The organism is Allobosea sp. Root381, from assembly GCF_001429395.1.
In the GTDB taxonomy this organism is placed as follows: domain Bacteria; phylum Pseudomonadota; class Alphaproteobacteria; order Rhizobiales; family Beijerinckiaceae; genus Allobosea.
Map to the genome: position 1 here is coordinate 1 of NZ_LMJT01000011.1, position 57671 is coordinate 57671.

Annotated in this window: 45 protein-coding genes and 1 pseudogene (1 of these 46 running past the window's edge); 24 read left to right on the top strand and 22 right to left on the bottom strand. The window is 65.9% G+C overall.

The window, feature by feature from the left end:
• The 9 genes and pseudogenes from ASE63_RS11065 to ASE63_RS11110 form a co-directional block, all read left to right on the top strand.
• Positions 1 to 404: pseudogene (locus tag ASE63_RS11065) on the top strand (calcium-binding protein); the annotation flags it as partial.
• A gap of 468 nt (positions 405 to 872) precedes the next feature.
• Positions 873 to 1787, top strand: a complete 915-nt coding sequence (locus tag ASE63_RS11070) for a LysR substrate-binding domain-containing protein (RefSeq protein WP_056800896.1) — start codon at positions 873 to 875, stop codon at positions 1785 to 1787.
• 221 nt (positions 1788 to 2008) lie between these two features.
• The gene (locus tag ASE63_RS11075) at positions 2009 to 2488 is read left to right on the top strand and encodes an NAD(P)H-dependent oxidoreductase subunit E (RefSeq protein ID WP_056800898.1); all 480 of its coding nucleotides are present in this window, start codon (positions 2009 to 2011) and stop codon (positions 2486 to 2488) included.
• Complete coding sequence (locus ASE63_RS11080) at positions 2485 to 4050, top strand: NADH-quinone oxidoreductase subunit NuoF (protein WP_056800900.1); 1566 nt, start codon at positions 2485 to 2487, stop codon at positions 4048 to 4050. Before ASE63_RS11075 ends, ASE63_RS11080 begins: the two co-directional genes overlap by 4 nt.
• A gap of 10 nt (positions 4051 to 4060) precedes the next feature.
• The gene (fdhF, locus tag ASE63_RS11085) at positions 4061 to 6943 is read left to right on the top strand and encodes a formate dehydrogenase subunit alpha (protein WP_056800902.1); all 2883 of its coding nucleotides are present in this window, start codon (positions 4061 to 4063) and stop codon (positions 6941 to 6943) included.
• A complete protein-coding gene (gene fdhD / locus ASE63_RS11090) occupies positions 6930 to 7772 on the top strand; it encodes a formate dehydrogenase accessory sulfurtransferase FdhD (RefSeq protein ID WP_056800905.1) in 843 nt (280 codons plus the stop codon). The genes fdhF and fdhD overlap by 14 nt, the downstream gene beginning before the upstream one ends.
• Complete coding sequence (locus tag ASE63_RS11095) at positions 7769 to 8050, top strand: formate dehydrogenase subunit delta (protein WP_056800907.1); 282 nt, start codon at positions 7769 to 7771, stop codon at positions 8048 to 8050. Before fdhD ends, ASE63_RS11095 begins: the two co-directional genes overlap by 4 nt.
• A 553-nt stretch (positions 8051 to 8603) precedes the next feature.
• Positions 8604 to 9452, top strand: a complete 849-nt coding sequence (locus ASE63_RS11105; protein ID WP_082609840.1) for a hypothetical protein — start codon at positions 8604 to 8606, stop codon at positions 9450 to 9452.
• A 242-nt stretch (positions 9453 to 9694) separates the two neighbouring features.
• Entirely contained in the window at positions 9695 to 10429 is a 735-nt protein-coding gene (locus ASE63_RS11110) for a metallophosphoesterase family protein (protein WP_056801042.1), read from the top strand.
• Positions 10430 to 10482: 53 nt separating this feature from the next.
• Here the strand turns inward: ASE63_RS11110 and ASE63_RS11115 are convergent, their stop codons facing one another.
• Positions 10483 to 11376: a LysR substrate-binding domain-containing protein gene (locus ASE63_RS11115; RefSeq protein ID WP_056800913.1), complete on the bottom strand. Its 894-nt coding sequence runs from the start codon at positions 11374 to 11376 to the stop codon at positions 10483 to 10485.
• 104 nt (positions 11377 to 11480) lie between these two features.
• Here ASE63_RS11115 and ASE63_RS11120 point away from each other — a divergent pair, with 104 nt between their 5' ends.
• The 6 genes from ASE63_RS11120 (at position 11481) to ASE63_RS11145 (ending at position 19436) form a co-directional block, all read left to right on the top strand.
• Positions 11481 to 12626, top strand: a complete 1146-nt coding sequence (locus tag ASE63_RS11120; protein WP_056800915.1) for a 2-aminoethylphosphonate--pyruvate transaminase — start codon at positions 11481 to 11483, stop codon at positions 12624 to 12626.
• Between the two features lie 11 nt (positions 12627 to 12637).
• Positions 12638 to 13891 (top strand): phosphonoacetate hydrolase, encoded by a 1254-nt coding sequence (phnA, locus tag ASE63_RS11125; RefSeq protein ID WP_056801044.1) that lies wholly within the window; start codon positions 12638 to 12640, stop codon positions 13889 to 13891.
• Position 13892: 1 nt separating this feature from the next.
• Positions 13893 to 15344: a phosphonoacetaldehyde dehydrogenase gene (gene phnY / locus ASE63_RS11130; RefSeq protein ID WP_056800917.1), complete on the top strand. Its 1452-nt coding sequence runs from the start codon at positions 13893 to 13895 to the stop codon at positions 15342 to 15344.
• A 107-nt stretch (positions 15345 to 15451) separates the two neighbouring features.
• On the top strand, positions 15452 to 16471 hold the full coding sequence (locus ASE63_RS11135) for a putative 2-aminoethylphosphonate ABC transporter substrate-binding protein (RefSeq protein WP_056800919.1): 1020 nt from the start codon (positions 15452 to 15454) through the stop codon (positions 16469 to 16471).
• A gap of 158 nt (positions 16472 to 16629) precedes the next feature.
• Positions 16630 to 17724 (top strand): putative 2-aminoethylphosphonate ABC transporter ATP-binding protein, encoded by a 1095-nt coding sequence (locus ASE63_RS11140; protein ID WP_056800921.1) that lies wholly within the window; start codon positions 16630 to 16632, stop codon positions 17722 to 17724.
• On the top strand, positions 17721 to 19436 hold the full coding sequence (locus tag ASE63_RS11145; protein WP_056800923.1) for a putative 2-aminoethylphosphonate ABC transporter permease subunit: 1716 nt from the start codon (positions 17721 to 17723) through the stop codon (positions 19434 to 19436). Before ASE63_RS11140 ends, ASE63_RS11145 begins: the two co-directional genes overlap by 4 nt.
• A 223-nt stretch (positions 19437 to 19659) precedes the next feature.
• Here ASE63_RS11145 and ASE63_RS11150 read toward each other — a convergent pair whose 3' ends face one another.
• The gene (locus tag ASE63_RS11150) at positions 19660 to 20670 is read right to left on the bottom strand and encodes an NAD(P)-dependent oxidoreductase (RefSeq protein ID WP_056800926.1); all 1011 of its coding nucleotides are present in this window, start codon (positions 20668 to 20670) and stop codon (positions 19660 to 19662) included.
• Positions 20671 to 20707: 37 nt separating this feature from the next.
• The gene (locus ASE63_RS11155) at positions 20708 to 22069 is read right to left on the bottom strand and encodes an aspartate aminotransferase family protein (RefSeq protein ID WP_056800929.1); all 1362 of its coding nucleotides are present in this window, start codon (positions 22067 to 22069) and stop codon (positions 20708 to 20710) included.
• Positions 22070 to 22265: 196 nt separating this feature from the next.
• Here ASE63_RS11155 and ASE63_RS11160 point away from each other — a divergent pair, with 196 nt between their 5' ends.
• Positions 22266 to 23123, top strand: coding sequence for a LysR substrate-binding domain-containing protein (locus ASE63_RS11160; protein WP_056800931.1), 858 nt, complete (start codon positions 22266 to 22268; stop codon positions 23121 to 23123).
• A 461-nt stretch (positions 23124 to 23584) separates the two neighbouring features.
• Here ASE63_RS11160 and ASE63_RS11165 read toward each other — a convergent pair whose 3' ends face one another.
• The 5 genes from ASE63_RS11165 to ASE63_RS11185 form a co-directional block, all read right to left on the bottom strand.
• Complete coding sequence (locus ASE63_RS11165; RefSeq protein ID WP_056800933.1) at positions 23585 to 25018, bottom strand: amidohydrolase family protein; 1434 nt, start codon at positions 25016 to 25018, stop codon at positions 23585 to 23587.
• Positions 25019 to 25089: 71 nt separating this feature from the next.
• Entirely contained in the window at positions 25090 to 26679 is a 1590-nt protein-coding gene (locus ASE63_RS11170; protein WP_082609842.1) for an ABC transporter substrate-binding protein, read from the bottom strand.
• Positions 26680 to 26726: 47 nt separating this feature from the next.
• Positions 26727 to 27638: an ABC transporter permease gene (locus ASE63_RS11175; RefSeq protein ID WP_056800936.1), complete on the bottom strand. Its 912-nt coding sequence runs from the start codon at positions 27636 to 27638 to the stop codon at positions 26727 to 26729.
• A complete protein-coding gene (locus ASE63_RS11180) occupies positions 27638 to 28579 on the bottom strand; it encodes an ABC transporter permease (protein WP_056800938.1) in 942 nt (313 codons plus the stop codon). The genes ASE63_RS11175 and ASE63_RS11180 overlap by 1 nt, the downstream gene beginning before the upstream one ends.
• A 15-nt stretch (positions 28580 to 28594) precedes the next feature.
• Positions 28595 to 30241: an amidohydrolase gene (locus ASE63_RS11185; RefSeq protein ID WP_056800940.1), complete on the bottom strand. Its 1647-nt coding sequence runs from the start codon at positions 30239 to 30241 to the stop codon at positions 28595 to 28597.
• Between the two features lie 318 nt (positions 30242 to 30559).
• Between ASE63_RS11185 and ASE63_RS11190 the strand changes: the two genes are divergently transcribed.
• Positions 30560 to 31138: a cupin domain-containing protein gene (locus ASE63_RS11190; RefSeq protein ID WP_056800942.1), complete on the top strand. Its 579-nt coding sequence runs from the start codon at positions 30560 to 30562 to the stop codon at positions 31136 to 31138.
• 33 nt (positions 31139 to 31171) lie between these two features.
• Here the strand turns inward: ASE63_RS11190 and ASE63_RS11195 are convergent, their stop codons facing one another.
• The 7 genes from ASE63_RS11195 to ASE63_RS11225 form a co-directional block, all read right to left on the bottom strand.
• Positions 31172 to 31723, bottom strand: a complete 552-nt coding sequence (locus ASE63_RS11195; RefSeq protein ID WP_244491372.1) for a PRC-barrel domain-containing protein — start codon at positions 31721 to 31723, stop codon at positions 31172 to 31174.
• Positions 31724 to 31807: 84 nt separating this feature from the next.
• A complete protein-coding gene (locus ASE63_RS11200) occupies positions 31808 to 33547 on the bottom strand; it encodes an ABC transporter substrate-binding protein (protein ID WP_056800947.1) in 1740 nt (579 codons plus the stop codon).
• Positions 33548 to 33636: 89 nt separating this feature from the next.
• Positions 33637 to 33933 carry a DUF2160 domain-containing protein gene (locus ASE63_RS11205; protein WP_056800949.1) on the bottom strand — a complete coding sequence of 99 codons (297 nt, stop codon included), beginning with the start codon at positions 33931 to 33933 and terminating at the stop codon, positions 33637 to 33639.
• Positions 33933 to 34808, bottom strand: coding sequence for a carbohydrate ABC transporter permease (locus ASE63_RS11210; RefSeq protein ID WP_082609855.1), 876 nt, complete (start codon positions 34806 to 34808; stop codon positions 33933 to 33935). Before ASE63_RS11210 ends, ASE63_RS11205 begins: the two co-directional genes overlap by 1 nt.
• A gap of 8 nt (positions 34809 to 34816) precedes the next feature.
• Entirely contained in the window at positions 34817 to 35719 is a 903-nt protein-coding gene (locus ASE63_RS11215; RefSeq protein ID WP_056800951.1) for a sugar ABC transporter permease, read from the bottom strand.
• The gene (locus tag ASE63_RS11220) at positions 35719 to 36798 is read right to left on the bottom strand and encodes an ABC transporter ATP-binding protein (RefSeq protein WP_056800953.1); all 1080 of its coding nucleotides are present in this window, start codon (positions 36796 to 36798) and stop codon (positions 35719 to 35721) included. The genes ASE63_RS11215 and ASE63_RS11220 overlap by 1 nt, the downstream gene beginning before the upstream one ends.
• Positions 36799 to 36809: 11 nt before the next feature.
• Positions 36810 to 37910, bottom strand: coding sequence for an ABC transporter ATP-binding protein (locus ASE63_RS11225; RefSeq protein WP_056800955.1), 1101 nt, complete (start codon positions 37908 to 37910; stop codon positions 36810 to 36812).
• Positions 37911 to 38303: 393 nt separating this feature from the next.
• Here ASE63_RS11225 and ASE63_RS11230 point away from each other — a divergent pair, with 393 nt between their 5' ends.
• From ASE63_RS11230 to glgB, 3 genes are read left to right on the top strand one after another with little or no spacing between them, the layout of a single operon-like run.
• Positions 38304 to 41546: an alpha-1,4-glucan--maltose-1-phosphate maltosyltransferase gene (locus ASE63_RS11230; protein WP_056800957.1), complete on the top strand. Its 3243-nt coding sequence runs from the start codon at positions 38304 to 38306 to the stop codon at positions 41544 to 41546.
• Complete coding sequence (gene treS, locus ASE63_RS11235) at positions 41543 to 44824, top strand: maltose alpha-D-glucosyltransferase (protein WP_056800959.1); 3282 nt, start codon at positions 41543 to 41545, stop codon at positions 44822 to 44824. Before ASE63_RS11230 ends, treS begins: the two co-directional genes overlap by 4 nt.
• A complete protein-coding gene (glgB, locus tag ASE63_RS11240; RefSeq protein WP_056800961.1) occupies positions 44817 to 47006 on the top strand; it encodes a 1,4-alpha-glucan branching protein GlgB in 2190 nt (729 codons plus the stop codon). The genes treS and glgB overlap by 8 nt, the downstream gene beginning before the upstream one ends.
• Before the next feature lie 22 nt (positions 47007 to 47028).
• On the opposite strand, the gene ASE63_RS11245 is transcribed toward glgB, so the two are convergent.
• The gene (locus ASE63_RS11245) at positions 47029 to 47457 is read right to left on the bottom strand and encodes a hypothetical protein (protein WP_056800963.1); all 429 of its coding nucleotides are present in this window, start codon (positions 47455 to 47457) and stop codon (positions 47029 to 47031) included.
• 220 nt (positions 47458 to 47677) lie between these two features.
• Here ASE63_RS11245 and ASE63_RS11250 point away from each other — a divergent pair, with 220 nt between their 5' ends.
• Together ASE63_RS11250 and ASE63_RS11255 are read left to right on the top strand one after the other, a co-directional pair.
• On the top strand, positions 47678 to 48676 hold the full coding sequence (locus ASE63_RS11250; protein WP_244491373.1) for a polyphosphate kinase 2 family protein: 999 nt from the start codon (positions 47678 to 47680) through the stop codon (positions 48674 to 48676).
• 21 nt (positions 48677 to 48697) lie between these two features.
• Positions 48698 to 49144 carry a hypothetical protein gene (locus tag ASE63_RS11255; protein ID WP_082609845.1) on the top strand — a complete coding sequence of 149 codons (447 nt, stop codon included), beginning with the start codon at positions 48698 to 48700 and terminating at the stop codon, positions 49142 to 49144.
• Between the two features lie 28 nt (positions 49145 to 49172).
• Here ASE63_RS11255 and ASE63_RS11260 read toward each other — a convergent pair whose 3' ends face one another.
• Positions 49173 to 50207 carry an alcohol dehydrogenase catalytic domain-containing protein gene (locus tag ASE63_RS11260; protein ID WP_056800967.1) on the bottom strand — a complete coding sequence of 345 codons (1035 nt, stop codon included), beginning with the start codon at positions 50205 to 50207 and terminating at the stop codon, positions 49173 to 49175.
• Between the two features lie 208 nt (positions 50208 to 50415).
• On the opposite strand from ASE63_RS11260, the gene ASE63_RS11265 reads away from it, so the two are divergent.
• Entirely contained in the window at positions 50416 to 51372 is a 957-nt protein-coding gene (locus ASE63_RS11265) for a sugar-binding transcriptional regulator (protein ID WP_056800970.1), read from the top strand.
• Complete coding sequence (gene xylB / locus ASE63_RS11270; protein ID WP_056800971.1) at positions 51369 to 52817, top strand: xylulokinase; 1449 nt, start codon at positions 51369 to 51371, stop codon at positions 52815 to 52817. The genes ASE63_RS11265 and xylB overlap by 4 nt, the downstream gene beginning before the upstream one ends.
• 5 nt (positions 52818 to 52822) lie before the next feature.
• On the opposite strand, the gene ASE63_RS11275 is transcribed toward xylB, so the two are convergent.
• From ASE63_RS11275 to ASE63_RS11295, 5 genes are all read right to left on the bottom strand, one after another.
• Positions 52823 to 53614: an inositol monophosphatase family protein gene (locus tag ASE63_RS11275; protein WP_162261758.1), complete on the bottom strand. Its 792-nt coding sequence runs from the start codon at positions 53612 to 53614 to the stop codon at positions 52823 to 52825.
• Entirely contained in the window at positions 53607 to 54452 is an 846-nt protein-coding gene (locus tag ASE63_RS11280; protein WP_056800976.1) for a phosphodiesterase, read from the bottom strand. The genes ASE63_RS11275 and ASE63_RS11280 overlap by 8 nt, the downstream gene beginning before the upstream one ends.
• Before the next feature lie 217 nt (positions 54453 to 54669).
• Positions 54670 to 55941, bottom strand: a complete 1272-nt coding sequence (locus ASE63_RS11285; protein WP_056800978.1) for an ABC transporter substrate-binding protein — start codon at positions 55939 to 55941, stop codon at positions 54670 to 54672.
• Positions 55942 to 56048: 107 nt separating this feature from the next.
• A complete protein-coding gene (locus tag ASE63_RS11290; RefSeq protein ID WP_056800980.1) occupies positions 56049 to 56927 on the bottom strand; it encodes a carbohydrate ABC transporter permease in 879 nt (292 codons plus the stop codon).
• A protein-coding gene (locus tag ASE63_RS11295) for a sugar ABC transporter permease (protein ID WP_056800982.1) crosses the window boundary here: on the bottom strand, positions 56927 to 57671 show its 3' portion. 179 nt of this gene lie beyond the right edge of the window; the window shows 745 of its 924 coding nt (coding positions 180-924); its start codon lies off the right edge, out of view — the gene reads right to left on this strand; it ends in the stop codon at positions 56927 to 56929. Before ASE63_RS11295 ends, ASE63_RS11290 begins: the two co-directional genes overlap by 1 nt.

Genomic DNA, 57671 nt, shown 5'->3' on the forward strand with positions numbered 1-57671 from the left:
ACGATCGGATCGAGGGCGGTGACGGCGACGATGTCATCGACGCGGGCTCCGGCGACGACCTCGTGCTGGGCGGCGAAGGCAACGACGTGATCGACGGCGGCTCGGGTGCCGACCGCATCGAGGGCGGCGCCGGCGACGACATCCTGACCGGCGGTTCGGGCCACGACGCCTTCGTCTTCGCGCCGGGCTTCGGCCGCGACACGATCACCGACTTCAGGACGACGGGCTCGAGCGCGGACATGCTGGAGTTCGACACGGACGTCTTCGCCGATTTCGATGCGGCGATGGACGCGGCCGCGCAGGTCGGCAACGACACGGTGTTCACCGTCGATGCCGACACCACGCTGACGCTGAAGGGCATCCAGCTCGCAAGCCTCGCCCAGGACGACTTCCGCTTCGTCTGAGCGGAAAACAGGTCCAGACGACAACGAGGAAGGGCGCCGGAAACGGCGCCCTTCTTGGCTCCCCCCTTATGTCCCTCACGCAGCGAAGTAGCCGCATCAGCCTGACATCGAAGCCCTTGCTGAGGTTGGTTGATCACGCTGCCGACGCCACGACAGGCTGTCAGGACCTCTGCATCGGCGTTCGGTCGAACGAACCCGAAATCAAACCGAAACGAAAACGGCCCCGCATCACTGCGGAGCCGCCTTCCGTCGGGAGCTCATGGGAGCTCAACCTTGGATGCCGCACGTCCGACCAAGCAGGCCGGGAGCGAGCAGCTCAATCATCTTATGCCCTTCTCCTGCGTTGCGCCAATATTGGAGACGGTCTCGCGGCCGGAGGGCCGACCGTTCAAGCGTGCTCGGGACAGGCTTGACACCGCTACGAGCTAGGCTGGCATTCTGCCTCGCTTCGCGCCGAAGGTCCCGCACATGATCATCCGCCAGCTGATCTATCTCGATGCCCTCGCCCGCGAGCGGCATTTTCGGCGCGCGGCCGATGCCTGCCATGTCTCGCAGCCGACGCTGTCGACCGCGATCGCGCAGCTGGAGGAGGAGCTCGGCGTGCTGATCGTCGAGCGCGGGCGTCGCTTCCAGGGCTTGACCAAGGAGGGCGAGGTCGTGCTGGCGCATGCGCGGCGCATCCTCGCCGAGGCCGATCTGCTGAAGGAGTCGATCGCCGAGCTCAAGAACGGCGTCAGCGGGCGCATCCGGCTCGGTGCCATCCCGACGGCACTGCCGATGATCGCCCACATCACGGCCCCGTTCTCGAAGCGCTATCCGGCCGTGCAGCTCACCGTGCTGTCGATGACCTCGGGCGAGATCCAGGCGGGCATCGACAATTTCGATCTCGACGTCGGGCTCACCTACCTGGACAACGAACCGCTTCAAAGCGTTGTCTCGAAACCGATTTATCAGGAAGGCTATGTCCTGCTGACGCGCGAGGACGGCCCCCTCGGCGGCCGCGAAGCCATCACCTGGGCGGAGGCCGCCGGGTTGAAGCTGTGCCTGCTCACCGCAGACATGCAGAACCGGCGCATCATCGACGGCATTTTCCGCTCGGTCGGCGAGGCACCCCGCCCCGCCATCGAGACCAACTCGATTTTCAACCTGTGCTCGCATGCCGGCATCCAGGGCGTATCCAGCATCGTTTCGCTGCAACTGCTTGAGTTTTTCGGCATCCCGATCGGGACCAAGGCCCTACCGCTGGTGGAACCCGAAGCGCAGCGCACCATCGGGCTCATCGTCGCCGACCGCCAGCCCTTCGCGCCGCTGGCGCGCAAGCTCCTCACGATGACAGAACCTGTCGCGGAGGCCGTGCTGCCGCGCCAACCCGTCGGCCGATAGGTGTCGGCTATGGCAAGCGGCACATCACTTCGCTGCCGCCGCACTGGCGCGCGATAAGCTGCGGTTATCGCCGCTTTTCGCTGCGCAAGCGCATCTCCTGCACGGCTTTTGATAGTCAATCGCTATCACTTGGTTGAAACAATCAATTTGAAAACCTCTAAACGATGAGGCCTCCTTTCCGAAGCGAAAGTCGCATCGAAGTGCGTCGCGCGGGAGGAAAAATGGCCGGATACCGCCCCTGGGATCAGGATCACGCCCGTTTCATCGTCGCCGGTTTGGCCTCTCTGGAGGGCGCGACGCTGCCGATCCTTCACGCCCTGCAGGATGAGTTCGGCTATGTCGATCCGCAGGCCGTGCCGCTGATCGCCGATGCGCTGAACCTGTCGCGGGCCGAGGTGCACGGCACGATCTCGTTCTACCATGATTTCAGGACCGCGCCGCCGCCGCGGCGTGTCGTCAAGCTCTGCCGCGCGGAGGCCTGCCAGGCACTGGGCTGCGAGGCGCTGGTGTCAGGACTTGCGCGCGATCACGCCATCGCCGTCGATGACCAGTCGGGCTCCGGCGAGTTTGCGGTCGAGACCGTCTATTGCCTCGGCAACTGCGCGCTCGGCCCGTCGGCGCTGGCCGATGGCGAACTGATCGGCCGGGTCGACGGAGACCGGCTCGCCCAGCTCTGCGGCCTGACGGGAGCCCATGCATGAGCGCCGCTCCCATCCGCATCTTCGTGCCCGTCGATGCCGCGGCGCTCTCCGTCGGCGCCGAGGCGGTCGCGCAGGCGATCCTGCGCGAGGCGCAGGCGCGCGACATCCCGATCGAGCTGGTCCGCAACGGCTCGCGCGGCATGCTCTGGCTCGAACCGATGGTCGAGGTGGAGACGCCTGACGGCCGCATCGCCTATGGCCCGGTCGTGGCGAAGGATGTCGCGAGCCTGTTCGAGGCCGGCTTCCAGGCTGGCGCCGGGCACGCGCTGCATCGCGGCCCGACGGAAGAGCTCGGCTGGCTCAAGCGCCAGCAGCGCCTGACCTTCGCCCGCGTCGGCGTCACCGATCCGCTTTCGCTTGCCGCCTACCGCGCGCTGGACGGGTTCAAGGGGCTGGAGACGGCGCTGGAGCTCGGTGGCGCGGCCATCGTCGAGGAGGTCAAGGCCTCGGGCCTGCGCGGTCGTGGCGGCGCCGGCTTCCCGACCGGGATCAAATGGAAGACCGTTCACGACGCTTCCGCCGAGCAGAAATACATCGTCTGCAACGCCGACGAAGGCGACAGCGGCACCTTTGCCGACCGCATGCTGATGGAGGGCGATCCCTTCCTGCTGATCGAGGGCATGGCGATCGCCGCCGTCGCGGTCGGGGCGACCCGCGGCTACATCTATCTGCGGTCGGAGTATCCGCATGCCCATCGCACGCTCCAGCGCGCCATCCTGAAGGCGACGGATGCCGGCATCCTCGGCGATTCCGTTCTGGGCTCCGGCCACGCCTTCCATCTCGAAGTCCGGCTCGGCGCCGGCGCCTATATCTGCGGCGAGGAGACCTCGCTGCTGGAGAGCCTCGAAGGCAAGCGTGCGATCGTGCGGGCGAAGCCGCCGATCCCGGCGCTGCAGGGCCTGTTCGGCAAGCCGACCATCGTCAACAACGTGCTATCCTTCGCGGCCGTGCCCTGGATCCTCACGCATGGCGCGCAGGCTTATGCGGATTACGGCATGGGGCGCTCGCGCGGCACCCTGCCCGTCCAGCTCGGCGGCAATGTCCGGCGCGGCGGGCTGATCGAACTCGCCTTCGGCATTTCGCTGCGGGAGATCATCGAGGATATGGGCGGCGGCACCCTGTCGGGCCGGCCGATCCGCGCCGTGCAGGTCGGCGGGCCGCTCGGCGCCTATCTGACCGCGGCACAGCTCGACGTCGCCATGGATTACGAAGTGCTCGCCGCCATGAAGGCGATGCTCGGCCATGGCGGCATCGTCGTCTTCGACGACACCGTGGACATGGCGAAGCAGGCGCGCTTCGCCTTCGAATTCTGCGCCAAGGAGAGCTGCGGCAAGTGCACGCCCTGCCGCATCGGCGCGACCCGTGGCGTCGAGGTGATGGACCGCATCATCGCCGGCCAGGAGAGCCCGAAGAACATCGCCGTGCTGCGCGATCTCAACAAGCTCATGACCGACGCCTCGCTCTGCGCCATGGGCGGGCTGACGCCAATGCCGGTGATGAGCGCACTGAACCATTTTCCCGAGGATTTCGACCGTCCACCGCTGCCGCTGGCGGCGGAGTGAGGAGGCCGTCATGAGCCTGATCAAGGAAATCGACTTCGGCACGCCGATCCGCGTCGCGGAGAAGACGGTGACGCTGACGATCGACGGCGAGAGCGTCACCGTGCCGGCCGGCACCTCGGTGATGGCCGCCGCCGTGTCGCTGGGCACCAAGATCCCCAAACTCTGCGCGACCGACTCGCTGGAGCCTTTCGGTTCCTGCCGGCTCTGCCTCGTCGAGATCGAGGGCCGCCGCGGCACGCCAGCCTCCTGCACCACGCCGGCCGAGGACGGCATGGTCGTCCGTACCCAGTCCGAAAATCTGTCCGGCCTGCGCAAGGGCGTGATGGAGCTTTACATCTCCGATCATCCGCTCGACTGCCTGACCTGCTCGGCCAATGGCGACTGCGAATTGCAGGACATGGCCGGAGCCGTCGGCCTGCGCGAGGTGCGCTATGGCCATGACGGCGAGAATCACGTTTTCGCCCGCGACAAGGACGGCTTCGCCAACGAAAACTGGCTCGGCCTCGACACTTCCAACCCGTACTTCACCTATGATCCGAGCAAGTGCATCGTCTGCAATCGCTGCGTGCGGGCTTGCGCGGAGGTACAAGGCACCTTCGCCCTGACGATCACCGGGCGCGGCTTCGAATCGCGCGTCGCGGCCGGGCCGACCGATTTCCTCGGCTCGGAATGCGTCTCCTGCGGAGCCTGCGTGCAGGCCTGCCCGACGGCGACGCTGATGGAAAACACCGTCATCAAGATGGGCCAGCCGGAGCATTCCAAGGTCACGACCTGCGCCTATTGCGGCGTCGGCTGCGCCTTCAAGGCCGAGATGCAGGGCGACAAGGTCGTCCGCATGGTGCCCTACAAGGACGGCAAGGCGAATGAGGGCCATTCCTGCGTCAAGGGCCGCTTCGCCTGGGGCTATGCCACCCACAAGGACCGCATCACCAAGCCGATGATCCGCGACAGGATCACCGATCCGTGGCGCGAAGTGTCCTGGGAAGAGGCGATCGGCAAGGCAGCGTCCGAGTTCAAGCGCATCCAGGCGAAGTTCGGCCGCGAGTCGGTCGGTGCCATCACCTCCTCGCGCTGCACCAACGAAGAGGTCTTCCTCGTCCAGAAGCTGGTCCGCGCCGCATTCGGCAACAACAATGTCGATACCTGCGCCCGCGTCTGCCACTCGCCCACCGGCTACGGGCTGAAGACGACGCTCGGCACCTCGGCCGGCACGCAGGACTTCAAGTCGGTCGCCAAGTCCGACGTCATCCTGGTCATCGGCGCGAATCCGACCGACGGCCATCCCGTCTTCGCCTCGCGGATGAAGAAGCGCATCCGCGAGGGCGCGCGCCTGATCGTGGTCGATCCGCGCCGGATCGACCTCGTCAAGTCGCCGCATGTCAAGGCCGATTATTATCTGCAGCTCAAGCCCGGAACCAATGTCGCGCTGGTCAACGCCATCGCCCATGTCGTCGTGACGGAAGGGCTGATCGCCGAGGACTATGTCCGCGAGCGCTGCGACCTCGCCGATTTCGAGATCTGGGCCCGGTTCATCGCGCAGGCTCATAATTCGCCCGAGGCGACGGAGGAATTCACCGGCGTGCCGGCCGCCGACGTCCGGGCTGCGGCGCGGCTCTATGCCACCGGCGGCAACGGCGCGATCTTCTACGGGCTCGGCGTCACCGAGCACAGCCAGGGCTCGACCACCGTCATGGCGATGGCGAACCTCGCCATGGCCACCGGCAATATCGGGCGCGACGGCGTCGGCATCAACCCGCTGCGCGGGCAGAACAACGTCCAGGGCTCCTGCGACATGGGCTCCTTCCCGCACGAGCTTCCCGGCTACCGCCATGTCGACGACGACGCGACGCGTCAGGTCTTCGAGACGATGTGGGGCGTTGTTCTCGATGCCGAGCCCGGCCTGCGCATCCCCAACATGCTCGACGAGGCGGTCGGCGGCACTTTCAAGGGGCTTTACGTCCAGGGCGAGGACATCGCCCAGTCCGATCCCAACACCCAGCACGTCACGGCCGGGCTGGCCTCAATGGAATGCGTCGTCATCCAGGATATCTTCCTGAACGAGACGGCGAAATACGCCCATGTCTTCCTGCCGGGCTCCTCCTTCCTGGAGAAGGACGGGACCTTCACCAATGCGGAACGCCGCATCAACCGCGTCCGCAAAGTGATGGAGCCGCTTTCCGGCAAGGCGGAGTGGCAGGTGACGATCGATCTCGCCAACGCGCTGGGTTACCCGATGAGCTATGCGCATCCGCGCGATATCATGGACGAGATCGCGCAACTGACGCCGAGCTTCGCCGGCGTCTCCTACGCCAAGCTGGAGGAGCTCGGCTCGGTGCAGTGGCCGTGCAACGAGAAGGCCCCCACCGGCACGCCGCTGATGCATGTCGATCGCTTCGTGCGCGGCAAGGGCCGGTTCATGATCACCGAATTCGTGCCGACGGAGGAGCGCACCGGTGCCCGCTTCCCGCTGATCCTGACCACGGGGCGCATCCTCTCGCAGTACAATGTCGGCGCGCAGACTCGGCGCACCGAGAACGGCGCCTGGCATGACGAGGACGTGCTGGAGATCCACCCCTTCGATGCCGAGAACCGCGGCGTGAAGACGGGCGACCTCGTCGCGCTCGCCAGCCGCTCGGGCGACATCTCGCTGCGCGCCGAGGTCTCCGAGCGCATGCAGCCCGGCGTCGTCTACACCACCTTCCACCATGCCGAGACCGGCGCCAACGTCATCACCACCGACTATTCGGACTGGGCGACGAACTGCCCGGAGTACAAGGTCACGGCCGTCGAGGTGCGCCGGACCAACTATTATTCGCAGTGGCAGGAGCGCAACCGCGAGGAGGACGTCTCTCTGCGCCTGATCGCCGGGAGACTGCCCGATGCCGCGGAATAGCTCGCCCGCCCAGCCGCCGGCGAGCTGCGCCGTGGCCGCCCTGCCGGTGCGCTACGCCACCGGCCCCGGCGCGGCTGCCAGCGCCGAAATCGCGGTCGAGGCCCCGGTCAACATCGTCTATGGCAACCAGCCCTATGCGGTGATGATGGCGACGCCCTCCGATCTGGAGGACTTCGTCACCGGCTTCAGCCTGACCGAGGGCATCATCCGAGACGCCGGAGAGATCCGCGGCATCGCGGTCTCGCCGCAGCGCGACGGCATCGTCGTGACGGTCGATCTCGCGCCCGGCCGCTTCCGCGAGCATCTGGCCCGGCGCCGCAATCTTTCGGGCCGGACCTCCTGCGGGCTCTGCGGCGTGGAGACACTCGCCGAGATGCCGATGGCCGAGACGCGATCGCGCGACCGGCAGCCGATTTCCGCACGGGCGATCGCGACGGCGCTGGCAACGCTCGAACGGCATCAGCCGCTGCATCAGCTCACTCGGTCCGTCCATGCCGCCGCCTGGTGCGATGCGGAAGGTGCCATCCTGGCGGCGCGCGAGGATGTCGGGCGCCACAACGCGCTCGACAAGCTGATCGGCGCGCGACTTCGCGCCGGGCATCGCGCAGTCTCCGGCTTCGTGCTCGTCACCAGCCGCGCTTCCTTCGAGATGGTCGAGAAGACGGCGATCTATGGCGCCGGCACGCTGGTCTCGATCTCGGCGCCGACCTCGCTTGCCGTCGAGCGCGCGCAGGCGCTCGGCCTGACGCTCGTCTCCGTCGCACGCCAGGACGGCTGCATGGTCTTCACGGGCGCCCTCGCCCCCGAAATGGAAATCGCAGCATCATGACGCTCCTCGACGCCGCGCCGCATGATGCGGAGCACCACAAGGCCGCACAGCGCGAGACGCTTGCCCGCATGGCCAACCAGATCGCGGATTTCTTCAAGTCCTATCCGGACGAACAGGCCGTGCCGGCCATCGCCGACCACATCAACCAGTTCTGGAGCCGGCGCATGCGCGAGGATTTCGTCACTGCCTTCAATGGGCAGTCGGAGGGGATCCAGCCGCTGGTGCGGGCCGCCCTTCCCGCGATCAGGCGGGCCCCGGGCCAGAGAAGCGAGCCTTAGCACCCGCATCAGCGATCGGTCCGATAGCTGACACGAGGGAAAATTCGCCTCCCTCTCGCAAGTTGCAGAGCGAAAGCTATACTGGTTCGATGGCGCTGTCTGATGACGAGGAACGCGACAGCGCCCCCGAGATGCTGGCGAAAGAAACAATCACGCTGCTGATTGCAAGAGGAAACGAACCCGCGGCGGGATCACCAGAGACCTATCGGACCTGGAGGCATGACGATGAACTGCCTTTCAAAAGCAATCGTGCTCATCCTCGCCTGCATCGCGTTGACGGCTTGCCAGACGCCTCAATCCAGGCAGGCGGAGCTCAGCCAGATTTGCTCGGATCCCGCCAATCGGGAGCCTGGGAACTTCTACTTTTCCGAATGCCAGTCGGTCTATCCCTCTGGAAGTCAACAGCTTCAGAGGGACTATGTCATCGGCTCTCCGGCCGGCCGCTAAGGTTGCGCAGCGTCCGGTCGCCACAGTGCCATGACGCCCTGCGACGGCCTCGCTGCAGTCTCCAGTCTGTGCGTCGAAACAAGGGACGGCAACCGCAGGAGGAGCTATGCAACGTCGACCGAAATCGCTCCGGCGGTGTTTGCCGAGCGCCGCGGCAGGCCCGCTCGGCCTCGCCTTCCTCGCGACCGCAGCCATCGGCGCTGACCTGCCGCCAGCCCCGTTGTACGCGCCACGGCAGCCATCTGCATGGCAGTTCCAGGCGACGGGCTATGGCTGGGCCACTGCGATCGACGGCCAGGCCGGGGTGCGCAACCTGCCGCCGGTCAACGTCGATGTCAGCTTCGCCGACATCCTGAAGGACCTCAACGGCGCGCTAATGGGGTCGTTCCTCGCCAAGAAGGGCGAGTGGCTGATCATGACGGACCTCGTCTGGGCGGCCCTGTCGGACGATGCCGTCGTCAGGCTGCCGGGAGTTCGCCATCCCGCGCTTGCCACTCTTTCGCCTGGGACGCGGGTCGACTTCAAGATGCGGCAGTTGATCGCCTCGGCGGCCATCGGCTATCGCCTGCCGCTTGGTGGACCCGACCTCGACATCTACGCGACCGCGGGACTGCGCTATCAGCGCATGACCGTCGAGATCGACGCTCTGCCGGGCCTGATCCCGATAACGCTGAGTCGGAAGGGCACCGAGCAATGGGCCGACCCGACAGTGGGATTTTCCGCGCAATGGCGCATCAACGAGCGCTGGTTCGTCAACGTCCTCGCCGATGTCGGTGGGTTCGGTGTCGGCTCCCGGCTCACGACGCAGGGTTTCGCATCGGTCGGCTATCGCTGGACGGAGTCGATTTCCACGGCGCTCGGCTACCGCGCGATCTATACCGACTATCGTAATGGCGGCTTTACCTATCGCGCCACCCAGCATGGCGTGTTTTCGAGCATCGCCTATCACTTCTGACCGCCTCTCAGCCAAAGCATCGATGACCCCGACATGCTTCTGGTCGAGGAAGTACTGCATGTCGGAACTGAGCTGCCGACCGCTTCCGGCCCTCTACCGCATGAGCGGCAGCCATGAACAGGCGAATTTCATCATAGCTCGAAAGCTGCCGATATATCCCGCTCCCGCACGGTGTGATTCGGGCTCGAAGAGCCGCCGTTTGCACTTTCGGGCCGGCTGTCATGATCGGCAATGGAGTGGGCATGCGCCTGGGCGTGATCGCAGACATACACGGCAATCTCTTGGCTCTGGAGGCGGTGCTGGAGCGCCTCCAGAGCCACGCCGTCGACAGCGTCGTCAATCTCGGCGATTGCGCGTCGGGACCGTTATGGCCCGCTGAAACGGTGGCGCTTCTCAGGGCAACGACGATGCTCCACGTCCGCGGCAACCATGACCGCGCGCTCGGGGCGACCTCTCCCGAGCGCCTCGGCCAATCCGATCGCTTCGCATGGGAGCATCTCGCGCCGACCGATCGCGACTGGCTGTCTACCCTGCCCACAACGCAGGTCGTGGCGGGCGCGCATGGATTCCATGCCTCGCCAGGCGACGATGAGGCCTATCTGATGGAAAGCGTTGCCGATCGCCGCCTTCTGCCGGATGCCCCCGACACTGTTGAGGCGCGGCTTTTGGGCGTGGAGGGGCGTCTCCTGCTCTGCGGGCACAGCCATCTGCCCCGGCTGCTGCGGCTTTCCACCGGGGCGCTCGTCGTCAACCCCGGCAGCGTCGGGTGCCCGGCCTATCGTGACGACAAGCCCCCTGCCCACATTTCCGAAAGCGGAAGCCCCCATGCTCGTTTCGCAGTGGTGACGCTATCGCCTACGGTCACTGTCGAACACCACGCCATTGCCTATGACTGGAATCTGGCCGCAGCCCGGGCCAGCCAGAACGGGCGGGACGACTGGGCACATGCACTGGCGACCGGAACAGCGCGAGCGTGAGCCTGGAGATCAGGCATCGAGCAGGTCGCTTGCGGCTCTGCCGCTGCCTGATCTCACTGCGCGGTTGCGGTTTCGGCGTCCACGAGGGCCTGAACGGTCTCGAAGAAGCCGCGCACCAGCGGAATGCGCCGCCGCTCGGCGCGGCAGGCCGCATATTCGCCGACGGCAAAATCGGCGCCGGTGATGACCAGCCTTTTCAGCAGCGGATCGGGCCTGAACTCGGCATCGAAGATCACCCCGATGCCGAAGCCGGCGGCCACGGCCTCGCGTACCGCCTCGCGCGACTGAACCTCGAGCAGGTTAGCCGGCTTGATCCCGGCCTCAGAGAGACGCGCCTCGAAGGTCTCACGCGTGATCGAGCCGCGCTCCCGCAGCACGATGTCCTGGCCGGCGAAGGCCTCGATCGGGACGCTGTCATGCTGCGCCAATTGGTGCGCGTGCGAGACGAAGGCAACGAGGCGGTCCGAACGGAGCTTCACCGTGTGCAGGCGGGGGTCGGAGCTCTGGCGCGCCGTGATCGCGACATCGGCAGCGAAGTCCATGATCTGGTCGACCACTTCCGACGAGTTCCCGATCGTCAGTGAGAATGTCAGTCCCGGGTAGTTTTCGCGCATCCGCGCAAGCGCGGCCATGACATGGGTCGCGCTGTCGGCCGCGATGCGCAGATGCCCGCGCTGTAGCGTGCGGGTGCCGGCTAGCAGGGACTGTGCCTCGTCCTGCGCCGCGAACAGCCGGGCGGTGATCACGAACAGGCTCTGCCCGAGCGGCGTGAGCTTGATCTGCCGGCCCACCCGGTCGAACAGCCGCACGCCGTAGGCATCCTCGAGCCCGCGCACCTGCGCCGAGAGCGTCGGCTGGCTGACATGGCGTGCCTTGGCGGCGCCGGTGAAGCTCTCGGCTTCCGCCACTGCATGAAACGCCGAGAGGCCCGAATAGCTGATCGCCATACCATAGATACCTTCTATGGATGGCATGGATACGATGTATTGGAGCTATGTCAAATCGCGACCTACCGTCTGGTCAACCGCTGCAACGCAAAAGCGAGATCGACATGGCACAAGCCCGCCGCCAAGCCGCCTCCGAAACCGGCGATCCCCTGCTGCTGACGCCCGGCCCGCTGACCACCAGCAAGGCCATCAAGGAGGCCATGGTGCATGACTGGGGCTCCCGCGACGCCACCTTCGTCGGCATCAACAAGGCCGTGATGGACGAGTTGCCGAAGGTGATCCATGGCGACGGCAGCTTCGTCACCGTGCCGATGCAGGGCTCCGGAACCTTCGCTGTCGAGGCGATGCTGACGAGCTTCGTGCCGCGAGACGGCAAGGTGCTTCTGTTGATCAACGGCGCCTATGGCCAGCGCGCCAGGCGCATCCTCGAGATCGCCGGCCGTGGCGTCGTCATACACGAGACGGCGGAGGACACCCCGCCCGACCTCACCGAGGTCGATCGCATGCTGGTTGGCGACCGCGCCATCACCCATGTCTTCACCGTGCATTGCGAGACGACAAGCGGAATCCGCAACCCGGTCGAGGCGGTTGCGGCGCTGGTCAAGCGGCATGGCCGCCGCCTGCTGATCGACGCGATGAGCGCATTCGGCGCGCTGCCGCTCGACAGCCGCGAGGTCTATTTCGATGCGGTCGCCGCCTCCTCGAACAAATGCATCCAGGGCGTGCCGGGACTCGGCTTCGTCATCGCCCGCAAGAGCGCGCTTGAGGAAACCCAGGGCAACGCCACGACGCTCGTGCTCGACCTCTACGACCAGCACGCCGCCTTCGGGCGCACGGGCCAGTACCGTTTCACGCCGCCGATCCATGTCATCGTCGCCTTCCATGCCGCACTACAGGAGTTCTGGGCCGAGGGCGGCGTCGCGGGACGAGGCGAGCGCTACGCCGACAATGCCCGCATCCTGATCGAGGGCATGCAGGAACTGGGCTTCCGTACGCTGCTGCCGGCCGCGCGCCAGGCGCCGATCATCGTCACCTTCCACATGCCGGAAGACAAGAACTTCGTCTTCCAGCGCTTCTACGACACGCTGAAAGATGCCGGCTACGTCATCTACCCAGGCAAGCTGACCGTCGCCGACAGCTTCCGCATCGGCTGCATCGGAGCGCTGGGCGCGCAGGACATGAAGGCCTTCGTCGCAACCGTGTCCGAGGTCCTCGCCGAGATGGGCGTCGGCCTGAAGACGGCCGCGTAAAGGAGCTGATGATGAACATGCATTCGAAGGTCGGATCGGATGTCGTCGCGAACGGCCGGGCCTATGCCCGGCCGCAGCGCGCGACGGTGGTGATCTGCATGGACGGCTCGGAGCCGGCTTATATCGAGGCTGCGAGCGCCAAGGGCCTGACGCCGAACCTCGACCGCATCATGCGGGCGGGCACCAGCACCCACGCCTATTCTGTGATCCCGAGCTTCACCAACCCGAACAATCTCTCCATCATCACCGGCCGTCCGCCGGCCGTGCACGGCATCGCCGGCAACTTCTTCTACGACCGCGAGGCCAGGGAAGAGGTGATGATGAACGACGCCCGCTTCCTGCGCGCGCCGACCATTCTTGCCGAGTTCCAGAAGGCCGGCTTCAAGGTCGCGATGGTCACGGCCAAGGACAAGCTCAGGACGCTGCTCGGCAAGGGCCTCGACTTCACGAGTGGCACTGCGATCGCGTTCTCGTCCGAGAAGGCCGACAAGGCGAACAAGGCCGAGAACGGCATCGAAACGGTGCTCGACTTCGTCGGCATGCCGGTGCCGTCGGTCTATTCGGCGGACCTCTCCGAGTTCGTCTTCGCCGCCGGCGTCAAGCTGCTGGAGAGCTTCAAGCCCGACCTGATGTATCTCTCGACCACCGACTATGTGCAGCACAAGGCAGCGCCGGGCTCGGACGTCGCGGATGCGTTCTACGCCATGTTCGACAGCTACGTCGGCAAGCTCGATGGTCAGGGCTGCACGCTGGTGATCACGGCCGACCACGGCATGAACGACAAGCACCTAGCCAATGGCGAGCCGGACGTCGTCTATCTCCAGACGCTGGTGGACCAATGGTATGGCAAGGGCACGATGCGCGTGATCCTGCCGATCACAGACCCTTACGTGGTCCATCACGGCGCGCTCGGCTCCTTCGCTACGGTCTATCTGCCTGATGGAGCCGACCAGACCGAGGTCGCCGCCCGCATCTCCGGCATCGACGGCATCGCGCTGGCGGTGACCTCTGCGGAAGCCTGCGAGCGCTTCGAACTGCCGGCCGACCGGATCGGCGACGTCGTCGTGGTTTCGACGCGGCAGAAGGTCATCGGCACTTCGCCCGAGAGGCACGATCTCTCGGGCCTGACCGAGCCGCTGCGCTCGCATGGCGGTATCACCGAGCAGCGCGTGCCGATGATCGCCAACCGGCCGATCACAATCCCCGAGGGCCGCACGCTCCGAAATTTCGACGTCTTCGACGTCGCCCTGAACCTGGTGAACTGAGATGAACGCGACGGTGAAGCCGCCCGTGCGCCGCGAGACGATGCGCATCGCCGGCAAGTTCGTTTCGACCGACGACATGGTCGAGGTCCGCAACCCCTATGATAACAGCCTCGTCGGCCTGATCCCGGCAGCCCGGCCCGAGCATGTCCGCGAAGCCTTCGCCCAGGCGAAGGCGTTCAAACCGAAGCTGACCCGCTATGAGCGCCAGCAGATCCTGCAGAAGACGGCCGAGCTTTTGCGCGATCGCAAGGAGCTGTTCGCCAAGTTGATCACGGCCGAGGCCGGGCTGTGCTGGAAGGATTCGCTCTACGAGGCCAGCCGCGCCTATGACGTCTGGTCCTTCGCGGCCCAGCTCACCATCAAGGACGATGGCGAGATGTTCTCCTGCGACATCTCACCGAACGGCAAGGCGCGCAAGATCTTCACCACGCGCCAGCCGCTGCTCGGCGTGATCTCGGCGATCACCCCGTTCAACCACCCGCTCAACATGGTCAGCCACAAGCTGGCCCCGGCCATCGCGACCAACAACCGCCTCGTGCTGAAGCCGACGGAACTGACGCCGCTGACCGCGCTGGCGCTCGCCGACGTGCTCTACGAGGCAGGGCTGCCGCCCGAGATGCTCTCGGTCGTCACCGGCAATCCCTCGACCATGGGCGACGCGATGATCACCGATCCGGATGCGGATCTGGTGACCTTCACCGGCTCGGTCCGGGTCGGCAAGCACATCGCCGCACATGCCGGCTACAAGCGTATCGTTCTGGAACTCGGTGGCAACGACCCGCTGATCGTCATGGAGGATGCGGATCTCGACAAGGCGGCCGAGCTCGCCGTCACCGGCGCGACCAAGAACTCCGGTCAGCGCTGCACCGCGGTCAAGCGCATCCTCGTGGTCGAGAGCGTCGCCGACGCGTTCTCCAAGCTCGTCGTCGAGAAGGCGAAGAAGCTGAAATGCGGCGATCCGATGGATCCGCAGACCGATGTCGGCACCGTCATCAACGCCCGCTCGGCTTCGCTCTTCCAGGCCCGTATCGACGATGCGGTGAGCAAAGGCGCGGAGGTGCTCCACGGCAAGCGGGCGGAAGGCGCCCTGTTCCACCCGACCGTGGTCGACCACATCCCTTATGATTGCGAGCTGGTGCATGAGGAGACCTTCGGCCCGGTGATCCCGATCGTCCGCGTGCCGAACGACATCGCCGACGTCATCCGGATCTCGAACTCGACCGCCTATGGGCTGTCGTCGGGCGTCTGCACCAACCGCTTCGACTACATCCAGCGCTTCGTGGCGGAGCTCGAGGTCGGCACGGTCAATCTCTGGGAGGTTCCGGGCTACCGCATCGAGATGTCGCCCTTCGGCGGCATCAAGGATTCCGGGCTGGGCTACAAGGAAGGCGTGGTCGAGGCGATGAAGAGCTTCACCAACGTCAAGACATGGTCCCTGCCCTGGACCGCATAGACAGACCACTCTTTGCCGAGGGCCGGCGGCTCGATCCGCCGGCTGACAATCATATTGGGAACGACGCACCGAGAGAGTGCCAAACCGCATAACCAGGGGAAGAGAACATGAAGAGCTGGCTTGCAACTGCCCTTATTGGCGCGTTCGCCCTCGCGATACCGGGACACGCCAACGCCCAGAAAACGAAGGTCACCGTCTACACGGCGCTGGAAAACGATCTGCTCCCATCCTTCAAGGCCTCGATCGAGAAGGCCGTGCCCGAGGCCGACGTCTCGTGGGTACGCGACTCCACGGGCGTGATCACTGCCCGCTTCCTGGCGGAGAAGGACGCTCCGAAGGCGGACATGGTGATCGGGCTGGCGGCCTCGAGCCTGCTGATGTTCGACAAGGCCGGCCTGCTCGAAACCTATGAGCCGAAGGGCGCGGCCACGCTGAAGCCCGCCTTCCGCCCCAGCAAGGCGCCCTATACCTGGACCGGCACCGCAGCCTATCTCGGCGTGGTCTGCTTCAACACCGCCGAAGCCAAGGGCGTGCCGGTACCGGTCTCGTGGAATGACCTTCACAACCCTGCGCTCAAGGGCAAGATCGTGATGCCACACCCGGCCTCATCCGGCACCGGCTACCTGATGGTCGCGGGCTGGCTGCAGGGCATGGGCGAGGAAGCCGGCTGGAAGTTCATGGACGGGCTGCACGAGAATATCGGCGCCTATCTCCATTCCGGCTCGGCGCCGTGCGTGCAGGCGGCGCGCGGCGAGCGCACGGTGGGCCTCGCGCTCGACATGCGCGGCGCGTCCGAGAAGACCAAGGGCGCGCCGATCGAGGTCATCATCCCGAAGGAGGGCGTCGGCTGGGAGGTCGAGGCGAGCGCGGTCGTCAAGGGCAGCAAGGTCGCGCCGATTGCCAGGAAGATCGCCGACTGGGCAGCCAGCAAGGAAGCGAGCGAGCTCTACACCAAGGGTTACGCGATCGTCGCCTATCCCGGCATCGAGGCCTCCCCGAAGAACTATCCGGCCGATGCCGAGGCCAAGATGGTGAAGAACGACCTGGCCTGGATGGCCGAAAACCGCGAGCGCGTCCTCGCGGAATGGTCGAAGCGCTACGATTCGAAGGCAGCGCCGAAGAACTGACGCTTCCCGCGACCGCTTTCTCTACGGAAGCGATTGCGGCACAGCTTATGCTTAGCTGTCGATGCAAGCTGCCGGACCGTCCCGTCTCCCGAAAGGAAGCCGGGACGGCCCGGCTCAGCGCAGCGCGGCCCGCGCCGCCAGTCGGAAGGCAAGACGCCATGACCTCGCCCAGCTCTGCGCCCTTTTTGTCGATCCGCAACCTCGCGAAGAGCTTCGGCAGCTTCATCGCACTGCGCGGCATCGATCTCGATATCCGGCGCGGCGAATTCGTCTGCTTTCTCGGGCCGTCCGGTTGCGGCAAGACCACGCTGCTGAGGGCCATCGCCGGTCTCGACCTTCAGGATAGCGGCACGATCGAGATGGGCGGCCGCGACGTTTCACATGCGCCGCCTTCCGAGCGCGATTTCGGCATCGTCTTCCAGTCATACGCGCTGTTCCCGAACCTGACCGTGGCGGACAATGTCGGTTACGGCCTCGTCAACCGGCGAACCCCGGCGCGCGACATCGCCAGGCGGGTGGACGAACTTCTGGCGCTGGTCAGCCTGTCAGATCAGGCCCGGAAATTCCCGATCCAGCTATCGGGCGGTCAGCAGCAGCGCGTGGCGCTCGCCCGGGCGCTGGCGACCTCGCCGGAACTGCTGCTGCTCGACGAGCCGCTGTCCGCTCTGGATGCAAAGGTGCGCGTGCGCCTGCGCGACGAGATGCGCGCCCTGCAGCAGAGGCTCGGCGTCACCACGATCATGGTCACCCATGACCAGGAGGAAGCGCTCGCCATGGCCGACCGCATCGTCGTCATGAATGGCGGTGCGGTCGAGCAGGTCGGCTCGCCCGAAGAGATCTATCGCCGCCCCGCCACGCCCTTCGTCGCGGATTTCGTCGGCCACATGACCTTTTTCGACGCCGTTGTCACCGGCCCCGGCCGCGTGCGGGTGGACGAGCTCGATCTCCTCGTCGCCAATGCCGCCCCCTTCCCCGCCGGGACCCCGGTCCGGCTCGCGATGCGGCCGGAAGAGGTCCGCACACGCGGCGTGTCCGACGAGACCCCCAACAGCTTTGAGGCAACGATCGGAGACCTCGCCTTCCTGGGCTCCTTCTGTCGCGCCCATCTCGAGCCGACGCGGTCGCAGAAGACACGGATCGCGGCCGATTTCTCGGCGAATGCCATGCGCGACCTCGGCATCCAGCCCGGCCAGGTGCGGTCCATCGCCTTCCCGCCGGAATCGCTGCATGTCTTCGCCGGAGCGGCGCGATGACCGACAGCGTGCAGCCCATCGCCATCACGCCCGCACAGGCGAGGATCGGCTCGGTCCGCCTGAACGAGCGGCATGTCGCCGGCGCGCTGATCCTCGCGCTTTGCGCCGTCCTCGTGCTGATCATCGCCTTGCCGCTCTGGGCGCTTCTCTCGAAGAGCCTCGAGGATGTGAACGGGCGCTTCGTCGGCCTGGCGAACTTCATCGCCTACGCCACCACGCCGACGCTGATTTCCTCGCTTGGCAACAGCCTCTTCGTCGCCGGCGTGACCACGGCGATCGTGATCCCCGTCGCATTCCTCTATGCCTATGCGCTGCGCCGCAGCTGCATTCCCGGCAAGGGGCTGTTCTACGCTGCGGCGATGGTGCCGGTGTTTGCGCCTTCGCTGCTGTCGGGTCTCGCGCTGATCTACGTCTTCGGCAACCAGGGGCTGCTCAAATCCTGGATGATGGGCGCCTCGCTCTATGGGCCGATCGGCATCATCGCGGCCGAAGCGCTCTACAGCTTTCCCCATGCCGTGCTGATCCTCGTCACGGCGCTCGCCCTCTCGGATGGCCGACTGCGCGAGGCCGCCGAGGCCATGGGCACGACGCGCTGGCGCATGTTCCGCACGATCACCCTCCCCGGCGCCCGCTACGGGCTGATCAGCGCGACCTTCGTCGTCTTCACGCTGGTGATCACCGATTTCGGTATCCCCAAGGTGATCGGCGGGCAGTTCAGTGTGCTGGCGACGGACGCCTATCGCCAGGTCGTCGGGCAGCAGAATTTCCCGATGGGTGCGGTCGTCGGCATCATCCTGCTCGTGCCGGCCGTCCTCGCCTTTTTCGTCGACCGACTTGTGAAGCGGCGCCAGAGCGCGATGCTGTCCGCGCGGGCGGTTCCCTATGCGCCGAAGCCCGAGCCGGGCCGCGATATCGCGCTGCTCGGCTTCGTCATCCTCACCACGCTCGCGATCGTCGCCCCCTACGCCATCGCGGTGTGGGGCTCCTTCGTCACCTACTGGCCGTATAATCTGGCGCTGACGCTGAACAATTACGATTTCGCCGCCTTCGATCCAGCCGGGTGGGACGCCTATCGCAACTCCCTGCTCCTCGCTTCGCTGACGGCGGTCATCGGCACGACGCTGATCTTCACCGGCGCCTATCTCATCGAGAAATTGAAGCTGTTCCCGCGGATGCGCGCCTTCGCGCAGTTCCTGGCGATGCTGCCGATGGCGGTCCCCGGCCTCGTGCTGGGCCTGGGCTACGTTTTCTTCTTCAACGCCACCTGGAATCCGCTCGGCTTTCTCTATGGCACGCTCGCGATCCTCGTGATCAACACGATCGCCCATTTCTACACGGTCGGCCACATCACGGCCCTGACCAGCCTGAAGCAGATCGACGGCGAGTTCGAGGCGGTTTCGGCTTCGCTCAAGGTGCCGTTCTGGTCGACCTTCCGCCGGGTGACCGCGCCGATCTGCCTGCCGGCCATCCTCGACATCGGCGTCTATGTCTTCGTCAACGCGCTCACGACCGTTTCGGCCGTGATCTTCCTCTATGGCGCCGAGACCAAGCTCGCCTCGATCGCCATCGTGCACATGGACGAGGCCGGTGCGATCGCTTCCGCTGCTGGCATGGCGACCGTGATCATGCTGACGGCGATCGCGGTGAAGCTCGCCCATGTCGGGCTGGACCGTCTCGTATTCGGACGGCTCCAGCAGTGGCGGCAGCGGTAGGAGCGGCTGATTGATCTGGAATCAAGGGTCATTCCGGGGCAGGCCGAAAGCCTGAGCCCGGAACCCATTAACACCGGCGGGGCGCGGAAGAGACACGCCGATAGCAGCGGCTTGCCTGCCCGGACATTGTTCATGAGTTCCGGGCTCGCGGCTGCGCGGCGCTCCGGAATGACGGCGCAAGCCCGTCCAACCGTAGCAATCTCAAGCTCGCAAGACGGCTCCTTCAAGCGAAGGCGACGCTGCGGCGCTGGGCGCGCAGCCTCGGATCTTGCGACCTGATCTCGACCGGCCGCCCATCCAGAATCTCGAAGCAGCGCGCCAGCGTGTCCTTCGACAGGCGCCGCATCGCCTCTGCCGTGAAAAAGGTCAGGTGTGGGAAGAGGATGACATCGTCGCGGCCGAACAGCGGGCTCAGCAGATGCCCCTTCTTCGCGAGCGGCTCCGTCGAATAGACATCGAGTCCGACGGCGCCGAGACGATCCGCCAGCACGGCCTCGACGAGAGCCGCCTCGTCGATCAGCGCACCGCGCGAGACGTTGACGAGGATCGCCGACGGCTTGAGGCAGGCAAGCTCGGCCCGCCCGATCAGCCCGCGGGTCATGTCGTTCAATACGCAATGGAGCGAGACGAAGTCGCATTGGCGCAGCATGGCGTGCAGGTCGTCGACCTTCTCTATGCCGGCGGCCGCGAGCGCAGCCCGGTCGAGATGGGGGTCGTATCCGAGCACGCGGGCGCGAAATCCCTGCCCTGCCATCCGGGCCATGCTGCAGCCGATCCTGCCGGCTCCGACCAGCCCGAGCGTGGCGCCCGAGATGTCGCGCCCCAGCCAGCGCTGTTCGGGCCAGACCCAGCCTTCCGACGCCATGGCGCGGCCGATCTCGGGCAGGCGCTTGGCCAAAGCGATCATCAGCGCAAATGCGCCTTCGGCGACCGTCTCCTCGGCGTATTCAGGAACGTTGACGACCGGGATGCCGCGTTCGATCGCGGCGGAAATGTCGATCGCGTCGATGCCGACGCCGTATTTCACGATGCCCTTGAGCTTGGGCGCGGCGGCGATGACCCGTGCCGTGATCGGCGTGTAGCACATCAGCAGCAGGTCGGCCTCAGTGACCGCCGCGATCAATTCGGCCTCCGGAATGCCGTCAGGCAAGGTCACGAGCTCGACGCCGCGCGCCCTGAGACCGGCATCGATCTCAGGGCATTCGAGTTCGCTATCCGTGCGAACGGCTTTCATGTCGGTTCCTCTCAGTCGCTGGTCGGATCGCGACTTCTCAGCCGGCGGCGATGGCCGTCTCGACGATGTCGAGCGCCCGGTCGAGATCGGCCTTCGCGATGACCAGCGGAGGCGACAGCGTCAGCACGTTGCCCTGGCTGATCTTGAAGCTCAGCCCCGCTTCCAGGCAGCGATAATAGACCCGCTCGGCCAGCGCGTTGTCGGGCGCCATGTCGGCCTTGTCGGCGACGATCTCGACGCCGAACATCAACCCGCGCCCGCGCACGTCGCCGACATGCGGCGAGCCGTAGCCGAACGCCCGCAGGCGCTCCATCGCCGCCCCGCCGAGCTCGGCCGCCCGCTCCGGCAGCCCTTCCTCGCGGATGATCGCAATCGTAGTCAGCGCTGCGCGCGTCGTCACCGGGTTCTTCTCATGGGTGTAGTGGCCGATGGCATAGTCGCCGGCGACATCGAGATCGCGCCGCGCAATCGCGGCCGCGATCGGCAGGATGCCGCCGCCCAGCGCCTTGCCGATGACGAGGATGTCGGGCGTCACCTCATCATGCTCGCAGGTGAAGAAACGCCCGGTCTTGCCGAGCCCGGTCGGGATCTCATCGAAGATCAGCAGCGTGCCGTGCCGGTCGCAGGCCTCGCGCACCTGCTTCCAGAAGCCCGGCGCCGGCGGGTTCGGCGTCGCACGCATCGGCTCGGCAACGACGGCGGCGAAATCGCCCTCGCGGCCAACCACATAGGAGATCATGCTGGCGCAGGCGCGGGCCGAGGCCTCCAGGCTGTTGTGGCCATAGGCGCAGTGATGGGTTGCCCAGGGCGCGACATGCTCGGCCCCCGGCAGGAGCGGGCCGGCGATGCCGGAGCGGAAAGTTGCCTCGCCGCCAACGCTCGACGCGCCGAATCCCGCGCCGTGGAACGCATCCCAAAAGGACAGGGTCTTGAAGCGCCCGGTGGCGGCCCGCGCCAACCGCAGCGCCACCTCGACGGCATCGGAGCCGCCGGTCGTGAACAGCACCTTGCCGAGGTCGCCCGGGGCAAGCTGGCCGAGCGTCTCGGCCAGTTCGACCGCCGGCTCGCAGGTAAAGCGGCGCGGCGCGAAGCAGAGTTCGTCGAGCTGCCGCTTGATCGCCTCCTTCAGGCGGGGGTGGCCATAGCCGATATGGTGGACGCTGTTGCCATGGAAATCCATGTAGCGGCGCCCGGCCGTATCCTCGATCCAGATGCCCTCGGCCTTGGCGATCGCCGTGACGCAGGGGCTGGACAGGCTCTGGTGCAGAAAGGCGTCGGCATCGCGCTTCAGGAGGCTGCGCGTCCCGGCATCGTTGAGCCCGGCCGACCACGCGCCGCGCGCCGCCGAGGTGTTCGACTCGCCTTCGGTATGGACGATCTTGCCAGACAGGCCGGACATCCTGTTTCTCCCTTATGGCAGCGCGACTGCGGCTCCCTGCAGCGGGCTTCCGCACAGAGATAAGGCCCGCTTTGGATCGCGCCTCACGCGTCATAGTCGCCAAGTATGAGTCACCTTGGAAATCGTTGTTTTCGATCAACTCATAAGTAAAATCGTTTGATGGCGAGCGGCGGGTCGCAGCCACCGGGAAACGCCCATGCGCTACGTCCAGCTCCGCGCCTTCCATCAGGTTGCAATCTCCGGCGGCTTCTCGCGCGCCGCGAGCGAGCTGCACCTGACGCAACCGGCCATCTCGGATCAGGTACGGAAACTGGAAGAGGAATACGATTTGCTGCTGTTCAGTCGGCAGCATCGGCAGATCACCCTGACCACGATGGGTGAAAAGCTGCTCGCGGTGACGCGCCGCCTGTTCGATGCGGAGGAGCAGGCGCGGGAGCTGCTAAGCGAGTCCCGCAGCCTCCGGCTGGGGACGCTGCGACTGGCGGCGGATTCCGTCCATCATGTGTTGCATCTGCTGACCGCCTTCCGGCAGAGCTATCCTGGTGTCCAGGTAAGCGTCAGTGCCGGCAATACCGAGACCATCGTGGCGCAGTTGCGCAGCTACGAGGCCGATATCGGCGTGCTCGGTGACATGGCTCCGCACCGCGACTTCGAATTCGTTCCGCTGAATGCGACCCCGATCATCGGCGTCGTCGCGTCCGAGCATCCGCTGGCCTCGCACCGGACGCTCTCGCTGGCCGAGCTTGCCTCCGTGCCGCTGGTGATGCGCGAGAACGGCTCGCGGACGCGGCGCCTGCTGGAGCAGCGCGCGGCCGACGCCGGCATCAGGCTGCGCTACGCGATCGAGGTGGAAGGCCGCGAACCCGCGCTCGACATCGTTGCGGCCGGCGCAGGCATCGGCTTCGTCTCCGAGGCCGAACTGGGCGAAGGGCGTGGGCTCGCGCGGATCGCGATTGCGGGGCCGCCGATCCTGATGGAGGAGGCCCTGATCTGCCTGAGCGAGCGCCGGGAGAACAAGGCGATCAAGGCCTTCCTCGACATCGCACGCCGCTGAACGACCCGCCTTCGCCGGGAAACCGCGGCCGATAGGATGGACGGACGGCCGCGATCAGAATCGTGCAGCATCGGGCAAAATAACGACGCCGCCTTGCCCCGGAACGGCCTCAAGGAGGTAGCGCCGATGGAACTTACGGCGCTTCCGGACATTTCGATTCGAATAGGAGGCGGTCAAATGGACGAGCTCTTTGTATTCGGCAGCATGTTGGTCGTGGCAGCTGCGTCTTGGTACGCCTCGAAACGCTGGGACCTCTGATCCCGAAGCCCATGCGCCAGAGCAGATCCATGAACGCGCAACGCATCGAGCTGTGCCTGTGGATGGTCCTGATTGGGACCGTCCTCTTCCTTGCCTCATCCGCCTATCTGGCCCGGATGCCAGGGCACTTCGTGGCCTTGCCCTGAGGTGCCGCTTTTGGCACGGCGCCGCAAACGCAGGCTTCGCGCCCAGCTGCCGGCACTTCATTTAGTGGGAAAGGTCAGCGGCGAGTACTCCGTCACCGGCCGCTTCGCCCAATCATGCTGCGGGGCCGCTGCTTCCGTCCGCTTCTGCGCCTCGTGCAGGCGACGGGCCGCGGCGGGGTAGTCCATCGTCAGCACCGTCCCCTCGCGAACCACGAGGCGGCCATCGACATAAACCCGGTCGACCGCCCGTTCGGCTGCGGCGTAGACGAGGCTGCGGATAGGGTCTCGGCGCGGCTGCATCATCGGATGGGCGAGATCGACCAGGACGAGATCGGCCTTGCAACCGGCCTCCAGCCGGCCGATGTCGTCGCGGCCGAGCGCAGCGGCGCCCGCCGTCGTCGCGGCCTCGAACAGATCGGTCGTGGTCAGCGTGCGCGGGTTCTCCGCCATCAGCCGTGCGACATAGCCGGCATGGCGCATCTCCTCGAGCATGTTGTGCGGATAGGTGTCGGTGCCGAGGCCGATCCTGACGCCAGCCCGGCGGTACCGCCCGAAATCGTCGAGCGCGATGCCGCGGCGCATGAAGACCGTGGGGCAATGAGCCACTGTCGTGCCGGTCTCTGCAAGCAGAGAGAGATCGCGCCGGCTGTGCCAGGCGACGCGCGGATAGTCGTCGAGGAAGATCGCGTGTCCGATGATGCTGGTCTCGCCGAGCACGCCGAGCTTCTCCAGCCACTGGATCGGCGAGACGCCGTGGCGGCGGGTGATCTCGTGGAACTCGACCGTCGACTGCGCCGCGTGGATCTGCCAGCGCAGGCCGCGACGAGCCGCTTCGGCATGGCTCTCCTTGATGAGGCCCTCGCTGCACGTGTCGATCTGCGCCGGGCAGACCATGCCGAAGAGGCGGCCTGACGGATGTTTTTCCGCTTTCTCGATCACGTCGAGAGCCTGCGCCATGGCCTCGGCGCCGGCCTTCTCGTCCCATTCGTATTCGACCACATAGCCATTGCGCGTGTGCCAGCGGGCCGAGCGGAACATCGGCGACAGGCAGACGCGCAGGCCGCTGTCGGCCGCGAGATCGAGCCAGCCGGAATGGGCGACCGAGAGGTCGGCGAGCGTGGTGACGCCCGAAAGCAGAAGCTCGGAATAGGCGACCTGCACGCAGTCCGGCACCGCCTCGGCATCCGCCCGCAGGATCGGCATGAACTCATACAGCGATGAATTGTAGAGAGCCGGCGAGCCGAGCTCGTCGAGGAAGCCCTTGTTCAGCGGCTCGCTCGAGGGATGCGAGTGGATGTTGACGAGGCCCGGCATGACCATGCGGCCACGGCCGTCGACCGTTTCATCCACCAGCCCTTCGTAGCGGGCACCGACAAAGCGCAGCGTGCCGTCCTCGAAGGCGACATCGGCACCGTGCAGATAGACATGCCGGGAGGCATCGGCATCCCAGGCGACAACGACGTCGGCATTCTTGATGACCGTGATCGTCATGATGGTTCCTCCCTAGCAGTTCAGGCACAAAAAAGCGCCGCGCGGCTTGGCCGCGCGGCGCTCGTGAAGTCTCAGCGCTTCAGCTTGATGTCGAGGCCCTTGTAGAGGCCGGCGCCGTAGATGCCGTGAGCACGCACCCCCTCGAGCCGATCACCTGCAACGACCCAGAGCGGCTGCGAGGCCAGCGGCACCCAGACATTCGCCTCGGTGAGCTGGGTCTGCACCGCTCCGATCGCCTCCTTACGCTTGGCGGGATCGACGGCGGTCGCCGCCGCCCTGAGCAGTTCGTCGGTCTTCGGATCCTTCCAGTTCATCCGGTTCGGCGTCGGGATCTGGCGGCTGGCGAAGTAGAGGTTCAGCGCCTCGGTAGCCGTCACATAGGGATAGGCCATGTAGAAGGCGTCGAATTCTTGCGTCGCGAGCTTGCCCCAGGCGACGGTGGCGTCCCAGAGCTGGATCTTCATGTCGATGCCGACCTTGCGCAGATCGGCCTGCATCGCCTCGGAAATCCGGGGATTCACGTCGTTGCGGATGCCGTAGACGAGGAAGGTCGCCTTCTTGCCGTCCTTCTCGCGGATGCCGTCCGAACCGGGCTTCCAGCCGGCCTCATCGAGCAGCTTGGCTGCACCCGCGGGGTCGTGCTTCGGCATCTTCTCCGCCGAGCTCTTGTCGTAGTCGAGCACGGCCGGGTTCAGCAGCGACGGCAGCACCTGCCCCTTGCCGAAGAAGATCGCCTTGGCGATGGCCTGCTTGTCAACGGCCATGTTGACCGCCTCGCGGATTGCTTCGTCGCTCGACACGGGCTTGTCGACCTTGAAGCCCATGAAGATGTCGTAGATGTAGTTTTCCTGGCGCTGGACCGTCATGCCCGGAATGCGCTGCATCGTGTCGAGCGCGATATAAGGCATGTAGTAGGTCACGTCGGCCTGCTTGGCCTGGATCGCGGCCATCAGCGTGTTGGACTCGGGAATGACCTTCCAGACGATCTCGTCGATCTGCGGCTTGGGATCCTTGTAGATCGCCGGGCCCCAGTTGTAGTGGGGGTTCTTCTTCAGGACGAGTTCCTGTCGCGGGGTCCATTTAGACCAGCAATAGGGGCCGGTGGCGTTGAAGCCCTGGACGCCGAAATTCGCGCCGAGCTTCTCGACCATGTTCTTGTCGACCACCGAGGCGAAGGAGAGCGCCAGCTGGAACAGCAGGTCGCTATAGGGCTCCTTCAGCTCGTAGATCAGCGTCGAGTCGCCATCCGCGCGGATGTCCTTGACCGGACCGCCGCGGAAGGAGACGGGCGACTTGTTGGCCGGGTCGGTCCAGCGCTTCAGCGAGTAGACGACGTCATCGATCGTCATAGCCCGCCCGTCGCAGAACTTGACGTCCTTGCGCAGCTTGAAGGTGTAGGTCGTGCCGTCCGGCGAGACGGTCCAGCTCTCTGCGAGGGCCGGCTTGATCGTCTTCATGTCGAAGTCGACCGACACCAACGTGTCGGCCAGCATGTACATCACCTCGGCCGCGGCGGTCGCGGTCGAGCGGATCGGGTCGTAATTATCCGCATCGATGATGCGCAGGATCGTGAGCGGCGCCTTCTGCTGCGCCACGGCGGGGGCGGTTGCGAGCGTCGCAGCGGCAGCGCCGGCGAGAAGCAGGGTGGACAGTTTGATCATCGAGCAGTTCCCCATTTTTTGATGCGTTCTGGTTGATGCGCCGGTCGTCATTTGCGCAGCTTGGGATCGAGGGCGTCCCGCAGCACATCGCCCAGCACGTTGAATGCGAGCACGACCGCGAAGATCAAGAGGCTCGGCAGGACCGAGACATGCGGCGCGAAGAACAGGAAGTTGCGCCCGTCGGCCGCCATGGCTCCCAGCTCGGCCGTCGGCGGCTGAGCGCCGAGGCCAAGGAACGAGAGCGCCGCGCCGAGCAGGATGACCTGGCCGAAACGCAGGGTGACGAAGACGAACAGCGCCGAAAGGCAATTCGGCAGGACATAGCGCATGATGATGCGCAGATCGCTCAGGCCGAGCGAGCGGGCCGCCTCGATATAGCCCTGCTGCAGCACGACCAGCGCCGAGCCGCGCACGACGCGCGCCATCAGCGGCACCGTGGCGATGGAGAGCGCAATGATCACCGCCGTCAGCCCGGGGCCGAAGATCGCCGCGATGGCGAGGCCGAACAGGATCGCCGGGAACGAAAGCAGGACGTCCATCAGGCGCATCAGCACGCCGGAGACGATCGGATAGTAAGCGGCCGTGAAGCCGATGATGCCGCCGATCAGGCAGCCGACGAGCACCGACACAGAGCCCATCAGCAGGGTGGTGCGCAGGCCGAAGAGCAGGCGCGTTATCATGTTGCGACCCTGGCCGTCTGCACCGAGCAGGCCAGCCTCGCCGGGCGGCTTCAGCATATTCGCGAGGTCGTTGCCATAAGGATCGGTGGGGGCAAGCCAGGGCGCGAAAACCGCGGCGAAGACCGCGAGAACCACGATGGCGAGCGCGATGCAGGCGCCGACGTCCGACAGCAGCATCCTGAGCACGGATTTGCGGCGGGCGGGCGTGGCTGCGGCCACGCTCACAGCGGCTTCGACGGTCGCGGCACCGGGCTGGAACGGATTGGTGGAGGAACTCATCAGGCGCCCCTCACACGCGGATCGAGCACGGCGTAGAGGACATCCACCGCCAGATTGACCAGGATGAAGCCGAGCGAGAGCACGATGATCGTGCCCTGCGCCATCGGCAGGTCGCTCGAAAGGATGGAACCGACCGCGAGACGGCCGATGCCGGGCCAGCTGAACACGGTTTCTGTGACAACGGCGCCGCCGAGCAGGAAGCCGATCTGCAGGCCGATCAGCGTCACTACCGGAACGAGCGCATTGCGCAGCGTATGCCGCAGCACGACCTTGTGCTCGGCCAGGCCCTTGGCGCGGGCGGTGCGGACATGGTCGGCGCCAAGCTCGTCGAGGACCGAGGTTCGGGTCATGCGCGCGACCGGGCCCACGAAGACGCCGCCCAGCGTGATTGCGGGCAGGATGACGCCCTGCAGCCCCTCCCAGGTCCAGATCGGGCCGATACGGCCTGTGAAGGGAAGGATCGGATATTTGAAGCCGAAGAGCCAGATCAGCCCGAGGCCGAGAAAGAAGACAGGCAGCGAAACCCCGGCGACCGAGACGGACATGATCGCACGGTCGAGCAGCGAGCCGCGGTAATAGGCGCCGGCCGTGCCCAGCGCCATGCCGAGCGGGATCGCCCAGATCAGCGAGGCGAACATCAGTTCGAGCGTCGGGCCGATGGTGTTCCCGAGTTCCTGCGCGACGGGAACGTTGTTGATGATCGAGACGCCCAGGTCACCTTGCAGCAGGCGGCCGATATAGATGAAGAACTGCTTCCAGAGCGGCTCATCGAGGCCGAGTTCCGTGCGGATGGCGTCGACGACATCCTGTGTCGCCATGGGGCCGGCGCGCACCTGTGCCGGATCGGTCGGCACCACCTGCATCAGCAGGAATCCGATCAGCAGCACGCCGAGCATGACCGGCAGGACGAGCAGGAGCCTTTGCAGCGTGTGCCGCAGCATGAAGACGCCCCCCGCCTACTGCGCGGCTGCAGCGAACTGGCCGTGCCGGTCGAAAACGACCTCGCCGTCCAGCAGCGTCAGATCGCAACGCACATCGTTTTCGACCGCCTCGACGAGGACCGAGAAGATATCGTGAGACAGCACCGCGATGTCCGCGAACTGCCCGGGAACGAGCCGCCCTACCCTGTCCTCGGCAAACTGTGTGTAGGCGCCGAGCGCCGTGTAGGCGTGGACCGCCTCTTCCATGCTCAGCCGCTCGTCGCCACCGATCACTGAGTGCCTCTTGGTCTGGCGGGTGACCATCGTGAACAGGTTCTTGAACGGATCGGTGGCACAGACCGGCGCATCCGAGCTCGCTGCGGCGTTCAGGCCGGCATCAAGCCATTTGCGCATAGGATAGGAGGCGTCGGCGCGCTGCTGGCCGAGATTGGTCACGTAAAGATCACCGAATTCGTAGATGAAGGCCGGCTGCGGCACGGGATCGATGCCGGCTGCCGCCATTCGGGCAAGTTGGCCGTCGGTCAGGAAGCCGCAATGCTCGATGCGGTGGCGACGTCCGCGGATCGGGTGCTCGGCGCTGTCAGCCTTCTCGATACCGGAAAGCACCTGCTCGATCGCGGCATCGCCGATCGCGTGGATGGCGAGCTGGTAGCCGAGCTTGTGATAATGCGCGAGATAGCCGTGCATCTGCTCGTCGGGATAGATGAAGATGCCGCGATTATCGGGCTCGCCGACGAGATAGGGCTCGCTCATCGCAGCAGTCAGGCCGCCTGCGCTGCCGTCCCCGAACACCTTCATCGCGCCGTAGCGCAGCAGGCCGGTCTCGCGGCCGAAGCGATAGCCCGCCGCATGGGCCTCGTCGCCGATGCCGTCGGCATTGCCATAGATGCAGACCCAGGTCCGGACCGGCAGCGTGCCGGCACGCGCGACCTCCTCATAGGCCTCGATCTCGGCCATGCCGGCGAGCATGCCGACGCCGGCATCCATGACGCTGGTGAAGCCCTGCGCGAGCATGTAGTGCCCCGCCTTCTCGATGGCGGCCTTGAGTTCGGCGGCGCTCGGCTGCGGCATCGCCTGGACGATCAGGCGCATCGCGCTCTCGGCCAGCAGGCCGGTCAGCTTGTTGTCGCGGCGCTCAATCAGTCCGCCATCCGGGCTCGGCGTATTGTGGCCGATGCCGGCCGCCTGCATGGCCCGGCTGTTGACGACGCCGACATGGCCACAGGTCCGCTTCATGTAGACCGGATTGTCCGGAGCGACGCGGTCGAGTTCCTCTGCGGTCGGATGGCGGCCCTCGGCGAGCTCGTTATGGTCATAGCCGCGGCCGGTGACCCATTCTCCGGGCTTCTTGCCCTTCACGGCTGCAGCGACGCGCCGCAAAATCTCGTCGATGCTGTTGACGCCTTCCTCGGGGCGCAGATTGACCTCGCCCATGGCGAGGCCGAGCGGCAGAAGGTGCATATGCGCATCGTTGAGGCCAGGAATGGCGACGCGGCCGCCGAGATCCACGACCTTCGTGCCCGGTCCCTGCAACGTGGCAATCTCGGCTGCGGATCCCACCGCCAGAACCTTGCCTTCGACGATCGCCAGGCCTTCCGCGAAGCCTTCCGCCATGCCGCAGAAGATGCGACCATTCAACAAAACGGTATCGGCTTGCGTCATAGACCCTGCTCTATTCTGATCAAAATGATGAAGTAAGCCGTGGACACCCTACGGAATCAGTAATCGCCAAGCATCAGCCTCGCCGCGAAAACAGGCAATTGCCTCCGCGCACGCCAATCCGAACGGATCATTCGCCTCAGCGGCATGCTCTGACTGCGAAAACTAATCCACCTCGCCTGTTCCCCACGACACTATTTTCTTATTGGCTTTCAGTTAGCATTGCTCAGAATATTGAGCATGGCAAGAGGGAGGCAGGTTGCTCTCCTCTCATGACGCGCAGAAAAACCACGCGCGCTGGATCGGGACGGAGAAACGGCCATGAGCTTTGATGTCGGCGGCAGATTGAAGGAAATCAGGGTTGCAGCCGGGCTTTCCCAACGCGAACTTGCTGCCCGCTCGGGCGTGACGAACAGCCTGATCTCGCTGATCGAGCAGAATCGCAACAGCCCCTCGGTCGCATCGTTGCGCAAGATTCTCGACGGCATACCGATGAGCATGGTCAATTTTTTTGACGAAGCGCACACACCTGGAGACAAGGTGTTCTTCGACGCGTCGGACCTGCTCGACCTGACCTCGCGCCTGCACCAGGTCAATGGCGGCGAAAGCCGGGGCCGGATGTCCTTCCGGCAGGTGGGCGATGCCCATGCCCACGGCCTGCAGATCCTGCACGAATCCTACGAGCCCGGAGCGGATACCGGCGCCGCGATGCTGAAGCACGAATCCCACGAGGGCGGCGTGGTGCTGATGGGCGAACTCGAGATCACCGTCGGCGACCAGATCAAGGTGCTCGCTCCGGGCGATGCCTATCTTTTCGACAGCCGGACCCCGCACCGGTTCCGCAATATCGGCGTCGAGCGCTGCGTCGTGGTCAGCGCTTGCACGCCGCCCTATCTGTAGGCCGCCTCACGCGGCGGCCGCCTCGACGGCGCGCTACACGCCGGGGAGATCGTTCCAGTAGTCCCTGATATCTTGCTGACGGCTGCGATCCGGCGCGCCGCTCTCTCCTTCATGGAACTTCGCGGCCTCCCGGACCTGCGCCTCGGTGATCTCGGTGCGATAGCCCTCCAGCTCCTTGTCATAGGCCAGCATTTCCCAGGGTATCGTGATGTGGTGGCTGCCGATGCCGAGAAATCCGCCGAAGGTCACGTCGACGAAGACAACGCGGCCGCTCTGCTTCTCGATCAGGAGGCGCTTGATTGTGCCGATCTGCTCGAATTCGCGGTTGAAGACCGCCGTGCCTTCGACCCGATCGCTCTCGATGATTAGATGGGATGCCCCCGGACGTTCCACCGGCCCCCAGAGATAGAAGCCGTTCTCGATGATTCCGGCGGCCACGACTGCCCGGCTGACATTGGGCGTCCATTTTTCACCCGGTCCGATCTCCTGCACGAGACTCCACGGACCGAGGTCCGCAGGCAGGCTCGCGCCGGTGGGCTCTTCGGTGAAGCCACGCAGATCCGGCGAGTTCACGGCCTGGAACAAGCAGTAGGTTCTCATGAGCGCCTCCCATTGCTTAAGCCGATCCTAGGCGATGGGGGCGGCCGGGCCGCCCCCATACATCTTCCGTCAGTTCTTCTTGGGCGGCGTCGCCGGCCAGGACTTGATCAGCGTGTCGTAGTCGATCGTCTCGCCCTTCGGCTTCTCGTTCGCCAGCTTTGGCTGCGGCGCGATGTTGCCGTCGGCCTTCGACTTCGCGAACCAGGCCTCGGCGGTCTGCTTCGGATTGAGCTTCGGGCCGCAATCGCCCTGCACGCCGGAGCGCTCGAGCCGTTCGAGCACAGAATCCTGAGCCGCCGCGAGCGCATCCATCGCGGCTTGCGCGGTCTTGGCGCCCGATGAAGCATCGCCGATGTTCTGCCACCAGAGCTGCGCGAGGCGGGGATAGTCCGGCACATTGTTGCCGGTCGGCGTCCACTGCACCCGTGCAGGCGAACGGTAGAACTCGATCAGGCCACCGAGCTTCGGCGCGCGCTCGGTGAAGCTCTTGTCCCAGATGTCGCTCTCGCGGATGAAGGTCAGGCCGACATGGCTCTTCTTCAGGCTGACCGACTTGGACACGATGAACTGCAGGTAGAGCCAGGCCGCCTTGCGCTTTTCGAGCGGGGTGGATTCGAGCAGGGTCAGAGAGCCGGCATCCTGGTAGCCGAGCTTCATGCCCTCCTTCCAGTAAGAGCCCTTCGGCGAGGGCGCCATGCGCCATTTCGGCGTGCCGTCGGCGTTCACCACCGGCAGGCCGGGCTTGACCATGTCGGCCGTGAAGGCGGTGTACCAGAAGATCTGCTGGGCGATGGCGCCCTGAGCCGGCACCGGCCCGGACTCCGAGAAGGTCATGCCGCGCGCCTGAGGCGGCGCATATTTGTTGAGCCAGTCGACATATTTCTGCACCGCATAGACCGATGCGGGACCGTTGGTGTCGCCGCCGCGCTCGACCGAGGAGCCGACCGGCCGGCAGCCCTCCATGCGGATGCCCCATTCGTCGACCGGCTTGCCGTTCGGGATACCCTTGTCGCCATTGCCCGCCATCGAGAGCCAGGCGTCGGTGAAGCGCCAGCCGAGCGAGGGGTCCTTCTTGCCGTAGTCCATGTGGCCATAGATCCGGGCACCGTCGATCTCCTTGACGTCGTTGGTGAAGAACTCGGCGATGTCTTCATAGGCCGACCAGTTCACCGGCACGCCGAGTTCGTAGCCGTACTTGGCCTTGAATTTCTCCTTGAGATCCGGCCGCGTGAACCAGTCGTAGCGGAACCAGTAGAGGTTCGCGAATTGCTGGTCGGGCAGCTGGTAGAGCTTTCCGTCCGGCGCGGTGCCGAAGGATTTGCCGATGAAATCGTCGACATCGAGCATCGGGTTGGTGACGTCCTTGCCGGGGCCCGCCATCCAGTCGGTCAGGTTCGTCGTCTGCTTGTAGCGGAAATGCGTCCCGATCAGGTCGGAATCGTTGATCCAGCCGTCATAGACGTTGCGGCCGGACTGCATCTGCGTCTGCAGTTTCTCGACGACGTCGCCCTCCTGGATCAGGTCGTGCCTGAGCTTGATCCCGGTGATCTCGGTGAAGGCCCTGGCCAGCGTGCGGGCTTCGTATTCATGGGTGGTGATGGTCTCCGAGACGATGCTGACATCCATGCCGGCGAAGGGCTTGGCCGCATTGACGAACCATTCCATCTCCTTGAACTGCTCGTCCTTCGGGAGCGTCGAGGGCTGGAATTCGCTGTCTATCCAGCGTCGCGCGGTATCCATGTCGGCGAAGGCGGGAACGGCGCCGAGCAACAGGCTGAGCGCGGTCGCGACTAGCATCTGCTTTCTCATCGTTTCCTCCACTGGATGATTGCGTTTCTTTCGAGCCTTCCCGGCTTCTTGTTGCGAAGGCGGTGACGTCTCTCGCAGCCTCCGGATAGTCAGACGAAACGGAACACGAGCGCCGCATAGGCGAGCGACAGAAGCGACGCCCACCAGAGCTCGCCGCCGGCGAGCCCGAGCCAGCCGAGATGGATGAAGGCTGCGCCCAGCAGGCTGAGGAAGAGCCGGTCGCCGCGCGTCGTCGGGATGCCGAGCACGCCAATGCGCTCGACCTCGGGCCGCCGGAGCGCGAACATGGTCATGACAAACAGCAGGGCGAGGAGCGCGCCGAAGAACAGCCCGGTTTGAGGGGTCCACGCCATCCAGGCCAGATTGATCGTGGCGAAGTCGGGCATCACACCCTCCCCAGGGCAAAGCCCTTGGCGATGTAGTTGCGCACGAACCAGATCACGAGCGCTCCGGGGATCAGCGTCAGCACGCCTGCGGCCGCGAGCAGCCCCCAATCCATGCCGGCGGCCGAGACCGTGCGCGTCATCGTCGCGGCGATCGGCTTGGCATTCACCGTCGTCAGGGTACGCGCCAGCAGCAGTTCGACCCAGGAGAACATGAAGCAGAAGAAGGCGGTGACGCCGATGCCGTTGGCGATGATCGGCGCAAAGATCTTCACGAAGAAGCGCGGGAACGAATAGCCGTCGAGATAGGCGGTCTCGTCGATCTCGCGCGGCACGCCGGACATGAAGCCCTCGAGAATCCACACCGCCAGCGGCACGTTGAACAGGCAATGCGCCAGCGCCACCGCGAGCGGCGTGTCGAACAGCCCGATCGCCGAATAGAGGTTGAAGAAGGGCAGCGCGAAGATCGCGGGCGGCGCCATCCGGTTGGAGAGCAGCCAGAAGAAGAGGTGCTTGTCGCCGAGGAAGCGGTAGCGCGAGAAGGCATAGGCCGCCGGCAGCGCCAGGGTGATCGAGATCACCGTGTTCATGACCACATAGGTCAGCGAATTGATGTAGCCGGAGTACCAGGACGGGTCGGTGAAGATCGTCCGGTAGTTCGCGAACGTGATCTCGCGCGGCCAGAGCGTCATGCCGGAATTGATCTCGGCATTGGTCTTAAGGCTCATCACGACGAGCCAGTAGATCGGCAGGATCAGGAAGGCGAGGTAGAGGCCGAGCGTCAGCGCGCTGCCATTGAAGCGGAAGGCTGAGCGCGCCTTCGGCGTCGCCGTGGCGGCGGGGAGCGCGGCGGATGGGCTGAGGCTGTCCGTCGACATGGCTGCCCTCACCCTTCCGCCGGCGGGCGCCGGCGCTCGACATCGCGATTGGTCATCACCGTGTAGAAGACCCAGCAGACGGCGAGGATGATCAGGTTGTAGACGATCGACATCGCCGCCGCCTTGCCGAGGTCGAACTGGCCGAGCGCGAGCTTGACCAGCTCGATCGAGAGGAAGGTCGTCGAATTGCCCGGCCCGCCGCCGGTGACGACGAAGGGCTCGGTGTAGATCATGAAGGAGTCCATGAAGCGCAGCAGCACGGCGATGATCAGCACGCGCCGCATCTTCGGCAGCTGGATGAAGCGGAACACCGCCCAGCGGCTGGCGCCGTCGATGCGCGCCGCCTGGTAATAGGCGTCGGGGATCGATTTCAGCCCGGCATAGCAGAGCAGCGCGACCAGCGACGTCCAGTGCCAGACATCCATCGCGATGATGGTGACCCAGGCCGCAAGCGGATCGGCGACGTAGTTGTAGTCGATGCCGAGCCGGTTCACCGTGTAGCCGAGCAGCCCGATGTCGCCGCGCGCGAAGACCTGCCAGATTGTGCCGACGACGTTCCACGGTACCAGCAGCGGCATCGCCATCAGCACAAGCGTCGCCGCCACCTTCCAGCCCTCGCGCGGCATGGCGAGCGCGACCGCGATGCCGAGCGGCACCTCGATCGACAGGATGATCGCGGAGAAGACCAGGTTGCGCCACAGCGAGTCGCGCACGCGGCTGCCGAGGTCGCTCGACGGGTCGAGGAGCTCCTTGAACCAGCCGGTGCCGTTCCAGAAGAACTGGTTGTTCCCGAAGGTGTCCTGGACCGAATAATTGACCACTGTCATCAGCGGGATCACCGCCGAGAAGGCGACGATGGCGAGCACCGGCAGGACCAGGATCCAGGCGCGGTTGTCCAGGGGCTTGTCCATCACGCCCTGCCCTCCAGCCGTTCGCCATCGGCATAGACATGGATATGGGCGGGCCGGAGAATGAGCCCTGCGGTATCGCCGATGTCGCCGAGTCCGTGCGGCACGCCGGCGGCGACCGCCTGTCCCTGCAGCCTCAGGCGAGCCAGCCGCGAGCGGCCGAGATCGTCGATGCGCTCGACGGTCACGGGCAGCCCCTCGCCGGCCGGCGCCAATGTCGCGAATTCGGGCCTGACGCCGATCTCGATGCGCTTGCCCGGCGGAACGTCGTAGCTCCGCGGCAGCGCAATCGTCGCCCCCGCGATGAAGGCCCGGTTGCCTGACACGACGGCCGGGATCACGTTCATGCCGGGCGAGCCGATGAAGTAGCCGACGAAGGTATGGGCCGGCTTCTCGAACAGCTCCTCTGGCCGCCCGGCTTGCACGACCCGGCCGTCATGCATCACCACCACGGTATCGGCGAAGGTCAGCGCCTCGGTCTGGTCATGCGTCACATAGATCATGGTGAGGTCGAGCGCCCTGTGCAGCGCCTTCAGCTTGGAGCGCAGCTCCCATTTCAGCTGCGGGTCGATGACGGTCAGGGGTTCGTCGAAGAGGATCGCCGCCACATCGGGACGCACGAGGCCGCGACCGAGCGAGATCTTCTGCTTGGCGTCGGGCGTCAGCCCCCTCGCCTTGCGCTTGAGCTCGCCGGTCAGATCGAGCAGCGTCGCGATCTCGCGCACGCGGCCGTCGACCGCTCCCGCCGCCATGCCGCGGTTGCGCAGGGGAAACGCCAGGTTCTCGTAGACCGTCATCGTGTCGTAGACGACCGGGAACTGGAAGACCTGGGCGATGTTGCGCGCCTCCGTCGGCAGATGCGCGACATCGCGGCCATCGAACAGCACGCGCCCCTGCGAGGGGATGACCAGACCCGAGATGATGTTGAGCAAGGTGGTCTTGCCGCAGCCGGAGGGGCCGAGCAACGCATAGGCGCCGCCCTGGCGCCAGGTCAGCGTCATCGGCTTCAGCGCGAAATCGGCGGGTGCCGTGGCCCCCGGCTTGTAGGAATGCGCGAGATCGGAAAGCTCGATGCGCGCCATGAATCGCCTCCTCAGGCGGCCGAGAGGAAAGCCGGGGCGTGAGCGAGTCTCCCGCCGGAATCGAAGACGAAGACAGCCATGGGGTCGACACGGACCGAGATCGCGGCCCCCGGCTCGAACCGGTGCACGCCCGGCGCTAGCGCCACCCAGCGCTGCCCGGCGCATTCGACATGGACGAAGCTCTCGGACCCCGCGATCTCGACCACAAGCACGGTGCCGCCGAAGTGCAGGCCGGACCCGGACGCAGCGCGCAACTCCAGCTGATGCGCACGAAAGCCGAACCGATAATTGCCATCCGCCAGTCCTACGAACGCTCCAGGCGCAGGCACGCGCGCACCGCCGGGCAGGAGGATCTCCGCGGCGCTCTTGGTGAAGGGCAGAAGATTGAACGGCGGGTCCGAGAAGATCTGTGCCGTCGTCAGGTTATGCGGCCGGCGATACACGGCGGCGCTCGGGCCGTGTTGCGTCACCCTGCCCTGCCAGAGCGTGGCGGTCTGGTCGCCGAGCAGCAGGGCTTCCTGCGGGTCGGTGGTGGCGTAGACGACCGTCGCATTCGACAGGCGGACGATCTTCGGGAGTTCCTCGCGCAGTTCCTCGCGGAGCTTGTAGTCGAGATTGGCGAGCGGCTCGTCGAGCAGGATGAGATCGGCGCCTTTGATCAGCGCGCGGGCCATGGCGGTGCGCTGCTGCTGGCCGCCTGACAGGTTGAGCGGCATCCGCTCGAGAAAGGGCTCGATCTGCATCAGCCGCGCCATGGCGCGCACCTTGCTCTCGATCTCCGCCCTCGGCAGTCCCTTCACCCTGAGCGGCGAGGCGATGTTCTCGAAAACGTCGAGGTTCGGATAGTTGATGAACTGCTGGTAGACCATCGCGACCGAGCGCTCGCGCACGGCAACGCCGGTCACGTCCCTCTCCCGGCCGCCCTCCTCCACCAGGATGCGCCCCGATGTCGGCCTGTCGAGGCCGGCCATCAGCCGCATCAGCGAGGTCTTTCCCGCCAGCGTCGCGCCGAGCAGGACCGTCATCGTTCCGGGCTGGAGCCTCAGCGTCGTCTCGTGAACATGCGTCTGCGCTCCGACGTCGCGACGCACCTTGTCGAGAACAAGACCCACTGCAGTCTCCTTTCAATCCCTCCGGGCAACCGGAGTGTGAAAGATCCGAAGCATCAGTGCGTGGCGTATTCTCCGTCGTTCAGGCGGCAGGCGCAGTGTCGAACGCGTCCGGCAACGGGCCTGTCGCAGACCCTCATCTCACAGTTTCACACCCTGTGGTCGCCCGTCGCGCGCAAACGGAGAATAGCGCCAATTTCTCTCGTTCACGAGGGTTTCGCGAGCGGTTGCCGCAGAAACATCTGACCGTTTTCGCGCGGTTGGGCGATGGGCGCAGCGATGCGTCTCTGCGGCCATCACTGGCCTCATCGGGGACGCCGACTCGTCGTCGAAGATGGAACCCGTCCAGCAGTCCCGTCGTTGCATCACGGTCATCCAAGCGAAAAGGAGAGCCGAGTGCAGGGCGTCGAAGCGCAAGTCCATGGACGCCCCGCCCATCCTCCTCGCGACAGGAGAGCCGAAGCGGCGCCGCGAATCTATTACCTGCATCCATGGCTCGGCGGCGAGCTGACATGGCGCGCATCGGCACAGCAGGCCAAGCGGCTGGGCTTCAGCCACCTTCTGCTCGCCTGGCCCTTTTCGGCCTCGAACGACCTGTTTCTTACCCGCTCGGTGACGCATATCCGCGAGCACGAGGCCAAGCCGGTCTTGAACGAGCTGGCGCAGGATTGCGGCGAGCTCGGCCTGCAGCTCTGGATCGATCTCGCCGTGACGCGCGCCGAGGCGAGCGGCCCTCTCGCCGCCTCCCATACCGGCTGCTGGGCGCCGCTGCGGGGCGAGCCGCTCGATCCGCGAACCATCCATGCCGTCGATGCGGCCCAGCCGGCATTCTGGGACGAGCAGGCCAGCAAGCGCCTGATCGCGTTCTGGCAGGGCATCGTCGCCGGCTGGCAGGAGTTGGGCGTCTCCGGGCTGCGTTGCCACGATGCGAGGGCGCTGCCGATCGAGACCTGGGCGGAGCTCCTCGCTCCGGCCCGCGCCGCGGACCGCGATTTCAGGGCCATGGCCTGGATGCCCGGCACATCCTGGGAGGAGCGCTCCCGAGCGGGTGCCGCATTCGATTTCGTGCCCTCCTCGATTGCCTGGTGGGATGGCCGCGAGCCGTGGCTGATCGAAGAATACAATGCGATCTCGGCCGAGGCCGGGCTGATCGGCTTCCCGGAAGACCCGTTCTCGCCCCGGCGGCCGGCCCGGAGCCCGACGAGCCCAGAAAGGAGCAGCCGCTTCGCGCTGATGGCCTCGGCGGTGCTTGCCGATGGCTGGCTGATGCCGATGGGCTTCGAGCACGGCATGGAGACGCCGTTCCTTCACGCGAGGGCCGAGGATTTCGCAGCCGCGACCCGCGGAAGCACCGATCTCGAAGCCGCCGTTGTGGCCGCGAACGAGGCCGCCGCGGACCTATCGGGTGGTGGTGGCGGCAATGCGATGCGGCCGCTCGCTCTGAAAGAGACGCTCGATGCAGTCGCACGCAGAACGGCGGATGGAACGCGGCATCTCGTGCTGCTGAACCGCGACCTAATCAACGCCGCTTCGGTCGACGTCGATCTGCTGGCGGCCCGGCTGGGCGCCGTACCGGCGACCGGCCCCGCCGAGCTCGAACTCGCTCCCGCGACGGGAGCAGCGCTCCTGCTGGATGACAGACCCGGCGTCATGGACGCCGCTTCCGCCTTGCCCGGCCAGCGCGAGCAGCTGGAAGCGCAGCGCATCGCCATCGAGGCGGTCAGCCCGAGCGTCGATGGCGGTCGCTTTGCGGCCAAGCGCTGCGTCGGCGATATCGTCGAGGTGACGGCCGACATCTTCAGTGACGGCCATGAGGTTCTCGCCGCCGAACTGTTGTGGCGCGCGGCGGACGAGGCCGAATGGTCGCGCGCGCCGATGAAACTCGTCGTCAATGATCGTTGGCGGGCGCATTTTCCCTTGCGTCGCGTCGGCCGCCACCTCTTCGCCATCGAAGCTTGGTGGGACGATTTCGCCACCTTCCGTCGCGACCTCGTCAAGAAGCGCGATGCCGGCCTCGATATCGCGCTGGAGATATCGGAAGGCCGGCTGCTGCTGGAGCGGTTTGCCCGCGCGGCGGAGGCGCCCGATAGCAAGGTGATCGAGGAGCATCTGCGCCGCCTCGGCCCGTCGCAGGACGAAAGCGCCTCCGTGCTGCTGGCAGAGGCTCTGCTGCAGGCCATGGAGCGCGCCGATCCGCGGCCACACGCCACGCGCTCGGAGGCGACCTACCCCGTCGAGGCCGATCGCGAAGCCGCCTTCCATGCGAGCTGGTACGAGCTGTTTCCGCGCTCGGTAACCGACAGCCCCTCCCGTCACGGCACGTTCCGCGACGTGGTCGAACGCCTGCCCGCGATCAAGGCCATGGGCTTCGACGTCCTGTACTTCCCGCCGATCCACCCCGTCGGCAAGACGAACCGGAAGGGCCGCAACAACACCATGACGCCGGGTGCGGACGATCCCGGCAGCCCCTATGCTATCGGCGCCGCCGAAGGCGGACATGACGCGATCCATCCCGAGCTCGGCAGCCGCGAGGATTTCCGCGCTCTCGTGAAGCGGGCCGCCGAACACGGGCTCGAGATCGCGCTCGACTTCGCGATCCAGTGCTCGCCCGACCACCCCTGGCTGCGCGAGCATCCCGGCTGGTTCCAGTGGCGTCCCGACGGCTCGATGCGCTACGCCGAGAACCCGCCGAAGAAGTATCAGGACATCGTCAACGTCGATTTCTATGCCGGCGAAGCGATCCCCGATCTTTGGCTCGCACTTCGCGACGTCGTCCAGGGCTGGGTCGACGAGGGCGTCCGCCTTTTCCGCGTCGACAACCCGCACACCAAGCCCTTCCCCTTCTGGGAGTGGCTGATCGCGGATATCCGCTCGCGCGATCCCGGCGTCATCTTCCTGGCGGAAGCCTTCACCCGGCCGAAGGTGATGTATCGCCTCGGCAAGGTTGGCTTCTCGCAGTCCTATACCTACTTCACCTGGCGCAACACCAAGGCCGAGCTGACGGAGTATCTGACCGAGCTGAACCAGGCGCCGGCGCGGGACGTCTATCGCCCCCATTTTTTCGTCAACACGCCCGACATCAACCCGTTCTTCCTGCAGCAATCGGGCCGGCCAGGCTTCCTGATCCGGGCCGCGCTGGCTGCGACATTGTCCGGGCTATGGGGCGTCTATTCCGGTTTCGAGCTCTGCGAGGCGGCAGCGATTCCGGGCAAGGAAGAATATCTTGACAGCGAGAAATACGAGATCAAGCCGCGCGACTGGCAGGCCCCCGGCAACATCGTTGCCGAGATAACCCGCCTCAACCTGATCAGGCGCAGCCACCCGGCGCTGCAGAGCCATCTCGGCCTGACCTTCTACAACGCCACGAGCGACCAGATCATCTGCTTCGGCAAGCGCGCCGGCGGAACGGGCGAGATCATCCTCGTCGCCGTCAATCTCGATCCGTTCGCCTCCCACAGTGCCGATATCGAGGTCCCGCTCTGGGAGTTCGGCCTGCCCGACGATGCCTCCGTCGCGGTGGAAGATCTGATGCGCGGCCACCGCTTCGATTGGCACGGCAAGGTGCAGACGATCACCCTCGATCCTCACGAGCTACCATTCTCGATCTGGCGGCTTTCCGCCCCGGAAGGTGCCGCATGAACGCGCAAGAAGGCCTGATCACCCCAGACGCCCAGGCGACCGACCCGCAATGGTACAAGGACGCGGTCATCTACCAGCTGCACATGAAGTCGTTCTACGACGCCAATGGCGATGGCATCGGCGATTTCGCGGGGCTGATCTCGAAGCTCGACTACATCCAGGGGCTCGGCGTCAACGTCATCTGGCTGCTGCCTTTCTACCCGTCGCCGCGCCTCGACGACGGGTACGACATCTCCGAATACAAGGCCGTCCACCCCGACTACGGCACGATCGCGGATGTCCGGCGCTTCGTCCGTGCCGCCCATGAGCGCGGGCTGCGGATCATCACGGAACTGGTCATCAACCACACCTCCGACCAGCATCCCTGGTTCCAGAGGGCGCGGCTGGCCAAGCCGGGCTCGGCCCATCGCGACTTCTATGTCTGGTCGGACACCGACAAGCTCTACTCCGGCACTCGGATCATCTTTCTCGACACCGAGCGCTCGAACTGGACCTGGGACGAGACTGCGGGAGCCTATTTCTGGCATCGCTTCTACTCGCATCAGCCCGACTTGAACTTCGACAATCCGGCCGTTCTGAAGGCGGTTCTCGGCGTCATGCGTTTCTGGCTGGAACTCGGCATCGACGGGCTCAGGCTCGATGCCGTGCCTTATCTGATCGAGCGCGACGGAACCTCCAACGAGAATCTCCCCGAGACCCACTCTATCCTGAAGCGGATTCGTGCCGAGCTCGACGCCTCGTTCCCCGACCGCATGCTGCTGGCCGAGGCGAACATGTGGCCGGAGGACACCCAGGCCTATTTCGGCGAGGGCGACGAATGCCACATGGCGTTCCACTTCCCGCTGATGCCGCGGATGTACATGGCGATCGCCCAGGAGGACCGCTTCCCGATCACCGACATCATGAGGCAGACGCCGGACATCCCCGAGACCTGCCAATGGGCGATCTTCCTGCGCAACCATGACGAGCTGACGCTCGAGATGGTGACCGACAGCGAGCGCGACTATCTCTGGAACTTCTACGCCTCCGACCGGCGCGCCCGGATCAATCTCGGCATCCGCCGCCGGCTTGCTCCCCTGCTGGAGCGGGACCGCCGCCGCATCGAGCTGATGAACAGCCTGCTGCTCTCGATGCCGGGCACGCCGGTCATCTACTATGGCGACGAGATCGGGATGGGCGACAATATCTTCCTGGGCGATCGCGACGGCGTGCGGACCCCGATGCAATGGTCGCCGGACCGCAATGGCGGCTTCTCCAAGGCCGATCCCGCCAGCCTCGTCCTGCCGACGATCATGGATCCGCTCTACGGTTTCGAGGCGGTCAATGTCGAGGCGCAGGCGCGCGACTCCCATTCCCTGCTGAACTGGACGCGGCGAATCCTCGCCGTGCGCCGGGAGCATCAGGCCTTCGGCCGCGGAAGCTTGCGCTTTCTCTATCCGAAGAACCGCAAGGCCTTCGCCTATCTGCGCGAATATGGCGGCGAGACAATCCTGTGCGTCGCCAATCTCTCGCGCTCGGCGCAGGCCTTCGAGCTCGATCTCGCGGAATTCGCCGGCCGCCACCCGATCGAGATGCTCGGCAACTCGGTCTTCCCGGCCATCGGCCAGCTCACCTATCTCATGACTCTGCCGCCATACGGATTCTACTGGTTCGTCCTCGCCGAAAGCGCCGAGGCGCCGTCATGGCTGGCGCAACCGCCTGAGGCGATGCCGGAATACACGACCTTCGTCCTGCGCGGGGGGCCGGACGAGATGGTCACGCCGCAGTACCGACAGGAGTTCGAATCCAGCATCCTGCCGCCCTATCTCGCCAAGCGCCGCTGGTTCGCGGCCAAGGACCAGACCCTCGAAAGCGTCCGCGTCGCCTACACCGCCCGCTTCGGCGCAGCCCGCGAGATGGCGCTGGTCGCCGTCGAGGCGGTGCATGGCGGCGGAACGGAGCGCTATCTGCTGCCGCTTGGCATCGGCTGGGACGACGAGATCACGGCCGCGCTGCCGCAGCAGCTCGCTATTGCCCGCGTCCGGCGCGGCCGCCGCACCGGCTACCTGACGGACGCCTTCGCGCTTCCGGGCTTCATTCACGAGTTGCTCGCCCTGCTGCGGAGCGAAAAAACGCTTCCGACCACCGCCGGCCAGGTCTCCTTCAGGCCGACGCCCGCCATCGACAGCATCGAACTGACGGCCGACGCGCCGATCCGCTGGCTGTCGGCCGAACAGTCGAACTCGTCGGTGATCGTCGATCACAAGGTCATGCTGAAACTCTTCAGGAAACTGGCAAGCGGCCAGCATCCGGAAGCGGAGATGACGCGTGTCCTGACCCAGCGCGGCTATCGCAACAGCCCCGCCTTGCTGGGCGAGATCGTGCATGTGCCGCAGGAAGGCGACGAGGTCGTTATGTCTGTCGCACAGGCCTTCATCCCGGGCGAAGGCGATGCCTGGGAATGGACCGCCTCCTATCTCGGCCGCGTGCTCGACGAGATGATGCGGGCGGATTTCGACGTCGAGGATCAGCTTGCGAGCTATGCGAGCTTCGCCGCGACACTCGGCCGCCGGCTCGGCGAAATGCACGCCGTGCTGGACCAGCCCAGCGAGGACGATGCCTTCGACGTCGTCGCGGCCGGTCGGGATCAGATCACGCGCTGGCAGGCGCGGATCGGCGGGAGGGTCGAGGCCGCCTTGCAGAATCTCGACCGCGGCCGCGACGCCCTCGCTCCTGCCGAGCAGGCCTTGGCCGAGAGAGTTCTCAAGAGCCGCAAGGAACTCGGGCCGCTCGTGGAGCGACTCTGCCGATCCGGCGAGGGCAGCCGGCTGCACCGCATCCACGGCGATTTCCACCTGGGCCAGGTGCTGGTGGCGAGCGGCGACGTCATGATCATCGACTTTGAGGGCGAGCCCTCTCTGTCCCTGGCGGAACGTCGCGCCAAGGACTGCGGCTGGCGCGACGTTGCCGGCATATTGCGCTCGCTCGACTATGCCCTCGCGGCGGCGCGGCGGGGCGCGCCTTTGGCCGGGAAGGAGGAGCGGTGGGAGCAGCTGGCCGAATTCTTCCGCCAGCTCATGCCGGGAGCGCTGCTGCAGGCTTACCGCGAGGCGGTAGGCAATGCGGAAGGGGAGCTTGCCGGGCGCGACCGCGACCTGCTCGATCTCTTCATGCTGGAGAAGGCGGCCTACGAGGTCAATTACGAGGTGAGCAACCGCCCCGACTGGCTGGGCGTGCCGTTGCGTGGCCTGACCGAGCTAATCGAGCATCTGCTTCCGGAAACGACGACCGATGACTGACGCCGCCATTGCTCGCATCCCGGTGCTCGATCTGGCAACGGCGGCAGCCCTCGCGGCAGGCCGGCTTAGCGAGCCTTTCGCCGTTCTGGGCCCACGCCAGGGCCCCAGCGGGCGCTATCTGCGGGTCTTCCTCCCCGGAGCGTTGGCTGTCTCGGCCAGCCAAGGCGGTGTTATGCAGCAGCTCCATGCGTCGGAACCGCAAGGCCTTTTCGTCGGCGCGCTGGACGAAGGCCCCTATCTCCTGGCGATCCGGTGGCCCGGCGGTGAGCAGACGACCGAGGATCCCTATGCATTCGGTCCCCTGCTCGGCGAGCTCGACCTCCATCTCATCGGCGAGGGCCGGCATTTCGAGCTGGCTCACGCGCTCGGCTCGAACCTGGCAACTGTGGACGGGGTGCGCGGTGTCCGCTTCGCGGTATGGGCTCCAAACGCGCGCCGCGTGTCGATCGTCGGCACTTTCAACTCCTGGGACGGCCGACGCCACATGATGCGCCGGCGTGGCGAAAGCGGCGTTTGGGAACTTTTCGTCCCACGCCTCGGCAGCGGCGAGCTCTACAAATACGAAGTCGTCGACCGCGACGGCGGGGTGCTTCCGCAGAAGGCCGATCCGGTCGCGCGGGCGGCAGAGCTCCCGCCGGGTACCGCGTCCATCGTGCCGCGCGATGCCTCGCATCTCTGGGGCGACGCGGAGTGGATGGCGACACGCGCCGAGCGACAGAGCGTCGTAGCCCCCATATCGATTTATGAGATCCACCCCGGCTCCTGGGTGCGCGATACCGAAGGCGGCGTGCTGGACTGGCGCGGCCTGGCGGAGCGGCTCGTGCCCTATGCCAAGGCGATGGGCTTCACCCATGTCGAGATGATGCCGATCGCGGAGCATCCTTTCACCGGCTCATGGGGCTATCAGCCGCTCGGCCTCTTCGCCCCGTCGCGCCGCTTCGGCGAGCCCGAGGATTTCGCGCTCTTCGTCGATGCCTGCCATCGCGAAGGGATCGGCGTCATCGTCGACTGGGTTCCGGCGCATTTTCCCTCGGATGCGCACGGGCTGGGCCGGTTCGACGGCACGGCATTTTACGAGCACGAGGACCCGAGCGAAGGTTTCCACAAGGACTGGAACACGCTGATCTACAATTTCGGCCGACGGGAGGTCGCCAATTTCCTGATCGCCAGCGCGCTGCACTGGATCGAGCATTTCCATGTCGACGGGCTCCGCGTCGATGCAGTCGCCTCGATGCTGTACCGCGACTACAGCCGCGAGCCGGGCGAATGGCGCCCCAACATCCATGGCGGCCGGGAAAACCTCGAAGCGGTCGCCTTCGTGCGCCAGCTGAACGCAGTCGTCGGCGAGCGACAGCCCGACGTGATCACGATCGCGGAGGAATCCACCGCATGGCCCGGCGTCACGCGCCGCTCTGCCGAAGGCGGGCTGGGCTTCTCCTTCAAGTGGAACATGGGCTGGATGCACGACACGCTGCACTACCTGCAGCGCGATCCGCTCTATCGCAGCCACCACCATGACGAGATGACGTTCGGGCTCGTCTATGCCTTTTCCGAGAATTTCGTCCTGCCACTCTCCCATGACGAGGTCGTTCACGGCAAGGGTTCGCTGCTGGCGAAGATGCCGGGCGATGACTGGCAGAAATTCGCCGGGTTGCGCGCCTATTTCGCGTTCATGTGGACGCATCCCGGCAAGAAGCTGCTCTTCATGGGCGGCGAGATCGCCCAACGGCGCGAATGGGATCACGACGGCGAAATCGACTGGGATCTGCTCGCGGACGACCGGCACCACGGCATGCAGGCGCTCATTCGCGACCTGAACGGGATTTATCGCGAGCAACCGGTGCTCTACGCCACCGACGCCTCGCCCGACGGCTTTCGTTGGGTCATCCAGGACGATCGCCAGAACAGCGTCTATGCCTTCATCCGCTCTGCTCCCGGGCATGCCCCGGTGCTCGTCATCGCGAACATGACGCCAATGGCCCGGTCCAACTATCGCGTTGGCGTTCCCCATGCCGGGTACTGGCGCGAAATCCTCAACAGCGACGCGAGCCATTATGGTGGTTCGGGAATCGGGAACGAAGGCGGCGTCTCGGCTTTGGCAGAGGCCTATGGCGGCGAGCCGGCCTCACTCGAGGTCGTCCTGCCACCGCTCGCGGCTCTCGTTTTTCGGCTCGAGGGCTGAGACGGCCGCGTCGAGCAAACGGCTACGGGCGGCGACCACCCGAGAGCCAATCGCGCAGCCTGGGCGATTTGTAGATGACGAGGCCCGCGCATAGGGCGCCGGCTGCCGCCGACGCCAGGGCCGTCAACTCCTCCCGCGAATATGGCAGGCGGGTCGGCGGCGTGCCGTAGGAGGAGGATTTTGCGGCGCTCGCCGCAGGGCGTGGGCGTGCGCGCAGGAAAAGGGCTGCGGCAAAGGCTATCGCGGCAACGGCCGCGAGGATGCCCGCGACGATCAGGCTGCCGGCAAGAGGGCCATAGCGGAATGTCAGGACAGCGCGGAGCGCATCGAGAGCATAACCCCCGGCGAATACTGCAAGCAGGCCTCCCGCGGCCAGGATGGCGTAGACGACCGCCATTCGCTTCAACACGGCCGTCATTTGCGCCAGCAGATATGCGAAAAGGGCGCCCACGATGCACCTCCGGCTTTGGCGAACAGGCCGCCTCACGCAGGCGTCAACTCACGGTCCATCGGCGGAGTTCCTCCGAGCGGCCAATCGCGATGCGTGCCGTCCCCGCCACCCGACGCCGAACCCGCATGCGAGGAAGCGCCTTGTGATCCCGGCGCTTCACCCGATAGTGTCGCTGACGCGGATGGCGGCATGGTCGAGCGCGTTCCGGGGGGAGCCGATGATGAAGCCTTCCGACATCGTGAAGAGCTTTCGGATCAAGACCGGCCACAAGTTCCGGCTGGACGACCTCTCGCCGTCCGAAACGCTCGGCTTCGATATCGACAAGGATGAGGTCAAGGATCTGCTGGCGTCAGGCGTCAAGCGCCTGCGCGATCTCCAGGAAAAGCTCTACGCCGATGGGCAGCGATCGATCCTGATCGTTCTCCAGGCCATGGATGCGGCAGGCAAGGACAGCACCATCGAACACGTCATGTCCGGCGTGAACCCACAGGGTTGCGAGGTCACGTCCTTCAAGGTCCCGAGTCCCGAGGAACTGAAGCACGACTTTCTCTGGCGCACGACGGTCGCCCTCCCGCCACGCGGGCATATCGGCATCTTCAATCGTTCCTATTACGAGGAAGTGCTGGTCGCGCGGGTCCACCCGGATGTCCTGGCCAAGCAGAACCTGCCGCCGGAGCTCGTCACCAAGGACATCTGGAAGGAACGGTTCGAGGACATTCGCGCTTTCGAGCGTCACCTCGTCCGCAACGGAACGGTGATCCTCAAGTTCTTCCTGCATCTCTCGAAGGAGGAGCAGCGCAAGCGCTTCCTCGAACGGATAGAGGATCCCGACAAGCACTGGAAATTCTCCGCGGGCGACATCGCCGAGAGAGCGCGTTGGGACGAGTACATGGCGGCCTACGACTCGATGATCCGCCACACGGCGACGAAGGAAGCGCCCTGGCACGTCATCCCGGCGGACAACAAATGGTTTTCCCGGCTGGCGGTCGCCGCCACGATCGTCGAGCGCCTCGAAGGGCTGGACCTGAGCTTCCCGGTGCTCGCCCCCGACATGAGGGAGGCCATGATGGTGGCCGGGCGAAGCCTGCTCGAAGAGGGCACACCCGTTGCATCTTCGAAGCGGAAGGCCCGGAAAGCCAATGGGGGTTTGGCCGAAAGCCGAGCCGATCGCCAAGCCGATAGCAACGATCAAGCCATGGTGAACTATCGCTACTGGTAGGCACCGATCAGGGAGGACGCGATGAACGCTACACAATCCCTACTGGGCACGGCCGCGGCGCTGATGCTTTTGGCAACGCCTGCCGCCGCCCAGCAGCGGCAACTCGGTCCGCAAACCGGGTCGGTGCGGATCGAGCAGCTTCAAGTCGCCTTCATCGGGTCGGGCCAGGTCGGCGGCGGCACGCTCAATTTCCGCGGACGCTCATACGGCATCACGATCGGCGGGGTGGGATTCGGCGGCATCGGAGCGTCGAAACTGACTGCCCGCGGACGGGTCTACGGGCTGAAGCGTGTCGGCGATTTCGCCGGCGCCTATTTCCAGTTGCAGGAAGGCTGGGCGCTGGGGCGCGCGGGCCGCGGCAGCGTCTGGCTGCAGAACGCGAAGGGCGTCACGATGAACCTCGACACCCGCCGCCAGGGCCTGCAACTGTCACTCGGTGCGGACGGAATGCTGATCGGCTTCAAATGATCGCCGGGCCTCCGCGCCGGGATCGCGCTCATTTCCGGTGCTGCTGGCCCGGATAGATCAGGCTCTTCACCAGCCCCGGCTCGTTGGCGGCGTGGCGCCGAAATGCCTTCGGTGCTTCCTCGAGCGAAAATCGATGCGAGACGACGGCGTCGACATCGACCTTGCCCGTCGCGACGAGCTCGATGGCCCGGGGATAGACATGGCCCATGCGCCGCGAGAATTTGATCGTCAGGCCGCGCCGGCGCGCCTCGGCCGCCGGTATCACGTAGCTGTCGCCATCGGGGATGCCCACCAGCACGATTCGCCCGCCGATGCGCGCGGCGCGAATGGCGTCGCGGAAGCCCTCGGGCACGTTCGTCGCCTCGATGACCAGCGGCAGCCCCTCGCCTTTCGTCCATTCAGTGATATCGGCGACGCTCTCGCCGACCTTGCTGGCCCCGAGCTTCAGCGCAAGGGCGCGCCGATGCGGCTGCGGCTCGCAAGCCAGGATTTCGCCCACACCCATGGCCCGCAGCACCTGGAGGATCAGCAGGCCGATCGGCCCGCAACCGACCAGCGCCACACGTTCGAGCAGTCCCGGCCTGGCGAGATCGACCGCGTGGATCGCAACGCCGAGCGGTTCGAGCATCACCGCATCGCTCGGTGACAGGTTCTGTGGCACGGGGACAATCTGCGATTTCGGCACCCAGATCCGTTCGGTCATCGCCCCGTCATTCGGCGGTGCGCCGATGAAGACGACCTCGGGGCAGAGGTTGGGATGGCCGCGCTGGCAATGTTCGCAATGCCCACAAGCCTGATTGGGATCGACGGCGACCAGCATGCCGCGGGCGAGGCCGAGCTCCGGCAGATCCTCGGTCAGCCAGCCACTGAACTCATGCCCGGGCACGAAGGGCGCAGCGATCACGGCCGAGCCGATGCCGCCATCCTTGTAGTAGTGCAGGTCGCTGCCGCAGAGGCCCACAGCGGCCACATCGAGCAGGGTTTCGCCGGCACCCCCCTCCCGAAGGTTGAAGGGCGCGACGCGCGCATCGCCGGCGGCATGGAGAAAGACGGCGTGGGACATCTCGCAAAGGCGCTCCGGTAGAAAAGTTCTTCAACAAATGTATTTGTATATTTACATTAGTCACGGTCAAGGCGAATCCGTGTTCGGAAATGGCCAAGCACCTGCATTGTGGTGCCCTGCCAAAGCGATGTAGGCCAAGCGACGAAACAGCTCATCGGTCGCTTTCGAATCAAGCGGCCTCGCCCAGCCCCGCGATCAGGATGCCGAGATGCCGGAGGATGCCCAGACCGAGGTCAGAGCCGCCTGGCTTTACTACATGGAAGGCCTGACCCAGGCGGAGATCGCCGAGCGCCTGAAGATGACGCGGCTCAGGGTCAACCGTCTGCTGGTCGAGGCGCGCAGCAGCGGTCTCGTCAATATTACGATCAACTCGCGGCTGGAGAGCTGCGTCCGGCTGGAGCATGGGCTGGTCGAGGCCTTCGGCCTCAAACAGGCCATCGTCGTGCCCACGCCCGGCGATGCCGCGCAGCTCTCGGCGCAGATCGGCCGGGCGGCCGGCGAATTCGTTTCGCGCATCGTCGAGGAGCATCCTTCCGGCGTCTTCGGCGTCGGCTGGGGCGGGACGCTGCGGGAGACGATCCGGCACATCCGCCCGGGCCAGTATCGCGACCTCACCGTGACCTCGATGATGGGCGGGCTGACCTACGGCATCGAGCTCAACACCTTCGAGATCGCCAGCCGCTTCGCCAGGCTCTGGCAGGCCGAGTGCCACTACCTCGCCGCACCGATCTATGCCGGCACGCCGCAATCGCGCGACACCATCCTGGAGCAGGACGTGTTCGAAGCCGCTTTCTCGCGCATTCGCGCCACCGATGTCGCAATCCTCAGCGCCGGCGACCTGAGCGAGCGCTCGCTGCTCGTGCGCTACGGCCTCCCCCGCGATGTCGGCACGGAGGAACTGGCGGCGGCCGGCGCCGTCGGCGACCTGCTCGGACAGTTCATCGATGCACGGGGAGAAGCGATCGGCCATCCGATCAATCGCCGGGCCATCGCCCTGCCGCTGGAGGGCCTGCGTCGCATCCCGACCGTGATCCTGGCCTCCGGCGGCAGCAACAAGGCCGCGGTCATCACAGCTGCCCTGCGCGCTGGGCTGGTCTCGGTGCTAATCACCGACGAGGCTGCCGCGGCAGCGGCACTGGCGCTGCACAAGCAAGGGCGGCAATGACGCTCGTCCTCGGCATCGACCTCGGCACCTCGGGCGTGAAGTCCGTGCTGGTGGACGAGCACGACGCGGTCGTGGCCGAGGCGAGCGCTCCGATCCCCCTGTCGCTCCCACAACCGTTTTGGTCCGAGCAGGATCCGCGGGACTGGTGGGCAGCGGTCGCGGCGACGCTCGATGCGCTTCATGCCGCCGCGCCGCGCCGCATGGCGGCGGTCGGCGCGATCGGCCTTTCCGGCCAGATGCTCGGCGTCACCTGCCTCGATGCGTCGGATCAGGTGCTACGGCCGGCCATCCTCTGGAACGATGGCCGCGCCCGGGCCGAATGCGCCGAGATCGAGGCGGCGGTGCCGGATTTCGCCGGCCTCGTCGGCTGCCGCGCCATGGTCGGCTTTCCGGCGCCGAAACTGCTCTGGCTCGCCCGCCACGAGCCGGAGGTGCTGGCGAAGGCCCGGCGCATCCTGCTGCCCAAGGACTATGTCAGGCTGCGCCTGACCGGCGTCGCCGCCAGCGACCACGCCGATGCCAGCGCCACCCTGCTGATGGACACGTGCGCCGCCGCCTGGTCACCCGCGCTGCTCGCCGCCTGCGGCGTATCGGCCGAGCAGATGCCCGCCCTCACCGCTTCCCACGAGATCAGTAGCGCCGTGCTTCCGGAGCTTGCCGCACGCTGGGGCATGGCGGCGGGCACGCCCGTCGTCGGCGGCGCGGGCGACAACATGTGCGGCGGTGTCGGCGCGGGCATCGTCGCGCCGGGGGCAGCTTCGATCAGCCTTGGCACCTCGGGCGTGTATTTCCTGGCGAACGACACCTTCCTGCCGGCGCGCGGACAGGGAATGCACACGCATCGGCATGCGATCGACGGCCTTTTCGCGCAAAATGGCTGCATCCTCAGCGCCGGGGCCGCACTGGGCTGGGTCGCGCGGCTCGTGGGCGCCACCGACGCTCCTGCATTGGTCCGTGAGGTCGAGGCCGCGGCGCTACCGGTGCGAGAAACGCCGGTGTTCACCCCCTATCTGGCCGGCGAGCGCACGCCCCATGACGACGCCGGCCTGACGGGGAGCTTCTCGGGCCTGACCACGGCGACGACGCACCTGCACCTCGTCCAGGCGGTGCTCGAGGGCGTGGCGATGGCTCTCGCCGATTGCCACAATGCGCTGCTGTCGACGGGTGCGACTGTCGAACGCATCTCGCTGGTTGGCGGCGGAGCCAACAGCCGGCTCTGGGCCACCCTGGTCGCGAGCGCCACCGGCATGCCGCTGTCCCGGTCGCAGAGCGCGGCCGTCGGACCTGCGCTCGGCGCAGCGCGGCTGGCGCGCCTCGGCATCGGGGGACCGCTCCTGGCCGGCGGCGCCGGGAACGGCGATGGCGTGATCATGCCGGATCCGGCGATGGCGGAGGCGCTGGCAGCAAAGCGGACGCGCTTCGCTCAGCACCTCCTCCTGCAGTGAAGGCCTCAGGCGGCGCGGATCGCTTCCAGCAACTCGTCATGGATCAGGCCGTTCGAGACGACCTTCTCCAGATCCTCGTCGCGTGAAGCGATCCCGGCGACCGTCGTCACCTTGCCGCCTGCGACGCGCACCAGCGGCATCGCCGCGGCGTGGGAAACGATGTCGGCCTTGAGCCCGATGAAAGCGTCGAGGCGCCCCGCCGCCACGAGTGACATTTCCAGCCCGCCCGAGACGAGGACGCGGACGCCCCGGCAGAGGCCGGCCAAGCGACGGATGACATTGCTCGTCCGCTCGGAATCCTCCGGCGAATAATGCGAGGTCAGGCAGATCGAGACCACCGCATCGGCAAGGCTCGCCGTCTGCGACACCGCTGCTTGCCGTCCATCGACGGTCGCGATCCCACCCTCGGCATAGCGTGCGACCAGCCCGGCGAGCGGCGCATGCGTCAGGCCGAGCACGGTGCGGCCCCGCTCCTGATAGGCCAGGGTGACCGAGAACCAGGGCAGTCCGCCAGCATAGTTCACCGTGCCGTCGAGAGGGTCGATGATCCAGCGGGGCGCCTCGGAGGAGCCCGAGAAGCCCGCCTCCTCGGACAGGATCGCCGCATCCGGCGTCAGCCGCCGCAGCCCGTCGATGATCAGGCGCTCCGAGGCGAGATCGGCGGCGGTGACGACGTCGCGCAGCTCCTTGCGGGTGACGGAGAGCTGCTCGCCCTGCATCCGGACCAGCAGGTCGGCTGCCTCGCCTGCCAGCACACCGGCCTGATCGAGAAGGCCGTGAAGACGACGGTCAGACATAGGCGACCACGGCTTCCTGCTTGCCGGGATAGGCGGGGTCGAGCACGAACGGCCGGGAGGAGCCATAATCCCCGATCGGCTGGAGATGGCTGACGATCCCGGTCTCCGGCTTCCAGACATGGACGGCGAAGGCCGGCGGCTCCATGACGAGCCGGTTCTCCGTGCCGGGGCGCAGGTCGAGCGCGACCTGATGCGCCGTGCCGGGCGCGACATAGCCGATTGTGCCGGCGAAGCGACGCTGGATCGGACGATGGTAATGGCCGCAGACCACCCGCTCGATCTCCGGGTGGCGGGCGATCAGCGCGACGAAGCCGGGCGAGACTCTGGCTGGAATGCAATCCATTCCGTCGATGCCGACAGCGAAAGGCGGATGATGCATGAAGATCAGGGTCGGTCGCCCCTGCCCTTCCGCTAGACGCTCGGCGAGCCAGGCTTCGCGCTCGGCACAGATCTCGCCGCCGCTCTCGCCGGCGACCACCGTGTCGAGCCCGATCAGGCGGACCGGAAAATCCTCGACGGTGTAGTGCAGGAAGCCGTGTTTCGGCAGATAGGCGCTGTCCTGCCCCAGCGCCTCGGCGAAGACTTCGCGCCGGTCATGGTTGCCGGGAATGGCATAGACCGGCATCGGCAGCCGCTCGAGCTCCGCGCGCACGATCTCGTACTCTTCAGCCAGGCCGCAATCGCAGAGGTCGCCGGTGACGATCACGCAGTCCGGCCGGGGTTCCAGCGCCAGCACGGCATCGATCGCCTGCCGGGTCGCGGCATTGGTGTCGACGATGCCGTAGGCCGGCTGGCCGTGCGGGCGGACATGGAAGTCGCTGAGCTGGGCGATGATCATGAAAGGGCCTTTGGACTGAAGAGCGGCATGGAACCTCAGCCCTCATCCTGAGGAGCCGCAAAGCGGCGTCTCGACGGATTCGCCAGCAAGCGCGGGAGGCGCCTGGACCGTCTTTCGAAACGCGATCCTACCGATCGCTCCTCAGGAGGAGGGCTCAATGGGGGTGCCGCCCGGAGGCGAGGCCGGGCGGCGGGAGCAGACAGTCAGAGCCGATCGCTCACTTCATCAGGGCTTCGGTCTCGGAGACGATGCGCTCGATGCCGGTCTTGGGCTGGATCTCGCCCCGCATCACGCCGGAGACGACCTCGCGCTGCTGACGCCAGATTCGGACCGAATTGCCGCCCGGATAGCCCTCCCACGGCGCGGCGCGGGAGACCTGGCCGTTGATGGTGCGGAAGTTGGCATTGTCCTTGTAGAACGGGCCGAGGAAGGCATCCTCGCCGGCACGCAGATTGGTCGGCATGTAGCCGGCGGTCTCGACGACGATCTTCTGGGCTTCCGGTCCGGTGACGAACTTGATGAACTCCCAGGCCGCCTTCTGCTTGGCCGCGTCCCTGGCGGTGATCAGGGCCGCGTTGCCGCCGGTCGGCAGCTTGCCCTTGGCCTTGTCGTCGACCGGGAAGAGCGCGGTCTTCATCGTGAAGCGGTCGCCGATCAGGTCGGTGACCTGGCGCAGGCGGGCCGGCGTGTCGAAGAAGATGCCGATCTTGCCGGCGATGAACTGCTGGCGCGACTGGTCCCAGTCGATCAGCGGCATGCCGCCCTCGGTGACGAAGCTGCGCAGGGTGGCGAGCGTCTTCTCACCGACATCGCCGCCGAAGGCGACCTTCTTGCCGTCGGCCGCCAGCATCGAGTGGCCGCCCTGCAGGATCATGCCGCGCCAGAGCCAGTCATCCGGCCAGTCATGGATATTGTAGGCCATGCCGGCGGTGTCGCCGCTGCGGATATTCTTGGCGAGCGCGACGATGTCGGCCCAGTTGTCGGGCATCTTGTCGGGATCGCCGCCGGCCTTCTTCACCAGCTCGGCGTTGAAATACATCAGCGGTGTCGAGGCGTTGAAGGCAAGGCCGGCCTGCTTGCCGGCGACCTGGCCGAGCGAGAGCAGCGCGTCGGAATAATTTGCCTTGCGCCAGGCCTCAGGCTCGGCGTTCAGCAGCGGGCCGAGATCGACGACCTGCTTGCGCTTGTCGAGCGTCTCGACGAGCTCGGTGAGCAGATGAAAGCCGGAATAGTAGACGTCCGGCAGCTGGTTGGTGACCGACTGGCGCAGCATCGCCTGGTGTCCCTCGTCATAGCTCGCCGCCGGCGCCCGGAAATTCACCTTGATGTTCGGATGCTTCTTCGTGAATTCCGCAGCGATCGGCTCGTGGAACTTGGCGAAGGCCGGGAAGGCGTAGAGCACGTCGAGCGTGACGTCCTGGGCCCTCGCAGCCGTCGAGGCGACGAGGGCCAGCGCTGCTGCGGCAAGCACTTTGCCTAACGGTTTCATGCGGTGATCTCCTTGGCAGAGACAGCGGTGCTGTCGGGTTGGACGATGCTTCAGGCCTGAACTTTTTCCGGGTCGCGGTTCGGACGGCGCCTGCCATCGCGAGCCGGCTACTTCACCCCTGTCATGGTGATGCCGTCGATGAACCTGCGCCTGGCGACGAGGAACGCGATGACGAGCGGTGCCGTCAGGATCGTCGCTGCTGCGGTGAGCGCGCCGTAGTTCGATCCCGTCTCTGCATCGGCGAAGAACATCATCCCGAGCGGCGGCGGCGCGAGCTTCGCGTCGGAGATGACGATCAGCGGCCAGTAGAGGTCGTTCCAGTGCGCCACCGTCGAGAATACCGAGAAGGCAGCGATGGCCGGCCAGGCGCTCGGCGTCACGATGCGCCAGACGATCTCGAACTCGCTCATGCCGTCGAGGCGGGCGGCGTTGATGATGTCGTCCGGGAAGCTGCGGAAGAACTGGCGGAACAGGAAGATGGCGAAGACCGAGAGGAAGAACGGCACCATCATCGAGAAATAGGTGTTGAGCAGGCCGAGATGGGCGAGCGCGATGTAGAGCGGCATCGCCGGCACCTGGACCGGGATGCACAAGCCCAGAAGTACCAGGACGAACAGCGCGTTGCGCCCGGGAAAGTTCAGCTTCGCCAGCGCATAGGCGCAAGGGATCGCGACAAGCAACTGCACCATCAGGATGCCGGTGCAGATGATGACGCCGTTGAGCGCGAAGCGCAGCAGCGGCGCCTTCTCCATCGCGAAGCTGAAGTTCTCGATGCCGTAGAACTGCTTCGGCCAGAGCGAGATCTCGGCACTGAAGATCTCGGACGGCGGCTTGATCGAGGTCACCAGCATCCAGACGAAGGGCGCCAGCATGAAGATCGCCCCGGCGATCAGCACACCATGGACCAGGATGAGCGACAGGAAGCGGCGCAGTACAGAATGGACGGGCGTGACCGACACGGCTGCGGGAAGCGCGAGCTCGGCCATCAGTAGTGCACCTTCTTGTCGAGGGCGAAGGTCTGCGCAGCCGAGAAGACGAGGATGAAGGCCAGGAAGATGAAGGTCAGCGCCGCGGCATAGCCGGTGTGGAAGTACTGAAAGCCCTCGAGATAGATGTTGTAGAGCAGCACCTCGGTCGAGCCGACCGGACCGCCGCGCGTCATCACCGCGACCGTGTCGAAGATCTTGAAGGCCGTGATCATCGTCGTGACGAGGACGAACATCGTCGTCGGCCCGAGCAGCGGCCAGGTGATCGTCAGGAAGCGGTCGATCCCACTGGAGCAGCCGTCGATATCGGCCGCCTCGTAGAGATCGCGCGGGATCGCGGTCAGCCCGGCAAGGAACAGGATCATGTTGAAGCCGAGCAACTGCCAGATGCCGATCACGGCCAGCGTCGCCAAGGCGGTCGAAGGCTCGCTCAGGAACGCGATCGGGGCGAAGCCCAGCCATTTCAGCAGGCCGTTGACCGGGCCGAGCGACGGGTGGAGCAGGAACTGCCAGACCGTCGCCATGGCGATCAGCGTCGAGGTCACCGGCAGGAAGTAGATAACCTCGTAGAACGAACGGGTGCGGCTACGGCGATGCACCATGACAGCGATCAACAGCGCCCCGAACACGCCGCCCGGAACGACGATCGCGACATAGAGCAGCGTGTTGACGAGGGAGCGACGGATGATCGGATCGGCCAGCGCCTTCTGGAAGTTGGCGAGGCCGACCCAGTCCATGTCGACG

What these genes read in the sequence shown, in the direction of transcription:
- ASE63_RS11070 (WP_056800896.1), top strand. Translation starts at nt 873, where the DNA reads ATGATCATCCGCCAGCTGATCTATCTCGATGCCCTCGCCCGCGAGCGG.
- ASE63_RS11075 (WP_056800898.1), top strand. Translation starts at nt 2,009, where the DNA reads ATGGCCGGATACCGCCCCTGGGATCAGGATCACGCCCGTTTCATCGTC.
- ASE63_RS11080 (WP_056800900.1), top strand. Translation starts at nt 2,485, where the DNA reads ATGAGCGCCGCTCCCATCCGCATCTTCGTGCCCGTCGATGCCGCGGCG.
- fdhF (WP_056800902.1), top strand. Translation starts at nt 4,061, where the DNA reads ATGAGCCTGATCAAGGAAATCGACTTCGGCACGCCGATCCGCGTCGCG.
- fdhD (WP_056800905.1), top strand. Translation starts at nt 6,930, where the DNA reads ATGCCGCGGAATAGCTCGCCCGCCCAGCCGCCGGCGAGCTGCGCCGTG.
- ASE63_RS11095 (WP_056800907.1), top strand. Translation starts at nt 7,769, where the DNA reads ATGACGCTCCTCGACGCCGCGCCGCATGATGCGGAGCACCACAAGGCC.
- ASE63_RS11105 (WP_082609840.1), top strand. Translation starts at nt 8,604, where the DNA reads ATGCAACGTCGACCGAAATCGCTCCGGCGGTGTTTGCCGAGCGCCGCG.
- ASE63_RS11110 (WP_056801042.1), top strand. Translation starts at nt 9,695, where the DNA reads ATGCGCCTGGGCGTGATCGCAGACATACACGGCAATCTCTTGGCTCTG.
- ASE63_RS11115 (WP_056800913.1), bottom strand. Translation starts at nt 11,376, where the DNA reads ATGGCGATCAGCTATTCGGGCCTCTCGGCGTTTCATGCAGTGGCGGAA.
- ASE63_RS11120 (WP_056800915.1), top strand. Translation starts at nt 11,481, where the DNA reads ATGGCACAAGCCCGCCGCCAAGCCGCCTCCGAAACCGGCGATCCCCTG.
- phnA (WP_056801044.1), top strand. Translation starts at nt 12,638, where the DNA reads ATGAACATGCATTCGAAGGTCGGATCGGATGTCGTCGCGAACGGCCGG.
- phnY (WP_056800917.1), top strand. Translation starts at nt 13,893, where the DNA reads ATGAACGCGACGGTGAAGCCGCCCGTGCGCCGCGAGACGATGCGCATC.
- ASE63_RS11135 (WP_056800919.1), top strand. Translation starts at nt 15,452, where the DNA reads ATGAAGAGCTGGCTTGCAACTGCCCTTATTGGCGCGTTCGCCCTCGCG.
- ASE63_RS11140 (WP_056800921.1), top strand. Translation starts at nt 16,630, where the DNA reads ATGACCTCGCCCAGCTCTGCGCCCTTTTTGTCGATCCGCAACCTCGCG.
- ASE63_RS11145 (WP_056800923.1), top strand. Translation starts at nt 17,721, where the DNA reads ATGACCGACAGCGTGCAGCCCATCGCCATCACGCCCGCACAGGCGAGG.
- ASE63_RS11150 (WP_056800926.1), bottom strand. Translation starts at nt 20,670, where the DNA reads ATGAAAGCCGTTCGCACGGATAGCGAACTCGAATGCCCTGAGATCGAT.
- ASE63_RS11155 (WP_056800929.1), bottom strand. Translation starts at nt 22,069, where the DNA reads ATGTCCGGCCTGTCTGGCAAGATCGTCCATACCGAAGGCGAGTCGAAC.
- ASE63_RS11160 (WP_056800931.1), top strand. Translation starts at nt 22,266, where the DNA reads ATGCGCTACGTCCAGCTCCGCGCCTTCCATCAGGTTGCAATCTCCGGC.
- ASE63_RS11165 (WP_056800933.1), bottom strand. Translation starts at nt 25,018, where the DNA reads ATGACGATCACGGTCATCAAGAATGCCGACGTCGTTGTCGCCTGGGAT.
- ASE63_RS11170 (WP_082609842.1), bottom strand. Translation starts at nt 26,679, where the DNA reads ATGATCAAACTGTCCACCCTGCTTCTCGCCGGCGCTGCCGCTGCGACG.
- ASE63_RS11175 (WP_056800936.1), bottom strand. Translation starts at nt 27,638, where the DNA reads ATGAGTTCCTCCACCAATCCGTTCCAGCCCGGTGCCGCGACCGTCGAA.
- ASE63_RS11180 (WP_056800938.1), bottom strand. Translation starts at nt 28,579, where the DNA reads ATGCTGCGGCACACGCTGCAAAGGCTCCTGCTCGTCCTGCCGGTCATG.
- ASE63_RS11185 (WP_056800940.1), bottom strand. Translation starts at nt 30,241, where the DNA reads ATGACGCAAGCCGATACCGTTTTGTTGAATGGTCGCATCTTCTGCGGC.
- ASE63_RS11190 (WP_056800942.1), top strand. Translation starts at nt 30,560, where the DNA reads ATGAGCTTTGATGTCGGCGGCAGATTGAAGGAAATCAGGGTTGCAGCC.
- ASE63_RS11200 (WP_056800947.1), bottom strand. Translation starts at nt 33,547, where the DNA reads ATGAGAAAGCAGATGCTAGTCGCGACCGCGCTCAGCCTGTTGCTCGGC.
- ASE63_RS11205 (WP_056800949.1), bottom strand. Translation starts at nt 33,933, where the DNA reads ATGCCCGACTTCGCCACGATCAATCTGGCCTGGATGGCGTGGACCCCT.
- ASE63_RS11210 (WP_082609855.1), bottom strand. Translation starts at nt 34,808, where the DNA reads ATGTCGACGGACAGCCTCAGCCCATCCGCCGCGCTCCCCGCCGCCACG.
- ASE63_RS11215 (WP_056800951.1), bottom strand. Translation starts at nt 35,719, where the DNA reads ATGGACAAGCCCCTGGACAACCGCGCCTGGATCCTGGTCCTGCCGGTG.
- ASE63_RS11220 (WP_056800953.1), bottom strand. Translation starts at nt 36,798, where the DNA reads ATGGCGCGCATCGAGCTTTCCGATCTCGCGCATTCCTACAAGCCGGGG.
- treS (WP_056800959.1), top strand. Translation starts at nt 41,543, where the DNA reads ATGAACGCGCAAGAAGGCCTGATCACCCCAGACGCCCAGGCGACCGAC.
- glgB (WP_056800961.1), top strand. Translation starts at nt 44,817, where the DNA reads ATGACTGACGCCGCCATTGCTCGCATCCCGGTGCTCGATCTGGCAACG.
- ASE63_RS11250 (WP_244491373.1), top strand. Translation starts at nt 47,678, where the DNA reads ATGAAGCCTTCCGACATCGTGAAGAGCTTTCGGATCAAGACCGGCCAC.
- ASE63_RS11255 (WP_082609845.1), top strand. Translation starts at nt 48,698, where the DNA reads ATGAACGCTACACAATCCCTACTGGGCACGGCCGCGGCGCTGATGCTT.
- ASE63_RS11260 (WP_056800967.1), bottom strand. Translation starts at nt 50,207, where the DNA reads ATGTCCCACGCCGTCTTTCTCCATGCCGCCGGCGATGCGCGCGTCGCG.
- ASE63_RS11265 (WP_056800970.1), top strand. Translation starts at nt 50,416, where the DNA reads ATGCCGGAGGATGCCCAGACCGAGGTCAGAGCCGCCTGGCTTTACTAC.
- xylB (WP_056800971.1), top strand. Translation starts at nt 51,369, where the DNA reads ATGACGCTCGTCCTCGGCATCGACCTCGGCACCTCGGGCGTGAAGTCC.
- ASE63_RS11275 (WP_162261758.1), bottom strand. Translation starts at nt 53,614, where the DNA reads ATGTCTGACCGTCGTCTTCACGGCCTTCTCGATCAGGCCGGTGTGCTG.
- ASE63_RS11280 (WP_056800976.1), bottom strand. Translation starts at nt 54,452, where the DNA reads ATGATCATCGCCCAGCTCAGCGACTTCCATGTCCGCCCGCACGGCCAG.
- ASE63_RS11285 (WP_056800978.1), bottom strand. Translation starts at nt 55,941, where the DNA reads ATGAAACCGTTAGGCAAAGTGCTTGCCGCAGCAGCGCTGGCCCTCGTC.
- ASE63_RS11290 (WP_056800980.1), bottom strand. Translation starts at nt 56,927, where the DNA reads ATGGCCGAGCTCGCGCTTCCCGCAGCCGTGTCGGTCACGCCCGTCCAT.